This is a genomic window from Enterobacter sp. 01-M-02-SI-ECC, from assembly GCF_047530595.1.
Lineage (GTDB): Bacteria > Pseudomonadota > Gammaproteobacteria > Enterobacterales > Enterobacteriaceae > Enterobacter > Enterobacter cloacae_M.
Genome location: NZ_JBLKCZ010000015.1, coordinates 22,538 through 77,761, shown reverse-complemented (window position 1 = coordinate 77,761; position 55,224 = coordinate 22,538). Strand labels below are relative to the sequence as shown.

Sequence of the window (55,224 nt, the reverse complement as noted above, 5' to 3'; positions counted from 1 at the left end):
TTCTTTCGGCAGTCCAACGATGTTCGATTAATGAAGAGGGTGCTGGCGCTTTTCGGTGAAAATGAAGAAGTTTTGGATCAAACAGCATTTAGCATGAAAGGGAGAAAAGTAACTTTTGGTGAACTGAGCATCCCAGATGCAAGTTCCCTGGAAACAAGAACACTTCACTCAAACTTCACCCGGTTTACACAGGAGACTCGGGATAAAGTTGAAATCGAAAAGCGCTTCGCAAATCTGATTAAATGGATGGAATTGTCATCAATAAAAATGAGGACTCAGAAAGGTTCACCTTCACTGACACGAATTGCGTTAGATACCTGTAAGCAATGGGCTGAGAAAAATGGCTGGCAAAACATGATAAATCGAGCTGCGGCGATGTGTTTGGGGCCTAAAAAGAAGGATGAGGAATATACGCCGGATAAAGTAGTTTTATCGACATTGCATGGTTCGAAGGGGCTAGAATGGAAAAAAGTCATTATTATGAGTTGCAATGCTGACCAGATCCCAAGCAAGAGATCAGTGGGGCAGGAAGCGATTGAAGAAGAGAGAAGACTTCTATTTGTAGGATTTACACGAGCAGAACAACAGCTGCATGTAATGTGGTACGGTGATCCGTCCTTCTTTTTAAGCGAATGCGCCGAAGAAAAATTGAAAGAGGCAGCGAATATGAGAATAGAATCAAATTTAACAGAAGAATTTTCCAATCAGTATTTACAATAATGACTCTATGTTGTATAAGAATATTGAGCTTTGTATTATCGCTCCCACATTTCAAGTAACTGACAAAAGTTACTTTGCGCATTAAGCGCGGATTCAGCCGTGAAAAGCGGCCAGCTTACTTAAGCTGCAAGGCACCACCGGCAAAATGTCACCTTTGTCGCTGGTGCCTTTCCTATGCCCGTAAAAAGGCAAACCGAATTTACCAAATCGTAACTAATTTAGCTCTTGATTGAGCTATTTTCGTTGCGTACTTCTAATGCCAGAAAGTATAAATCAGGCGGTTCATAGCTTACGGGAGATGAATGACAGGCTTTGCCTTTGTGTTGGAATATTCCATTATTCCTTCCTTCTTACTATATATAGGTGACCCCAAATGTCTAAAAGCAAAGCACGCAGTAAAGCCCTTCTTCTGGCCTTCGCCGATCTGATTCCGGATATGGACAAGGCAGTTAACAAGAAGTTATTGGAATCTCTGATTATTTACTCAGGGCATGATAATGACCTTATTGTTATTTTGAATGAAGACGGACCAACTATAATTGAACTGAACTCTTTAAAATCGGTTTCTATGCTGGCCCAAAAGCTTTCAGCTTTTTCAACTTATTATCATGTAGAAATGCAGCAAATTCATGTCAATCCAATTGACTTTGAGAAGGCTTATAAGCTACTCAAAGAAGCACCTGCAATTCCCATGTTTAAAACTTTAGCTGAACTGGATAAGTTTTTAAATGAAGAGTTTGAAAAGTATGGGTTGAACACATTCCTTGATGTGGATGACCTAGATTATTCACTCGATAAATCCAGAGAGTTAAAAAATGATCAGTTGATTGCCTGGGTTTCTGAAATTATTGTGAAGCGCGATAAATTAGCATTGCGTAATCGCTTTAATGAAGTGACAAAGGCACATTATGAAACTGTAGATGCATTGTATGCAGCCGTCCGTCCCTTAATGAAAGAATTAGGTTTTCCTGATGAACTCATGCTACATACCTTTAGTGAATTGAGCGTTTTCGATTCCAAAGGCTGGGACCATGCTATCAAATCTAAAATTGAATTTCTCACAAAACGAGAAGCGCAATATTTAGATGACAAAATGAAGGCAGAAAAACGGCAGTTAACAATTGATGAACTTTTGACTCAAGTCAATAGCGCTAAAACAGCTAAAGAACCAAGACCTTTTGGTCAGACGTTTTGTTTTGCTGTTCTTGGCATGATGTCATTGATGTTCATTGTAAATAAATTTATTTAATCCTGTTAAGGGGGAACCCTGACAGGGCTTCTCTTTGATTAAAATGAGGAGAGAAGAAATGTCACATCTTGAATATGTTAATGAAGTTAAAGTGTCCGGGATAGTTATCAGTGCAATGGAGAAAGAAATGACTGACGGTAACGTTGGGTTATTAATAAAGCTCAAAAACAGAATGAAGACTGAAATTAATGGTGAAATCGCTGAGAGAGAATTTTCTATTCAAATCAAAGTGTCACCAGAAATGTATTCAGGCTGTTTCACTGGTATAAATCAAGGTGATGAGTTAATGGTCTCCGGTTATCTTGTTGTGGATATTGTCACGTTGGAAGGGAGAGAGCACCCTCTTGACTACATGAGAGTCGTTGCAACAAGTAAGTTAGCTCACATACCTAAACCCCCCAAGGGTTTTGGGCAAAGTAGCTTTAGACAGATCTGACATTTAAACCACCCTAAAGGGGAGAAATCCCTTCATGGGAGATCTCCCTTTGGAGGCCCCATGAAACAAAAAATTAGCTCGACATCATTTATTGGTAAACAAATGGATTTTTTCTCTATATTCGATTTTGAAGAAGAGGAAAATGAAATAATACCCATAGTTGAGTCTCCGCTTGAATATATAAATAATGCAATAGCCCAAAAGCAAAGCATGCAATCAGAAGAAAAACATTCTGGCCCGGAACTGGTGCCTCATGTGTCGGATGATGTTGCATTGCTAGGTCATTGTTCCAAATTACTCAACAATCAAATTCTGCATGGAATTAGTTTTGCTTCTGAAACTGATTATCTCTTCACTTTAGAAGAATACAATGCAGAATTAGGTGGTCTGGTTATCGACTGGGCTCCTGAAGATGTATATCAGTTATACGTCGTCGCAATGGAAGAGTCGTTGGAAAACGTTAAATATCTTGTCTTTACAAAATCACTCTATACAACTGATGAATTCGGAAATATCAAAGTGAATCCGCTTCTTGAAGCAGAAACACGTTGGTATATGTCGCAGTCATTTGAGCTTACATGTGCCACTCATGGTATAGATGCTATTGAGTTTAGGTCAGAGCTTAAAAAAAGCTTGTATGAATACACGCACAGTTTTGAAAGTGAAAATGTTAAATTATCTCAATATCATCAGGATAAAGAGATTATTTTGCATGATTGTAAGGAAGATATGGGATGGGATATCTTTTTCGACCGTGACTATTTATTGGCAGAAAATAAACTGGCAGTAAAATGGACTGATCGGGATATAATGGATGTCTATTCTAAAGCATTTAAATCAACAATTAATTTGTTTGAAAAACTTGTCGTAAATAACAAGTTAACATTAAGGGATACATCAGGTTGGGTTATCGTAAACCCTACATTTGAGCGCCAGTTCGAATGGATTGAATCTGAAGTATTCGAAATTGTAGGGACTCATCTTGGTTACAACGTTGATGCTATCAGAAAACAGATGGTTACAGCGTGTAAGATGACCTTCAACTAATATGCCACTGGCAAACATCTGCCAGCGGGCGGTGTTTGCATTTTACCGGAGTTTTAAAAATGACTAACGCCGCAACTATATTAGAAACCGAAAATTCATTACTGGAAGAAAATATTGGTAATCTGTTACCCGCAAATGTTATATCTACAAAAGCATATGCGAATAAGGAACAATATTACCTGGTTAAGGCCAAAGATTTGTTTGGTATTCCTGAAATGTCCGAGGATATGATAGTTCCAGTATTTAAACGTTTATCTCCACATCGTGCAAACCTGAATAAGGATTATATACCGAATGCTCGTATACTTGAGCAAGTAGTACAATTGCTCGTAAGTAACGATATAGATTTAAGTGTATGCCTGAAAGGGGAGTCTGGTTCTGGTAAGACTGAAATGGCAATGTACATTAGCCATATGCTGAATTGGCCGCTAACCATAAAGCAAATCAACAGTAATATTCGTGCTGATGAACTTGAAGGTGAGCGTAGTCTCATTAACGGAAACACCAGTTTTGTGCCCAGCGAGCTTGTAACGGCGTTTCAGGAAGGCCACCTCATTCTTCTGGATGAAGTGGACAAGATTGACCCTGATACCGCCGCGAAGCTGCATATGCCTATAGAGCGTAAGCCCTGGTCACTAGCCGCCAACGGTGGCGAAGTGGTTAATGCCAATAAGTTTACGCGGTTTATGGGTACAGCAAACACAAACATGAGTGGGGGATCTCGTAAGTTCGTTTCATCACAGCGGCAGGATGCAGCGTTTATTAAACGCTTCCTGATTGTGGAGATGGAAAGGCCTTCAGAGGTTGCATTAACCAACGTTTTGCTTAAACGCTACAATAGCCTGCCTATGCTGGTAATTGAAAAATTCGTTTCGGTAGCCGTTGCAGTAAACAACATAGGAACTGAAGACAGTGTAATGGATATTCGTCAGCTTGTGGCATGGGTTGGAACGTCGATGACGTTAAAGACCATGTCCTTACTGGATACGTTTAAAATTGCTTTTGCGTCGGCTCTGCCTGCACATGCCAGTGGTATGGTGCTGGAAGCCATCGATTTAAAACTCGGTGACGATAAGAACCGTACAATGGAGTATTACACTGCAAAAAAGTAGTTATAGATGGGACGAGTTATCAGAAGGCTGAATGCCTTGTGACAGACTTTGCTCATCTTTCGTTTTACGGTTTTTTGAGTGCAGACGGGGATGAAACTTTCGCGATTGCACAGGAAGGAAATCAATATATAGGTCTTAAGCAGCACAATAATGACTATTCATTTATTTGTTATCAAGATTGTGACAAAGATATGGAAGCCATGATTAAGGGCCTTGAATCAAAAGGATTCATGTATCAAGGAAGTATTCAATCGACGTCTGTCGAGAGTGAATTTCCTGGAATTCTTTTAACAACACTTGAGAAGTAATAATCTTAACCCTATCGGGAAATCTTTCCCGACAGGGAGGTTTTCCCATTTTTTTAATCTGGAGAAAACCTATGACTTTCAATACTTCTAAACTTAATAAAGTTTCCGCTAAGCAAATCTGTGATAACTTTGTAAAAGCACATCCTGATTTGTTGGAAGGTGCTGTTATAACAAAAATCGAAATCAGTGGTTGTCAGGGCTCTCGGCGTACCGATAAAATCGAACTGTCCTATGGCGGCGATGATATAACGGACCAGAAGAGCGTGTCTAAAAGTGAAGTTCGCTGGATAGACATAAAGGCACTGAGTTTCAAAAGCACTATCACTAGTCGAATTTCAACACTCTGTTCACGGTTGTGTATCCGCTATAGCAATATGTGGATTTTGCCTGTCGAAAGAATGGAGGAGTTTCTGGAAGAGGCACAAGAAATTGAACGTGAATTTCAAGCCGGTATCCAGAATGTGGTTGATAACTATGACACTCATATTCAGGCTGAGAAAGATCGCAGTCCGTTGATGTCAGATTTAATCGACCAGTTGAAATTAACGAAAGATGATTTTATTAAATCATTCCGGTTTAATCTGGCGCATTTCATTCCGTTTTCACCGATTAGTGTGGAGGGGGATGAAACACAGGACTTTTATCAGGAACAACTGATAATCGATTTGGCCGATGAAGCTATGAAGGTTTATGCAAAAATCAGTAAAAATGATAATTTGCGTTCCAGCACGATTGACCGATTAAAACAGATGCAAGATAAAATCATTAGCTTTATGTTCATTCATAAAGAGGCGGTTGTTCTTGCAGAAGCTATCAAGCACGTCATGAATAATTTACCCAAAGGCGCCATTTCTTCTCCCCGTGATGTTGCGGTGTTAAAGCAATGGTTCTATTTCATGAGTGATGCGTCAATGCTGAAACGTATTATTTCTGGTGAGCAGAAAGTAACAGATTGGCTGGATTCCATTACCCGGTCATTCAATATTGATTCACAGGATAATACGGCTAACTCTCAGAATGCTTTTGAGGATGATGTTTTTTCTTCAGCAAATGTGTTCAGAGAAGATCCGCTTGAAGAAGTTGAGAAAAACGCAGTAACTGCACCTTTGTCTGCTGTTGTCCCTGAAGAAGATGTTTCCCTTCAGGCCAGTGGTAGTAATAGTGCTTTTAACAGCGAACTCGAACTGAACGGCTGGTGATTTAGTCTTGTAAAAATAACCCCAGATGGGTACTTCACCATCTGGGTGAGTACCCTTTATTAATTAAAGGTACTCAAATGAAATTTGATTTGAAATCTTCACCCCGCCATATTCAACGCCTGACGAATATAGCCAGCGTGATAAGCGGTATAAGTGGTCTTAATGTTGTAATAGACAATAAGGTACATACACCTTATTTCAACAGCGAAAAGAACGTTTGTGTATTACCTAATGGTGATTATAGCGATGAGAAATTCGTCAAGCTAATTGAAGGGTTTATATGTCATGAAGCTGGACACGGTCGCTATACAGAACATGAAGTATACCGTGAAGCTTTTGTTGGGGAACTGATTAATGCAGATGGCTTCATCAGTATAGATGATAAGCTGAACGCTGAATTTCAAACCCTTAAACAAAAGAAAATCGCATATGCCCGGGCTTACCGTCTACATGGACTTATTAATCTCTTTGATGATGTCCAGATGGAAGAGAAAACGGGTATTAACTATCAGGAGGCAAAAAAGCGCCTCGCGGTAAGTTATGCCTTGATGGTTGAAGCTGGGCGAATGACGGTTGATGTTTCTTCAAGCCCTCAAAACCCTGTTCAGTTTATTGAAATGTTCCTGCTTAATACATTGCGGGTTAACGTTCTCCAGCAAGAAGGGCATAAAGAAACGCTTGATCCATTTTTCGATTATGCAAAGAAAATCCTTGAGCCTGTAATTTTAGAAGTTGATGAGATTATTCATCAGGCTCTAAGTTGCAAAAGTACGCAAAATTGCGATTCTCTGGCGCGTAAAACCTTGGCTCTTTTAGAGCGTTTACGGGATGAAGCCAAAGAGAAACAGCAAGAAGAGGATCAGAATAAAGACCCGCAAAACGACACAGACAATTCATCTGGCTCTGAGAATGAACCTGATTCCGAAACCAATGGTGACAACCAGGGTGAAGGGGATGGAGATTCCGAAGAGCAAGACGATGATGCTGGTAATGGTAAAGCACCTATGGAAGATAATGAGCCGTCAGAGCAATCTAAAGGGGATGAAGAAAGTGCTGAGAGCGGTAACGGTGAACCTGATGGAGAGCCCGAAACCGATGAATCGGCTAACCCTGACTCGTATGATGCTGACGGAACTCCTTCCCAAATCGACAGTTCCAATGGAAATCCTTCCGATGGGGAAAGTAACTTTTCTCCTGAGCAGTGGAGTATCCTTGCCAAATTGCTGGATGATTTTCTTAACAGCGATGAGGAAAGTGAAGATTTTCATGAGGCTCTTGCAAATGAAATCTCCGTAATTGCTGCCAGTGTGTCGGATGAGGTTAAAGCTGAATTTGGTGCAAATGAGTGGGATCTTCCAGATTTGCTTATTGATCTGAATGTCTACAATGAAGCATTAAATATCAGTCAGACTCTTGGGGCAGACTTATCTGTTTTACAGCAGGTAAAAATGCGTGGTCAATTTAAAACCCGTGATAGAGGCTTGTCATTCGACATTAATCGATTGATCCAGTCTCCGATGGGTGTGAGGGATGTATTCCGGTCGCAAAGCGAATCTAAAAACCGGGGCCACGTCGGCTTGGTTATTGTTCGTGATATTTCAGGTTCTATGATTCTGGATCACCGTTATATCCACGCAATTAAGACTGACCTTGCATTAACTTTGGCGATTGAAGCTAATTCAAAAATGCACGTTGCTAATGTGATTTATCCGTTTGTCGACAAAGACTTTGAAGTTATCAAAACGTTTGATGAAAACGCGGAAGAGACGCTTTCAAAATTTTCACTCGGCTGTAAAGGGAATAATACCCCAACGGGTTCCGCCTTAATGGCTGCTGTAGAATTGTTACTTGAAAGCCAGTTTGACAGGAAAATTGTTTTCCTTATTACTGATGGTTATCCGACAGAGTCTGATTACACCATTAGTGATGTTCTTACGGTAGCTGAAAGTAACGGTATTGAAATCGCTGGTGTAGGCATTAAAACTGATGAGTTAATTGGTTTTGATGAGGGCACCTTCGTAAATGTTGATGATATTTCTTTACTGCCGAATGTGGTCAGTAAATTAGTACATCAAATTCTATCTAATTAACTCTACCCAATCGGGGCAAAATGACGCCCGGTTGGGTCGTTTTGCTCCCTGAAGGATTAAGGAGCAATATATGACTCAGATAAAGACTTACCGTGTCGAGTATGAAAAAGTCGGGATGATGCATCGTGTCCGTATTTTTGGTCGCATGGGTGAAGTTGTCAAAAGTGAATTGCCAAAAGAAGTAATTCTCCGGGATGTATCTATACCGGAGGGTAATGTAAAAATGGCAACATCAATGGTTGATGGTTTTATCCAGCGTCTTGAAAATAATGGCTTCAAGTCTGAAGCGTAATTGTTAAGGGCCATTATGGCCCTTATTCTTAGATTCTGCGTTGTGGGTTTCTCCCTGTTTTCTGCATCGCAGAGGGCATTGAGAAACCCACAATGCCAGATAAGAGAGAACAAAATGACTTATGCATCACCGGCTGTTAAGCGTACACCACATGAAGTATCTGAGCACTTTATTAAAATGGTTCACGCTCGTGTTGCGGAAGCCTCTGGCTGGCGCTATGTATTCGATAGAATACCGGCATTTAAAGATGCTTGTGATAAAGCACCTAGCCAGGTTCCTTGCCCCTTCACCGGGGACGGGAAATCAAAGTTCCGTTTCCGAAAAAAAGACCTCTATACCGGTTGTGCTATTCACAATGATTTCCCTGTGAATGCATTTTGTGACGGTATTGATGTGCTGGCAGAGTATTACAAGTTGAGCAAAACCCAGACTTGTAAGAAGATCTTGACTGATTTCTTTGGTATGGATCTGTACGCTCCGTTAACTGATGCGGATCTCGAAAGTGAACGGCGTTATAAATCAACAGTTCGTGCAACCGAAACGCTTGATAGCGATGAAGTTGAAAAACGGCTGCGTAAACTTGAAGTGTTATATCACTATACAGGTGAAATCAAGCCAGGGAGTCCTGTGGGCATGTATCTCCGAAATCGTGGTCTTAAACGAATTCTGAGTAATCTGCCTAAGGATCTTGGTCTGAACAACCGACTTTACTATATGGATAAGTCACTAGAGAAACCGTCAACTTACCCGGGAATGATCGCAATTTATCGTGATACACGGGGACGTCCTCTGACAATCCATAGAACGTTCGTAGAGAAAAATGGTGATAAGGCTCGGGTAGAGAATCCGAAACTGATGATGAAACCGCCTGCCGATATGACCGGCGGCTCAATTCAGCTGTACGACCCACACTACAACTCAGGTACCCGTACCTGGACGTTAGGTGTGGCTGAAGGCATAGAAAACGCGCTGTCAGTAACTGAAGCGACTTCAACACCGTGTTGGGCTGCGAGCTCTGCCTGGTGTCTTGAAAACGTTGAAGTGCCGGATAGTCTACTGCCTCCTCCGGATGTGAAAGAAATACAGTTTTACGTCTGGGCGGATAAGGATGTTGTGAATTCAAGAGGCGCTTGCCCGGGTATGGAGTCAGCAATACGACTTCAGGCCCGAATGGAAGAGTTTTTTGCAAAGCGATATCCCACTTCAGAGCTGACAATTAAAGTCTTTGAACCAGATTTCGATATTCCTGAAGGGACGAAAGGAATCGACTGGAACGAAGTATTGAAATTAACAGGACCTGATGGCTTCCCAGTAAAATGGGCTCCTGAATGTCTTGCTCAGCTTTAAACCCGATAACTCCCCCGCCTTTTTAGGTCGGGGGGGGTTATCTCTTTAGTGTTTAATTTCATAAATACTAAACAGATAATTAGATTTCCTTCGTGAAAATCACCTGTTATTCAGGTTTTTTTTACGGCTGAGATGCTTGCTCAGTTAAATAAATGTGCGGTACATCTGGCTACGGTCGGTTGTATGACGTGGTATATCCATATAACTCAAAACCCCTGACGGGAGTATTACCGTTAGGGTGATGCTCATCGTTTAATATAAGAGAGCATTGTTATGAAAACTGAAAATCAAGACTTATTTAATAAGTTTGCTGCTGTGATTTCATCTCGTATCGTTGAGCAACCATCATCATGCTATTATCTTCATGATAGTGAAGTTGACCTTACGATTTTAAAACACAGCATAATAGATAAGGACAAAAACCTGTTGTATGTAATTCGCCCTTCAGGTACATGTTTGTTACGCTGTGATAAATATTTTTTTCCGAATTACTATCTTACCTGTCGTGGAGATTATAAAGCATTCATTTATGTGCATTTTAATCTTGCTACAGGAAAAGCGGAAGATATCACGTGGCAACAAGCTTTAGAAGTTTTGTCCAAACCGGGAAGGCCCCCATTGAGAGGTTCTCTTGGAAGATTTGATTATTTAAAACTTGTGGTTGATGATCTTCGTACCCGTGGTTATGCCGATTTTCTACCGGCATATAATCTGGATGGACTTCGTCATTTTGCAGTAAAGGATGAGCGACCATCTCTTGTCAGTTATATCGACAATGTCATAGCTCTTTGCGCATAAACATATCACATATTTTAACTACATCCCTGATGGCCAATCCCATCGGGGGGGCCCTCAGCATTTAACCTGGAGGCCTTATGAAATTAGCTACAGATCTTGTCAATGCAGTTCTGATAAAGGATGGTGTTGTACCGGTTTCCATTACTGAGATGCCTGTACAGTCTCTTGTAAATCCTTTGACACAAGTGCATCTCAGCCTGTACCTGAAAACAACGCATTTATCGCGGTTCGTCCCTGACTATGTCGAGACTCTGAAAGATTGTCCGGTATCGTATGATATCGGCCTTGAACTTCAGCAGTGTATCAGCAGTGCTGAATTGCTCTGCGAAGACATGGAATCGCTTGAATTTATCTCTGTATGGATAGAACTCTATACGTGTAATTCAAAGCAACAACGGTTTGAGGAAAGTAACTTTTCTCTTCGTTCCGAAGATATCGAGCTGGCTAAGATGCTAGCTTGTTCCCATGATCTCTTGATTAGCCAGGCTGCTTGTTTCTGGCTTTTATATTTTGATGACTTCATGAGATATGTGCGTAATAGACTCTGTACTTTACTCAGAGAAGTTTTAATACTGATTGCCGGACTGCGGAATGCATTCTTGCACCGTAATGAAGATCAGTTAATTAAGAGAGTGAAGTACGGGAATGAAATGCTGGAGGTAACTCTTAAAGCTATTGCACTATGTTCAATGGACCGGTATCTGAAATCATTTACCTCTTTACGAACAGAAGCGGCAGCTTCGGGTTTTATCAAATGTGTTAAGTCTTATATCAGTACAGGGTGGAGACATGGTTATATAGTCTGTCACTATTATCGAAATGGACAGTCTCTTGGTAAGTCATTACCACTTTTTATAAGTGAGACGTCTGAATACAGTATACAGAAACGAGTAAATCGTCTTATATCTTCCACGATATCAGGGCGAAATAAAGATTTAGGTCTTTCTGATTTCTGATTAACACTACCCATCTGGGGATTACTCCCCTGATGGGCGTAATCCCTTTTTATAACGAGAGGATTACATGAAAATTATCGAGAAAATCATTAATGCATTTCTGATGTCACGCAATCACGCTGTGAAGGTCAGCAATGTTATCTGCTTAACTGGTTGTGACGGTAAATTTACTGGTATACGCTGTGACGCCGATGTTTCATTTGATTTTCTTCATTCGTATGCTAACGCATACAGTTCAATATTTTTAGATATCCCGTTCCCTGGGTTCGAAGACCAGAACATTACGGATTGTGTTAAACGTCAGTTAGATGTAGTGAAAAATAAGCAGAATCGGTCTTTCTTTATTGACCATATTAGATTCCCGGTTACTGTCAAGGAAGGATTCACTCTACAGCGCGGTGGTAGTTACGACGTGACTGATAGTGAATATAACAAGCAACGATTGCTGCATTTAACTCGACATGGACGTTTTGGTGAAGACTATCTCACGTACAAAGAAGGACTGAGTCCCTTCTTTTCATTTGTGAATGTAGAATTACATGAAACTATGAAGGAAGGTATTCGTTTAGCACTTGATGTTTTAAATAAGATAACAACTGACCAACCTGACCGTCTTATAAAGGACTTTAAATATCATGACTGTTACAATAGTTATAATGTTCAAATATTTTGTAAGGGGTTGCCAGTTGATATTCTGGAAACGATGATCGCACCTGACTTTTTGTCATCCGACATGTCTGGTAGTCGTCAGATCATCAAAAATGCACGCCGCTATCTTAAAGGCTTTGCCCACAGTAATCGTGTTTACATGAAGTACGGTTGGCGCTTAGCGGATATCGACACGTCTGATTATGCTAAAGTCATGTCAGATAAAGAAATGCATGCCAGAGATGATCTTAAAATGTTTTGCGGTGTCTTTGTTAAAGAGTGCTTCGCATCCGGAAAAGATGAATACGAAGCCTACCTTCAAGAAAGACAACACGCTATTCGTTACGGGTATTAAAACTTATTTTCAACTTATCTAATCCCTGAGGGAACTCTTCCCTTGGGGAGAATTCCCTCTTAACCGAGGGCAATAAAATGAAAGCTATTTATAAATTAATTGAAGCGATGCTGGTGAAGATGGGTTTTGAAGGTGCTGCGATCCAAAGTGTCAATCTGGAAACCGGAGTCATTCAGAGTCTTGTTGTGAAGGTTGATATTCCAGTCCGGACTTTAAAACCGCATTTAATGCGTTATCTGCGCGACTGGGAGCCTTTATGGGGCCCTGACGTGGATAACCATCCTGTTGCACAATATTGCTCAGGAGCTGCGTTGTTGAAGGCTGGGCCGGTCACTCTTGAAACCTTGCAGTTTGAGGTTTCAGTGTCAGCAGCTCACCTGCGTCTTGTTGATGTTGAGCCAGACTGGCTGAATGAAGGTGTGAACCGTGAAAAACTGGACTATGTCTATTATCGTTCCAGCAATGCAGACAAGGATTTAATCCTTGGTATGGTTGAAAACGGTCACAATTTCATCAGCCATCTTCATGGCCAGTTACGGTCACGCTTATCTCAGGTTCTTCCGCTTATTTTCGCAGTTACAGAAAAGGTTGCGGAAAGTTCAGTTCCACAAGTGTTAACCAGGTTCTTCAGTGTTGACCATCAAATCAATACTCAGATAGTAGTTGAACCGGTACCCGTTTCAGTTGCAGACCAGATAATTTCTGCCAACTGGGATGTGAGTAGTATTTCTGGGGCTGACAAGTTCCTGAACCATGTTAATCGTTACCTGTCGGGTAGGGTGATGAAGCGGCGCATTTACGCTGTTATTGAATCTTGCAACGATGGCCCTTTAACTCTCGACGCGAATCTAGGTTGCTTTACTTCACCTCTTCTCGTCACTGAGTACAAAATGGTTCAATCGCATTCTTCATCGCTGTACAGAAAGGCTATAAATAACTCGCTTAAGCAAATCAATTCGTATGCTCCAGAGCATTCGGATGATCTGCTTTACATGTAATTAATAAATAACCCTAAGGGAAGCTCAATCCCTTTAGGGGATGCTTCCTTTATTCTTTCAAGAGGAAGTAGATATGTTTAATGAAAACGATGATATAAATTTTGTTAGCGCCATGCTTAAAAAACAACTTGGTCTGACAGTAATTCAACAGGATATTAAACTGTTTGATAAGTCTAATTTCTTTGAACAACTCTCATTCAAAGCAGAAGTGGCGACTGATGATTTGTTATTCTATCTTGATTCATATATCGAAGAGTTGATAAAACATAAAGCGCCGTATTCTGAAACCGAAGTTCTCCGGAATAAAATCAAATACCTTTTTAAAGTATATGAAAAGTCTGGGTTTCAGAAAATAACAATTCGTGGTTATCATAATGCGCATAGCACTATGAAATTTTTCGATATAGCAACATCAATATTGGCGGCCTCAGAATCGTTGCCTGAATATGATGAATTTCAGAAAGGTCTCAGAAAGGAAATTTATCAGAATAGAATGAGTGTTGACGGGAAAGTTCTTATTGCCCGGTATGCACTGAAGCAATTTTTCCATTCTGATTTTGGCGACTTTATCTATGAGTTTGAGAAAAAAATAACAGAGTGTCTATTTAATTCTCTTCAGGTTATCAAGTCTGTTAAAAATTCATTTCATAGTTTAGGTCAATATCAATATCACCGTCGTGTAAATCATGAACTGATGTTGCATCTTGAGCTGAACACTGATGAATACCCGGCTTGCATGCCTGATCTTTACATTGGTTTCAATGAGTCTGAAGGCACGACGGGGGCGTATTGCGATGATGAAAAACTCATTCGTCTTTATACCTGCGTAAGTTCCGGACACGATGTGCCGGTTATGATGAACGTTCGTTTCACTGGCAGTGATGGGAGTGTTAAGTGTGAATCCTCGCACGGAACCTTCTCTTCTGTGGGACCTTGTGGCCGAGTACAAATCTGTGACAGAGCAGCGTTGATCCATGAAGCGATTGAAGAGTTTCGGGACGGTGTTTAACCGGTCCTCATTCTCACCTCATCGTAAAAAGTAACTTTGTTCGACTAAATGATTGCGTTCACTTTCCTGTTTAACTGGCAGGATAGAATGATTTAGAAAAACATATTTTTATCCACCCACTGGGGAAGTTGCTCCCCTATGGGGCACTTCCTTTCAATTTTCCTGAGGAAGTGAAAATGACTAATTATACTGATAATCAAAACTACGTTCGTGCAGTACTGGCAGACATTGGCATTGATTTTGATGAGACAGAGATTCATATCAATGTCTCTCACTGCCAGGGCGACGAGGTTTCTTTTTCTTGCAGTATATCAGCCAGTGAATTAAGACAGTCTGTGGACCATTATGCGGAAACGCTTAATGCTACTCAACTGGATGGACTGGATGCTAATACCCTCAAGAAGCGCCTGGTTTACTTCCTTGAGGTCTTCGACCAAGTTTCCGGTCAGTATCTGGATATCTCTGGTAAACACTACGCGACTAGCCGCTTTGAATACGATGATGTCTGTTGTGATATCCTAAGTCTTTCTGCGGATAGCACACAACCTGGTGGCTATGATCGTGAAGAATACAAAAAACTGATGGAAGTTGATGGACAGGTTTTAATCGCCCGTTTTGCACTGGAACAATTCTGGAATACGCATTTTATTGGGCTTATCAACTATGTATCAGATGAAATAACATCCGGTCTTCATGATGCTTATCGCACTTTCAGTGATATAAGCATGGCCGCTTATACATTTAGTGAGTATTCATATTCACGTCGAATTACCGACGAACTGAGTCTGCATATTTCACTTCAAGAGGACGATTTCGACGATCAATTAACCGATTGTTATATGGATGAAACAACGCTGCCGTCCGGCAAAGTAGTTTTACGTCGTAATAATGAATCGATTATTGATATTTATGAAAGTTATGCTGCAAAATCTTACTTTCATATGGTTGCTCATGTTCGAGTCCTTGATCAAGATGGTGAAGTCGTTAATGAACTTTACCAAGGGGTGAATGTATCTGAATTGACTGGTGGCCGGGTTAAAATCCATGACCGTCAGGATCTAATTTATGAAGTATTCTCCACATTACGTAAACTCATCCCCGCTACAGAGGTTAAAGTCTCCGTTGCGGCATGAGTGCTGAAGATAGTTTTATATCTTCAGTTTTTTATACTCCCAAGAAGGCACGGTTATCCGTGCCTTTTTTTATTCCTCAAATCTGTTCTTTAATCCGCTATATTTCAACGTACTCATTGACCGATATGATTAACTGCATTGCTCTCCGGTCACAGCTCTTCATAAACCATCCGTTACCTTCCGCATCAACTCCAATCCAAAATGACACTCTTTCTGCTGCTTCCTTTCCTGCTCCGGTTAGTTTCAATTTTTTGACACGTGTTTCCGTTTCCGGCCGCAATCAGTCTACATGCTGGAGACTGCATAAATAAAATTTACTTACTTTGTTTTAGTTTCGCGAAAATAGGTCTCTTATCCGAAAAATGGAACGATAGAGATTTGTATACTGTTTAAAACAAAGGAGTGACTATGCCTGCCACCATAAGTCTGAGCAATATCCCTGTGAACTCGGTCTTTTCCCACGACCAAAGCCAGTTCTCTTATCGGCATGTTGATTTCAGTATTGAGTTGCTGCTTTCTTCGGGAAGTGACTCACAGCTGGAGTATCTTTTTCTCAAACCGGCAGCTGAAGTAAAGGCCGATCTACAGCGTCGTTTAGGCCGTGGGGAACTCTTTGTGACAACAGACAGTTGCGACAATTTTAGCGAAGTCTATGGCTGTATGGGACACGATTGCTGAGGGCTTTATAAAGGCAGGCGTCCGATTTTATAACAATACGAGACACAAGCACCTAATGATGACTGAATCGTTCTATGACTGGGTTGTGTACTGCATCACGGGCGTAATAATGGCGTCGGCGCTCCTCGAAGGAAAAAGAACCCGTTTCCCGGCTGCATTTTTTTACGGAAGCATTGTGCTTCTGGTTGTTTTGATTGTGGCCGGTGGCCTGAACTGGTGGTTTTACCGGTCAAAATTCGGCTCAGTCGTCGTTATTTTTGCTGCTACAACACTGTTAATGACCCGATTCAGGATGGTCATTTATGCGCTCAGGTTTCGGTCGCTGGTTGCAGGTCTGCAATCACACGTTAACAAGGGGTTCAGGATAATCCTCGTTTTACCCGAAAATGAGGACGAGAAGATCGTATTAATGAGCATGTTGTCTAAAAAAATACCCGCAGGCGCGTTGTTTTATACCCAAACTGCTCTGGGTCCATATTCAGGGGATCTACTGCATGCATTGGGACAAAAGCATCTTATGGGCGAAGGTTACCTGCTTCTCTGTGAGCAACAACTTCCTGCCCGAACCTGGCTAAGCACTGTGGAAAACGGTGAACCAGAGACGTCTCTTGCAGTCAATTTTCATTCGATCCCTGATATGGAGTGATACCCCTATGTACAATACCGATTCACAGACCGTACCAGCTGACACCCTGTGTGAAAGCAGTTCTCAGGTGAAAATTCAGTTAAGTCGAAGTGCCTCCCGGGCGCTGACGACGGCGAAAGAAATTCTTGAAACCCGGGGACTGGAATCTGTATCAACTGAAGATCTCGTTCGGGCATGCCTCGAAGAAAATCATCCTCTCGATCTGGCCAGCATCTATCTTGAGCATCGACTAAAACAGAAGGGGACCAGCATCTGCGAATTTTAGCGTTTTGCAACCTATTGGGGAAAATCCGGAATGTGTTTAAATAGCTGTAAATAAAGCAATCTACAGGTAAATCATGAAAAGCAATCTTCATCCTTTTGGAGCGTCTGGCACGAAACGAGTACTCAAAACGGACATTGCGTTGTCGCTGCTCTGTTGGATGTTTACCAGTCCCTTTAGCAACTGGACCGAAAAATATTTTACCGGCACAGAGGTGCCTGAAGCACCGATGCCCGAGTTGGGTCAGGCACCTGAGGCTATCTTTCGATTTGTGCTTAATGATGATGGTTTTGATGTTGGTTATGACGCTGTGGGTATGGATCTCTGCTGTTTCTCTATCCCACTATCTGCAATGCCAACAGTAAATCTCGACGAAGAAGAGACGTTATCCAGGCTGACTGGCGAAATGATCCACGGCGTACTGCTTTCTCTGCCTGAGTACCTTGAGATGCCAGACAGGCTTGTCTATCAGCTAAATGATGAGGTAATGGCGTTCAATTCACACTGTGGCAACGGAATTCTCCATGGATGGACGTCAGCGCAAGAGCTGTGGCGAAACGAGATCTTGCCACGCACACCTATTTTGATGCAGCACACCTCAGTCATTCACTGAGTTCCGGGGGCTCTGGATGAAAAAGCGACTTTACCTGTTGGAATGGAAACTTTGTGAGACACGAGCCTGGTTAGGATGGATGGTTTTTTGGTTGATCATCAGTTTTATGCTGTTATCTGCGATGTTGATGACAGGGCATTTGCTAAACAAGTTTGTCCTAGCGCCCGTCTGGCTGTTTATCTGGTGCTCTCCCTGGTTATGCTTCTTGTTGAAGGTACGCGTGACCGAGATTGATAAAGGGCTGGTGAATACCCTTCAGCTCGGAGGTTTACCGGTTTGTCGGTGGAGCCGTCCTGTAGTTACCGGCATTTGGTCTGTTGATCGAATGAACGGCCGCTACAGGCTGAACCGTATTGGCACGGATGGCCTAACGGTACATTATCCGTGGCGCTTGCATTATCAGCCTTTGTTCCTGACTCCGGATAACCAGATTTCTGATATTAACGGGGGTAAACATGAATGAAAAATATGACGCTGTAGTGAGTGCAGCTACCTCCTGTCTGTTGTATGTCCGTGAAAACGGAAGGTCAGGCCTCGGGGAATGCCCGGTGGCGTATTCGAATGAACTCATCAACAGATGGCTTAGTTCGGCTGAACGTCGTAATTTGCATTCTCGTCAGTGTTTGCGTTCGATCCGAACCATTCTGAAGCAAGCCAGAAAGTGTCGTCAGCCTGATTTTAAGAGCGTGATGCATTTGCTGGTGGAAGGTAATGGCGTTATCCCGGATGTTACAGTATCGGATTTGGGTAATGTGCAGAGTATACGAAATGAACTTATTGGACTGGGCTGGTGGGTGAAGTTCGGTGTACCGCTGGACTGGCAGCGTATCAATCTGCAACACAGGCCTGTCAGTTTTGGCCTTTTGTCCGACCTTAATCGTTGTTTCAGGCATGACGGCCAGCAGGCTGAACCTCTGCCCCTTTATACAACAGGCAATTCCGATGAACTGCGGAAGGTGTTGGAAAAGTACAGCTACCGGCTGCGTATCGCATCTTCAGAAGTGGTTGAGGATGTAACGGTGTTGCGCTGTTTTATTGAAACCGGAGTGATGAATGTCCAGTGAAAATTTACCTTTCTACCGTGATCGGATTCTGGAGCGAATTGAACAGCTCAGAGCCTTTCTGAATAACCATCAGCCGGTGATGGCGGAACTGATGACTGTGGGGGCCGTCACGCGCCACGAAGAGCGGCTGAAAGAGGTTACCCCAATTGAGGTGAGTACTATTTCTGATGCCTCTGTAGATGACATTATCCGTGTATTTCAGGATTTTTGTATCGATGACATCGATGTACTCAGCAGGAATTCAACGAAAGTAACGACCAAATATCCGGGGCTGATTATTGTTCCTGAGGGTGCCGAACTGCTGAGCAGAATTATTCGCGATATCAACGACGCCAAAACTGACTTTGCCTCAGCTATGAAAAGGGTAAATGATCAGAAACACATCCGCTTTGAGGAAGTTCACCGTAAACTTCCCGGCCTTGTGACAGTGGCGTCTACTCGCAAAATTATGTTTGTGGAGGCACGGCTTAAAAAAGTTACTTTTTGCTGGCGACTAAACCGGAACCAGGTAAAAACCAACGCCAGTGAGCTCATCGCGATGCTGGATAAGCGTCGTACGGCAGCGGTCAAATCGCCAGCGACCACTGACCTGACAGTGGTTGCGAACATCGATAGGGCGAAGGCATTACTTGAAAGAAAGGTCCTACAAGACGGGGATGCGTTACGTCTTTGTCGGACCAATACCTTCCCGGTTCCGATCGCGCATCTGTTCTCATACCGTCCTGAAGGCACGGAGCGTGGAAGTAGCAAATACGCCGAGACGGATTACAAGGTGGTGAAAGCCTCACTGCCCATTTTCGCTGTTGGACAAAAGCCAGCATTTAAAGGTCTTCAGAACTGGGTGCCTGCGTCGGATGACGCACCGTCAAATGCACGAAGGATCAACCATAGCTACACGGAGCTTGTACCCGGTGCGGATCTTGGCATTTTCATTATGAGTAAGGTCTGAGGAGAAAAGCATGCAATGGATCTCCACTACCAGCCAGAAGCTCGATGAGAGACTTTATCGTGTCTGTGTCTGGGTGAAAAAATACCACGAGGACGCTATTAACCGTGTTGTATTGACGGTGGATCTCAGTAAAGCCCGACATGACCCGGGAGAGGATAAGGTACGGTCCGAGTTACTGTGTGGCCATTACTTTCTCATGAGGAAGGAAAACAATGCGAAATCGGCGCCAGCGGATCAAAACTTTGAATTTTTACCTGACGGCCGCAACCTGAGCTGGCAGACGTCGACCCCGGGGCTTCAGCAGCTTCTGCTGAACAATAATGTACCGGAGTCCCTCAGGACCCTGGCTGATTATATTCACATACGTCTGACCAAACTGACAATGGTCCCGATGTCGGGAACCATAATGAAAGCTGCACAGGAAGACAGTATCAGCTGGGTGAAAGTGGATCTGCGATATTTCTGGCAGTATGAACTGGTTGATTCCCATCTGGGACCTGTCCAGGTGTCTCATAAGGCGCTTGTGCGTTTTGGCCGTCTGGCTAAACACGATGAAAATGCCAGCGCTATTCGTATGCTTCGCCAGCGGTTGTCATCACCATTTATTCAGGAATATGAGATGCCTGAGGAGGAGCTGAAGCGTAAGCAACAGATCATGAATACCGCCGATGTGAAAATGCTTTTTCATGCTCATTATCCGGGGCAGAAATTGCTGTTGGCCCGGTATGCCAATGGCTGGGTGCTGGTGGATTGTTTCCTGTTCCACCATATCAAACCCAAAAAGAAGGCGAAAAACAAAACCAAAGCAGGCAAATCAGAAACACAAAATATAAAAACGACGGGGAGTGAGGATCATGGAACTGGGCATTATGGTGTGCATCGTGTTGTTACTCTCACTGGCAGCGGTGTGGATCAGTAACAAGGCGGTGGGATTACTGGAAATCCATTATTTTAAGCGACCGCTGAGCATGGAATATGCGGCGTGGCTGAGGGTGATGTGTGCCGGTTTGTTGTTTATTTTTATCCAGATGGCCCCGGCATTCACGTTTCTGTATACGCTTAAGCTGGTGGCACTGTTAAACTTGGGTGTGCAAACTATGAAGCTTAACGGCGTTTATAAAATGAAACGCACAGGTATGCTGCCGCCGAAAGACGCCCTTCAGGATCTGAACCGGTTTAATCCTTTCCGTAAGAAATAACCCTCAGCAGCGCCCGCATGGGCGCTACTCATCCAGCGCTCCGCGCATGAATTGCGTCATCGCTTTTTTACCAGCTTCAATGTTACGGATATAGCGTGAAACCATCTCCGCGTTGCTCCAGTTACCCATCTCCATGATCTGCAAGAGCGTATACCCGGCATGAGCAAGTTCGATGGCACCGCCTACGCGGACGCTGTGACCGGTCCAGCATCGGGTGCCCGTTTCCTGCGGATGAAGCTCTTCCCAAAGCGCTTCAAAGGCCCGGAGTAGCGTGTTCTTACTAAGCATACCCTCATCCTCGACGGGAATGGGTTCGCCATTTCCCCCGAGCGGGGTTCGGGTAGGCAGATAGGGCATGTTATGGTTTCTCAGCAGCGCATTGATTTCGTTACCCTGGCTTCGTAAACCCCATTCAGGTGGCATATATCCGTTATCCTGAAAGTTAACGGCCTGAAAGAGATAGTCCTTCGGATGGCTGTATTGATCCCTTCCGACCATACCCATCAGCCTTCTCAGTGTGGCTGTGAGGTTAGGGGTCAGATGATAGGTGAGCAGGGTACTGACAGTGGATTTTGTCCGGTATACCGTCAAGGTAAAGCTGCCGGTCTTTTCATCCAGCACAAGGTCTTCCATCCGAATTCGCCTGATCTCCGCTGAGCGAAGCAGTGTTTCAAACCCTGTCCAAATTAGGCAAAGGTCGCGGAGTTTGCGCACCGACTGCGTCGTACTGTGTGCTTTAATCAATGCCTTTAGATCCGTCACCATGAATGGCGTAGCCTGGCGGGTAACTTTCTGCTTTCGGGCTTCAGCCTGTTCGAGGGCCGCAAGAATATAACCCACTTCAGATGTGATGATCCCAGGCTGATCGAGTGCTTTCCTTTGGATACTGTTCAGGGCATGCAGGCACCCTTTAATACTGCTTCGTGACAGTGACTTCTGAAGATGGTCTAAATAGGCCAGCAGTGGAGTTTCAGTCACCGGGAGAGAGCTGGCGGGCCAATCTTCGTTCACCTCCTTTCCTGCATTTGCCTGATACCACTCATTCCAGGAACGCAGCCAATGGAGATACGTCTTAGCCGTATGGTATTTCAGGTGAGAAAAATAGCGGATGAGGCGCATCAGTTGCTTGTCATTAACTTTAACCGTAGACAATTGTTGATGGAGATCGTTGTCTGCAAACCGTCTGGTTACTGGCTGGCTATTCATTGTGTCCACCTGAATACACTGTTTTTATTTACAGCCATTTTAGCATTGCGGTACCTGCTTATGAACAGGTTCCGGGCAACAAAAAAGTGCCGGTGTCAAGTCTTTCGCGCAAATCAAGAAGGACTTGAAACCGTATATGGGACAGTAGGTTAGCTCCTTTCGGGGCCGCTTAGAAGAAGAGCGGCGTTGTCGGCTAGGAGCGACATAGGAGCGTTGGGAGAGAAAGCCGCATCGCACTGTGTAGTGCTGGATTGCCGAGGAACGGCGGGCCTGTCGCATCATCATAGCCCAACAGGCTCGGCGGCATCCAGAATGAAGAACGCGCAGCCTGGGCTGCGCGTTCGATGGATGCCGTTGAATAGCATGCGGTGCAATCATGGCGGCTTCGGTGGTGTGCTGCGGGTCGCCGTGCCCTTCCTGAATCCTCGATCCCCCGCCATGAACGCTTCCAGCATATGCGGGATCAGCGTCGCCGCATCAACGGCCTCGCCATACGCCTGCGCGTGTAGCGCGGCGTAGCGGTCGAGGTCGGCTTTCAAGCTGGTCGGGCAAACGAAAGTCAGCTTGGTGCTCTCGGTCTTCGGCAGCGGGCCGAGCCGCAGCTTCTTGGTCGTGCTCATCGTGAAGTCCCCCGGTTGAAGAACAGCGGCTGGTACCGCCGCAGCACCAGATCCCGGTTGACGATGATGCGAACCGGCAGGCCCGGCCGTTGCGTTAAGGTCGGCTGGATGTTGAGGTTGCGCCGGGTCATCTCCTGGCCGACCTGATTGATGCTGTCCTGCGCGCTGTCGCGCCCAGCGATGATGACGCGATCACCATCCTGCCGGTTCTCCGGCGCGGCCAGCTCGGCACCGACGCCCAGCAGCGTGGTGAGTGCCGCACCGGCAAAGATGCGGCCCCAGTGGTAGTCCACATCGTCCTCCAGCCCGGCATAGCCGGCTGGGTCGGTGCCGGCCAGGTTGTCGAGCGTGAGCGAAGACGTGTCCGGCAGGATGATCCGGTTCCAGACGACTTGAACGCGGCTCTGCCCGTAGCTGACCTGGCTGTTGTATTTGCCCAGGATGCGCGAACCCTGCGGAATCAGCAGGAAGCGCCCGGAGGCTGTGTCATAGACCGGCTCCGTCACCGTGGCGATCACGTCGCCGGGCAAGTCCGACTTAATCCCCGTCACCAAGGCACCTGCGACCACCGTTCCGGCCATGACCTGATACGGCGAAGTTGGCAGGGTCAGATTGCCGGAATTACGGGTTTCAGTGGAGCCACCTTTCAAGAAAGCCTCTTTATGGTCTTGCCGGTTTTGCACCGCTGTCGGGTCAGCAGGCTGGGCCGCCGTGGAGACCGGCCCGGCCGCCAGCGGGTCAAACACCGCATTGGCGGCGAAGCCCGGCGCAGCGGCCACCTGTGTCTGCGCCACCGGCGCCGCATTCTGCCCTCCCGAGCGGAAGAACACGGACGAGGCCGCGGCCGCTTCGGCTTCTTTGCGCAGAGCATCGTTCGGGTCGGGGCCGGGGGCCGCGTAGGCGGCCGTCACCGGCTGCTGCGACTTCACAATGGCCGGGCCAAGATCGCCCGGCAGCGGCGGCCCCAGTTCGGGAACGGCAGGCGGCAACGCCGGCGGCAGCTTGGAGTAGTCCGTCGGCAGCGCATCCAGTCCTTCAGACTTCGAGACACGATCGACGTTGTAAAGCTCGGTCTGCTCGCCCGCACCGCGCCGCTGAGGTTGCAGCGACCACATCACCGCGCCGAGCACGGCCACCGCCAGGACGCCGGCGAGGATGGCCAGCGTGCGCCGATTCAGGCGCGTGACCGGGCGCGGCTGGGCGCGAAGCGCGACCGCCTCGGGAGCGATCTTGCCCGCCGCCTGCGGCGCGGCAAGGTCGGGAGTGTCATCCTGGCTCATGGTCAGTTCCTCCGCGCAACGCCATCGGTGCGCTCGATCCGCACCACGTCGCCGCCGTCGCCGCCCAGCCGCAGTTCGGCCGCGCCGAACAGGCGATCCACGACGTAGTACGGCGCGCGGAAACGGTAGTTCACCAATTGCCCGTCGCCCTGCGCGCCGATGACAAACAGCGGCGGCAACTCGCCCTGGGCGATGCCCGCCGGAAACTGGATATAGACCTTCTCTCCATCATCGAAGGCGCGTAGCGGCTTCCACGGCGGGTTGCTGCCCGATACCGCGTAGCGGAAGCGGATCTTGTCCAGCGACAGGCCCGTATCGACAGGCGTTGTCGCCTGCGCAGCCTGCGCCTGGCGCTGCAACGCGAGCATCCGGTCTTTCGGGTAGTCCCAGGATACCGACGCCATCCATGCCTTCTCGGTCGAGGTCAGCTCCAGCAGGTAGGTGCGCCGACTGGTGGTGATGACGAGATTGGTTTTCAGGCCGGAACGGATGGGCTTGACCAGCACATTGACGCGCAGATCGGCCCCGCCGCCGCTGGACGTGTCGCCCACGATCCAGCGCACGGTATCGCCGGCGGCGACCGTCACCAGTTCCTCGCCCGGTTGAAGCGAAACCACCGTCACGCGCCCCGGCGACGCATAGACCTGATAAAGCGCGCCATCGGTGAACGGCCACACCTGAATCGCGTTGACGTAGCCCTCACGGGTAGGCGCGATACGCGCTTCTGCATTGGCACGGGAAACGCGCACCTTTTCGTCGGCCGGCTCCGGCGCAACGGGGGCCTCATCGAGTTCCGGCAGCGGCTTCAACTGCGCCGGCAGCGCCAGCGGTTCAGGGACGGCGACGACTTCGACGGGCTTGGGCGGTTCGGGCAATGGCTGGGCCAGCACCGGCTCGTCGAGCGAGATGGACGGCGGCGGCTTGCCCTGCGAGGCGCAGCCCGCGAGGGCCAGCAGCGTCAAAGGAAAAACGTAAAGGCAGAAACGAAGTTTCATGGTTTGGCTCCTTCGGAAGAATCCAGTTCGCGGCTCCATGACAGGCCGTTGACGTAGATACCCAATGGGTTCTTGCGCAAGCGCTGTTCAGTACGCGGGGTTTGCAGGACGGTCGAAAGCACGGCGTTCCAGCGTTCGGTGCCGGCGGGCGCACCGTTGACATAGCGCTGCTCTGTCCAGCGCACGTTGAAAGACGTGTCGCTGGCGCGAACCACGCTGGTGATTTGCACCGTTACCGATTCCTTGCCGATGCGGGCGAATGGGTCATTGGTGCGGGCGTAGTCGTTGAGCACCGCCGCGCCCTTGTCGGTGGTGTAGTCGTAGGCATCGAGCCAGTTCTGCCGCACCACGATGGGGTCGATGGACAGCGAGCGAACCAGCGTCACGAAGCGCGCCAGGTGGTGCGCGATCTGCGCGTCGCCGGGCCGATACGGCGTAGCGGCCTTACCTACAGCGCGCACCTGCCCGGCCTGATCGACCTCGATGACATAGGGCGTCACGATGGACTGCGCCGAGCGCCACACCAGGCCGCCGGCCATCAACAGCGCGAGCACTAGACAGCCGAAGGCCATCAGGCGCCAATTCTTCGCCTGCACGCGGGCGGAGCCGATACGGTCGTCCCACACCTGGGCGGCGGCTTGATACGGGGTGGCAGGCTGCGGCGTATCGGCGTAGCGCACCTGCGGTCGTTTGAATCGCATGGGTGTTCTCCTTGAAGGTTAGGTATCGGAATCCCGCAGGCTCGGGCCTTGCCCGGAGCCGCCGCCGTCGCCCCCGCGCAGCGTGTGGGCGGCAGTGGTCGCGGCATGGGTAGCCTGCTGGCGGCGGTGCATCCGCTTGGCCCAGGCCGGTTGCTCTTGCTTCTGCGAGCCTGCGGTGCCGTCTGCGGTCTGGCCGCGGCCAGCACCGTCGCTGCCGGCTTCTGTGCCGTTCCAGCCAGCGCGGAAGGAGTCGGCCACCTTCTGCCCAACAGCGGAAGCACCAGAGGTGACGCTGCGGCCTGCGGCTTGTGCGCCGGTCTTGGCGACATTGCCGAGGCCAGCCGCCGCGCCCTTGGCACCGCCGCCGGCCGCAGCGGAACCGGCCTGGAACGCCGATCGGGCACTGCCGGCCGCCGAAGTCGCGGCACGCGCGCCGGCACCGGCCAGCTTTGCGGCCGCCGGGGCCATTCGTGCCCCAGCCATGACGGCGCCGCCCACTCCCGTTGCGGCGGCTCCGATGGCAACGCCGGTGCCGACAGCCCCGACCGCAGCACCAGCCATCGCGCCCGCACCAAGCTGTGGCGCACCGGACACCAGGCCGGTGGCGATACCGGGGCCGAAAATGCCCAGCGCCAGCAGCGCGAGCGAGGCCAGCATCACGACCAGCGCGTGGTCGATTGATGGTTCGTCGGGATGTACCTGGAACTCGGCAAACAGCCCGGAACCAATGCCGACGATGACGGCCAGCACCAAGACCTTGATGCCTGACGACACCACGTTGCCTAGCACCTTTTCCGCGAGGAACGAGGTCTTGTTCCAGAGTGCAAACGGGATCAAGACGAAGCCGGCGAGCGTAGTCAGTTTGAACTCGATCAGCGTGATGAAAAGCTGTACGGCCAGCACGAAGAAGCAGAGGATCACCACCAGCCAGGCGATGAACAGAACCACGATAGGGTCGATGTTCACGAACACCTCGGGGAACCCAGCCATGTCCCCGATCTGTTCCAGAATCGGCGCGGCTGCGTCGATGCCGGTCTTCGCCAGCCGGCCCGGCTGAAGAAAGTTCTCCATCGTGATGGCCGAGCCGGTAGCGGTGATTCCCAAGCCGGCGAACGAGCGGAACACGATGCTCGCCAGCCAGTTGAAGTTGCCGATGATGTAGGCGAACGCGCCGACATAGAGCACCTTGCGCAGCAGCTTGGCGATCACGTCGTCGCCCTGGCCGGTGGCGTGGCTCATGGCCCAATACAGGCCAGCGATCGTCATGTCGATGACGATGAGCGTGGCGGTGAGAAATGCCACTTCGCCCTGCAATAAGCCGAAGCCCGAGTCGATGTAGCGCGAGAACGTATCGAGGAAACGGTCGATGATGGTCACGTCGTTCATGGCGAATCCTCGGGCGGAGTGAGCGGAACGGCGCCCTCTGGCAATTCATCTGCGGGCGTATCGAAGCTCGGCGGAATCGGCGGGAGTTCAGCCAGCGAGTTGTATTCATCCGGCCCGGTATGGCCGGCGAAGAAGCGCCGCCGGAAGGCTTCGGCGGCGGCGCGGCAGGCATCCTCGCCCATGGCCTGCCGGTCGACCGCGCATTGCCCGCGCAACGCCTTGAGCCGCACCGGATCTGCGGCCAGGGCGTCGGCCAGGTTCTCGGCCGGCTGCTGGCCGCACGCGGTCAGCAGCACGGCCAGCAGGACGGAAGCGCATCGCATGGCCGCCTCCGGTCAGTTGTTGTAGAAGTTGACGGACTGCGGCGTGTACGGCGTGCCGGTGCCGAGGAAGCGCCGCCGCACTTCGCGGGCGCGCTCCATAGCCGCCGCTTGCCGCGCCAGTTCCAGCGAAGCGGCCCGGTCTTGCGTGATCTGGAGCTGCTGCGCCTGGATCGACTGCTTGGCCTGCAAAGCCAGGAGCTGGTTCGTCGCCTGCATCGCTTGCAGCGCGCCGGTGGCCGACTGGCTCTGGCTCACGAGGTCGGCCAGCGCGCTTTCGTCTTGGGCGAGGTTCTGCGACACCTGCGCCTGCATCCGCATCGCGGTGTGCAGGCCGTTCAAGGTGTTCTGCCAGCGTTCGCGGGCATCCTGTGCCATGCGGTCGCCGCTGATGGTGGAGGCGTACTGTTCCGGGTACAGGCGGGCGAACGTGGCATCCATGCTCTGCACGTCGTAGGCCAAGCCGCGCGCCTCGGCGATCAGGCGCTCGGTGGTGGCGAGCGTCGAGCGCAGGCGGTTGACGATGTTGAAGTCGAGATTTGCCAGGTTCCTGGCCTGGTTCATCAACATCTGCGCCTCGTTCTGGAGCTGGTTGATCTGGTTGTTGATCTGTTCCAGCGTGCGCACGGCGGTCAGCGTGTTCTGCACGAAGTTGGACGGGTCGAACACCGTCAGCGCGGATGCGGGCTGCACGGCCAACAGCGATACCGACAGCACAGCAGCGAGTGAGACAGAGAGCAAACGGGGCTTGGTCATCATGGCGAAACCTCCAGCGGTTGAGAAGCGAGAAAGGAAGCTGCCGCCGGAGCGGACGGCAGCAGGTCGGCGGCCCAGCCGAGGCCGCGATGGCGCAGCCACGCGCCGGCGAAGCCGGGAGCGCCGGCCTGCGTCAGCACTCGGTCAATGTCGCGTTGGTCTTGCGGTGTGGATGCGCCCGAGAAGGCGAGCGCGGCTGGCCCCAGGTCGAGGTCGAACAGGCGATTGCCGAGGCGCGACTGGTAGTAGTAATCGCGCTTGGGCTGGGCGGTCGCCACGATCTCAATCTGGCGGCTGCTCAAGCCGAAGCCTTCGTAGATCGTTCGAATCTGCGGCTCGGTGGCCTGCGGGTTAGGTAAGAAGATCCTGCTCGCGCAGCTTTCGATGATGGCTGGCGCGATGGTCGAGTCCTTGATGTCGGCCAGCGACTGCGTGGCGAAGATGACGCTGACGTTCTTTTTTCTGAGCGTCTTGAGCCATTGCCGGATGCGGGCCGCGAAGGACGGCTCATTGAGGAACAGCCACGCTTCATCGAGGATCAACAGCGTGGGCGCGCCGTCGAAACGTTCGTCGAAGCGGGCGAACAGGTAGCGCAGCACCGCTTGCACGGCGGCCGGGCTGTGCATCAGTTCTTCCATCTCGAAGCCCTGCACGTCGGCCATGCCCAGCCGGTCGTGGTCAGCGTCCAGCAGCTTGCCGTGTGCGCCGCCCAGCACATAGGGCGCGAGCGCTTGGCGCAGCGCGTTAAACTGCAATAACACCGACAAGCCGGTCATGGTGCGCTGCTCCACCGGCGCACCGGCAAGGCTTCTCAGCGCCGACCAGATGGCAGCCTTCTCGTCCGGGCCGACCGTCACGCCTTCGTGCAGCAGCCGGCCCTCCACCCATTCGGCGGCCCAGGTGCGGTAGCCCTCGTGGGCAATTCGCGCGAGTGGCTGGAAGGCGATGCCGCCATCGGCGCCGAGGTCATAGTGCTCACCGCCAAGGCCGAAGATGGTGGCGCGCATCGAGCGGCCCATGTCGAAGGCGAAGATCCGCGAGCCGAAGTAGCGCCGGAACTGCATGGCCAAGATGGCGAGCAGCACCGACTTGCCCATGCCGGTCGGCCCGGCGACAAGGGTGTGCCCCACGTCGCCGATGTGCGTCACCAGCCGGAACGGCGTCGCGCCATCGGTGCGGGTGACGATCAGCGGCGGGCCATCGAGGTGTTCGTTCTTCTCCGGCCCAGCCCATACCGCTGACATCGGCATCATGTGCGCCAGGTTCAGCGTCGAAACGATGGGCTGACGCACGTTCGCGTATGCGTTGCCGGGGACGGACGACAGCCAGGCATCGACTGCGTTGAGGGTTTCGGGGATGGTCACGAAACCCCGGCCCTGGATGACGCGCTCCACCATGCGCAGCTTCTCGTCGGCCACGGCCGGGTCGGCGTCGAGCACCGTCACCGTGGCGGTGAGGTAGCCGAAGGCGACTTGATCGCTGCCCAGCTCCTGCAAGGCGGCATCGGCGTCGGCGGCCTTGTTGCTGGCATCGGTATCGACCAGCGGGCTTTCCTGCTGAAAGATCGTTTCGCGCAGCAGCGCGATGACGTTCTTGCGCTTGGCGAACCATTGGCGCCGCAAGCGCCCCAATTCCCGTTCCGCCTCGGCTTTGTCCAGGCACAGGAAGCGCGTACTCCAGCGATACGCAAAGCCCAGGCGGTTGAGGTCGTCCAAGATCCCCGGCCAGGTCGAGGTCGGGAAGCCTCGTACCGACACCACGCGCAGGTGCTGATCGCCCAGCATGGGCGCCAGGCCGCCGACCAGCGCGGCATCGGCAAGCAGTGCGTCGATATGGAACGGCACGTCGGGCACGCCGACGCGATAGCGCCGGGTGGAGACTGTGGCATGCAGGTAGGTCAGCGTCTGGCTATCGTCCAGCCAGGCAATCTCCGGCATCACACCATCGAGCAGGTCGAACACGCGATCGGTCTCTGCCACGAAGGAATCAAGCCGACCACGCCAGTCCACACCCTCAGTGGGCCGGTTCTCGTACAGCATCCCAGCCGCACGGGCGCGAGACTCTTGCGGCGGTAGGTGTTGCAACGTGAAGTGATAGACGCTCTCGAAATGGCCATCCGACTCCTCGAACGCCGCGCGTCGCTCCTCATCCACCAGCCAGGACAGTGGTTCGGGAAAGGAGGATTGCGGATAGCTCGATGCCCGCATCCGCTCGGCCTCGATATAGAAGGCCCAGCCAGACCCGGTACGGCGAAGCGCGTTGTTCTGCCGCGCCGACGTGGCAATCAGCTCGCCCTGTGTCGCACTGTCCAAGTCGGGGCCGCGAAACTGGAACGTGCGTTGAAACGAACCATCTTTGTTCAGCACAACGCCCGGCGCGACCAGCCCGGCCCAGGGCAGCCAGTCGGCAAGCAAGGCCGGGCGCTGACGATATTCGGCAAGGTTCAGCATGGCGTCCTCCCCTCACACGTCCAGAAGCGGGCGGTGTTTGATATGCCGCGCGAAGACCTGCATGAACTGCGGATCGACGCGCGCACCCCATACGGCCAGCGAGTGGCCGACGATCCAGAGCACCACGCCGGGAATCCACAGTTGCAGGCCCAGCCCGACGGCGGCGGCCAGCGTGCCGTTGGCAATTGCCACGGTGCGCGGCGCGCCGCCCAGCAGGATTGGCTCGGTCAGCGAGCGATGCAGCGGCACCTCGAAGCCTGGAAGGTCGCTGGCCGTACTCATACGACGGCCCCGCCGGAGAACGAGAAGAACGACAGGAAGAACGAGGAAGCGGCGAACGCGATGCTCAACCCGAACACGATCTGGATCAGCTTGCGAAAGCCGCCGCTGGTGTCGCCGAAGGCCAGCGCCAGGCCCGTGGCGATGATGATGATGACCGCGACGATGCGTGCCACCGGCCCCTGGATCGACTCCAGAATCGACTGCAAGGGCCCCTCCCACGGCATCGAGGAACCGGCGGCTTGCGCCGTTCCGGCCAGCAACAGCAGCAGCGCGGCCAGCAGCAGCCCCTGCCTCGCAGGGCGGGTGAGGCTGCGCAGCCGCGCCAGGCCGGACAGGCGAGGAAGCGGATTTACGGAAAAGCGGAAAGAATCAACGTGCGTCATGGCAGTTCTCCAAGTTGGTTGGGGGACGGGAATGTGCAGCGGCGTCGGCTGCGAGAGGAACCGGCGTCAGCTCGGGAAACGGCGTTTCCAGTGCGTCCGCCAGGCGATAGCCGGTGCCGTCGAAGCCGACGACACGGGCGATGGTTTCGACGTGGCGCTTGCGGCCGCGTCCGGCGATGTTGATGACGACGTTGACCGCCTCGGCGATCAGCGCCCGCGGCGGATTCACAGCGACTTCGAGAATCAACTGTTCGAGGCGCAGCAACGCGCCCAGCGCGGAGCCGGCATGGATGGTCGCAATGCCGCCGGGGTGGCCGGTGCCCCACACTTTGATGAGGTCGAGGGCTTCGCCGCCGCGCACCTCGCCGACGATCACGCGGTCAGGCCGCAGGCGCATCGTGGCCCGCACCAGCTCGGTCATGGTGACGACGCCGGCGCGGGTGCGCAGCGGCACATGGTCGCGGGCCGCGCATTGCAGCTCGATGGTGTCTTCGAGCACCAGCACGCGGTCGCCTGTGGCGGCGATCTCGGCCAGCAGCGCGTTCGCCAGCGTGGTCTTGCCGGTGCTGGTGCCGCCGGCGATTAGGATGTTCTGCCGCTCGCGCACGGCGCGGCGCAGGAACTCGGCCTGCCCGGCGGTCAGGATGCCGTCGGCCACGTAGCGATCCAGGCCGATGATGCTCACGGCCCGCTTGCGTAGCGCGAAGGCTGGCCCCGGGGCGGCCGGAGGCAGGATGCCCTCGAAACGCTCGCCGGTTTCCGGCAACTCGGCGGTCAAGAGCGGCTGGCCGCGATGCACCTCCGCGCCGACATGCGCGGCGACCAGGCGGATGATGCGTTCACCATCGGCCTCGGGCATCTCCACGCCCAGCGGCGAGCGACCCGACGACAGCCGATCCACCCACAGGGTGCGATCGGGGTTGAGCATGATTTCCACCACATCCGGGTCTTCGAGCGCAGCGGCGATCAGCGGCCCCATTGCAGTGCGCAGCATCTGGATGCGGCGATCCTGGGACGCTGCTGCGGATGAGCGAGGTTCGGGCTGGATCTGTGGAACGGCACTCATGACGCACGCTCCGCAGTTCGTTCATGGGCGGAGGCCATCGCTGCTGCGTCATCCATCTGCATCGGATCGGGGTGCAGTTCCTCCACCACGTCGCGCACCAGACTGCGGCCACGCAGAAGGTGGCGACCCAACTGTTCGACGAACTGCTCGAAGCGCACCTTGCCCTGGGCGCGTGCCGCATCCTGATGGGCTTCGGGCACCGGCGTGCTGACGGTCAGGAAGTAGCGGATGAACAGCGCCAGCGTTTCGATCTGGATGTTCTGGTCGCGCTCCAGGCGTTCGGTCTGCCGCGACAGTCGATCCAACCGCTTGGCAATGGCGGCCTCGCGCTGGTCGCCAGCATCGGGCGACAGCCAGGACGCCAAGGCCGCTGCGACGATGGACGACTTGGACACGCCTTTCTTGGCGGCCAGTTCGTCCAGGCGCTGGGCGTGCTCGGGCTGGATGAAAAGATTGAGGCGGTATTGGCTCATAGGTCGATTCCGTCGTTGGGGTCGAGGGAAGCCAGCCGGGCCGTGCGCTGCATGGCCGGGTCGAGCTGGCCGGGAAGCGGCAGCGCCAGGTCGTCGTCATCGAGCAGCGCCAGGTCGTTCGCATGTGCGTCCGGCTCGGGGTCGTAGGCGACGGTTTCGGAGAGTTCGGGCTGGCGGCGTGGGCCGCCGTCATCGGTGCCGCCCAGGCCATCGGCGGATGCCGAGGCCGGCGCCGCAGGTACGGCCGGGATCGCCAAGCCGCTCCAGTCGTCGGGGCGGGCTGGCGGCGCGTCGGCGTACCTCCCGGCTACGAGCGCGGGCGGTGGCAGGACGCGATTCTTGAAATTGGCGTCGGCGTAGTAGCGCAGCTTCTTCGCGCGGATCGGGGCGACGCTGGACACCATGACCACGGCGTCATCAGGTGGAAGCTGCATCACCTCGCCGGGCGTCAACAGCGGCCGTGCAGTTTCCTGACGCGACACCATCAGGTGCCCCAGCCACGGAGCGAGCCGGTGGCCGGCGTAGTTGCGCTGCGCGCGAAGCTCGGTGGCGGTGCCGAGGGTTTCTGAAATCCTTTTCGCCGTCCTTTCGTCGTTGGTGGCGAAAGTCACCCGGACATGGCAGTTGTCGAGGATGGAATGGTTCTGCCCATACGCCTTGTCGATCTGGTTCAGGCTTTGAGCGATGAGAAAGCTGCGGATGCCGTACCCGGCCATGAAGGCAAGCGCGGACTCGAAAAAATCGAGGCGGCCCAGCGCCGGAAACTCGTCCAGCATCAGCAGCAGCTTGTGCCGGCGCGCGATGCCATCGCTGCCGTCGAGCGATTCGGTCAGCCGCCGCCCGATCTGGTTCAAGATGAGCCGGATCAGCGGCTTGGTGCGGCTTATGTCGGAGGGCGGCACCACCAGATAGAGCGATACCGGGTGCTCGGCGGAAATCAGGTCGGCGATGCGCCAATCGCAGCGCGATGTGACTTCGGCCACGGTCGGGTCGCGGTACAGGCCGAGAAACGACATGGCGGTGGAGAGCACGCCCGATCGCTCGTTGTCCGACTTGTTAAGCACTTCGCGGGCAGCGGATGCGACAACCGGGTGAGGCGCATCGCCCAGGTGCTTCGTCGTCATCATCCGGTGCAGCGTCAGCTCGAACGGACACGCCGGGTCGCTGAGGAAGTTGGCGACGCCGCGCAGCGTCTTGTCCTCGCCTGCGTACAGCACATGCAGGATGGCGCCGACCAACAGCGCGTGACTGGTCTTTTCCCAATGGTTCCGGCGTTCGAGTGCGCCATCGGGATCGACAAGAATGTCGGCCACGTTCTGCACGTCGCGCACTTCGTGCGCGCCGCGCCTCACTTCCAGCAGCGGGTTGTAGGCTGCCGACTGCGCATCCGTGGGGTTGAACAGGAGGCAGTGGCTAAACCGCGAACGCCAGCCTGCGGTGAGCGTCCAGTTCTCGCCTTTGATGTCGTGAACGACGACGGATGCGGGCCAACTCAACAAGGTGGGAACGACCAGGCCCACACCCTTGCCCGAGCGCGTTGGTGCGAAGGTCAGGACGTGTTCCGGGCCTTCATGGCGGAGGTACTGGCCGCGATGCAGCCCGAGGAAAACCCCGTCGGGCTGGATCAGCCCAGCTTTGCGTATGTCTTCCGCATCGGCCCAGCGTGCCGAACCGTAGGTGGTGACAAGGCGCGCTTGCCGCGAGCGCCACACCGACATGGCGATGGCGACCACCACGGCCACCAGACCACTTCCACCCGCGATGGCCCCGCCGATATCGAAGACGTGCGGCGCGTAGGCATCAAAGAAGAACCACCACTCGAACAGCCGCCAAGGGTGATAGACCGGGGTTCCAAAGAAGTCGAACCATGGCGAGCCAAGGCGTAGTTGATAGCCCAGGGCGGCGGCTGTCCATTGCGTTGCACCCCACACGCCGGCGATCACGATGCCGAATACGGCGGCGATCTGCCCGAACAGTACGCCCTGAGCTTGCATTGACTGGCCTCCGATTTCCCTGCACTGATTCCTCGTTCAAAAGCGGCACAGGAACGTGCCGCATAGAGCGAGGATCGGTGCCGCGTGGGTGCCCGTCAAAGACCGTTTTGAGCACAACGGTCGAGGGAAAAGAAAGAATGAGCGGCGGGGCGAGTCGAAGACAAACGCCGCAAACTAAAGCACCCTATGGCGCATTTGGAGTTTCCAAGAGGTTGCCCAGAAAAAAATTCTCGCTGGGTCTCGCTCCCCTCATGAGCAGAATCTAGATATCATGGGAAAGAATTATTTATTGAAATCTGGATAAGAATGAAAGATATCAAGAGCATGGATCTCAACTTACTCAAGGCGCTGGACGTATTGTTGGACGAACGCAACGTGACACGGGCGGCAGCACGTCTTGGACTAACCCAACCGGCCTTGAGCGGCATGCTTGCGCGGCTGCGTGAAAGCTTCGGCGACCCGCTGTTCGCGCGTGCGCAGCGGGGCATCGTTCCGACGCAGCGGGCGCTAGACATAGGGATATCTGTCAAACAGGTGCTAGCGGAAATCGACGCGCTGCTCCAGCCACCTTCTTTCGACCCGGCCACCGCACAACTGACCTTCTCCATCGCCGCGACGGACTATGCGCTGCGTGCCATTGCTGTCCCATTTCTATCGGCACTCAAACAGCACGCACCGCGCGTTCGAGTCTCATTAGTGCCAGTCGAGAGCGGACTGCTACAGAACCAGCTTGAGCGCGGTCAAATCGATCTAGCCCTCCTGACGCCAGAGATCACTCCGCCAAATCTGCATGCCCGAGAGCTATTCAAGGAGCACTACGTGTGTGTCCTGCGGGAAGACCATCCAGCGGCTATGGGGCGCAAGCTGACAGTTAAGCAGTTCTGTGCTCTCGACCATGCGCTTGTTTCCTACGATGGTGGAGGTTTCCGCGGCGTCACCGACGATGCGCTAGAACAGTTGGGCAAACAACGAAGCGTCACACTGTCGGTCAAGAGCTTTCTGATCTTGCCAGACATCCTGCGTGCCAGTGACATGGTCGCGATCTTGCCGAGCCGCTTGGTCGCCGGTATGGACAAGCTGGCTATCTCCCTGCCGCCGATGAAGATACCGGGGTTCACCAAGACGGCTGCTTGGCACGAACGCACCCATCACGATCCAGCACATCGCTGGATACGAGCACTGCTGTTCACTTCCTGTGCTAACAACAAGTAGGCAAGATGGCTCTCATCGTCATGCTCAGCACAACTCTGCCTCGCACTACAAATATGCAATCAGCCGGCTCAATTGGAGACGGACCCTTTCGTAGCACCGCTGCGAGATAGCCTTGTCGGCGGATGGCAGAACCTAGACGCTGATATCAAATTATATGATTTCAAAAATAAAAAATTAGGATTTCACTTATTTCACAGGGAGGCTCATGATTGCTCTATGACCACTTGAATGACGCAGCCACCCCTGTTGCGTCATTGACATTTTGTGAAGGAGCTTCGATATGAGCAAGCAACAGAACGCCATCCTCTGGCCCGAAGGCTACACGCCGGGCTTTACTGAGAATTTCGCCTCTAATGAGATCATCGCCGCCGGCTTGAGCGCGGCCGACGTATGGCCGCTACTCGTCACACCATCGCTGTGGCCAAGCTACTACGCCAACTCGGCTAACGTGCGCTTTCATGGCGGCAAAGGCCCGGTACTGGCCGACGGCGATCGATTTTATTTCGAGACCTTCGGCTTCCCGGTAGAGGGGCAGTGCAACGAGTACGTGGCACCTGCGGATGGGCAACCCGGCCGCGTGGCCTGGCACGGCTGGTCCGGCGAGGAAGGCACAGATACGCGCCTGGATGTGCATCACGCCTGGCTGGTCGAGAACCTGGACGGCGGGCGCGTGCGCATCCTCACGCAGGAAACGCAGAAGGGCAAGCCGGCCGAGGAGCTGCACAACGCCAAACCCAACCCGATGATCAACGGCCATCAGGACTGGCTCGACAGCTTGGTCGAGACAGCGCGCAAAGCCAAGCAGGCGTAATGGTCGCTGGCCGCTTGATCCCAAGCGTCTGAACTGAGAAAACCATGATGGGAACTCCCCTCGAGATTCTGCTGGTTTTGACTTCGCAGGCAACGATGGGCGACGACCCGCGCCTGACCGGCGTGTGGTTCGAGGAACAGTCCACCCCGTACTACGCCTTGGTCGATGCAGGTGCCAATGTGGATATTGCGTCAATCGCCGGCGGCGAGATTCCGGTGGATCCTCATTCCATAGCGAGCGAAGGCATGAACCCGCCGAGCGTGGAATGCTTCCTCGATGACAAGGTGTCGATGGACAAGCTCGAAGGCTCGCTGAAGATCGACAGCATCGCCCCGGAAGGGGGTGCGGTGATGTTCCTGCCCGGCGGCCATGGCACCATGTGGGACTTACCCGGAGCGGGGCGCTCGTCAATCTGCTGTCGGGCGCTTGGGCTGACGGCAGGGTGGTCGCGGCGGCCTGCCACGGCCGAGCCGGACTGGTTAATGTCAAGGAAGCGAATGGCCAGCCGCTGGTTGCCGGCCGTCGCGTCAGCCCCTTTGCCAAACGCATGAGCCGCGAGACTGGGCTACCTGTGGCAGTGAGTTGGGGCATCGACGATCCGCGAATGGCCGAGCACGTGATCGCTGGCAGGTAGATGGGTTTGGTGATTCTTGGCCGCGCCATGCTAGCCAACCCACACTCTTTCTCCACCTTTGCAGGAGCTGAAGGTGGAGCACCCGGAATGGCTGCTCCACCGCCTTACGCGCACTGGCTCGAACTCTCCCGAGGCTGCGGCAAGCTCACCACATATAACGACTAGGAGGAGGTGACCGTGCGAGTTCCCAGAACCCGATCCAGTCTGTGTCGCAGGGTGTCCCAGTGACTACGCTATCAAAGGAGCTAGTACTCAACTCGATAACTTGAGCGTGATAACGCCCAGGATGATCAGCGCCACGCCAAGGTATCGCATCAGGGAGGTTGGGTCGCCATAGAAATGAATTCCGACTAAGAACGTTCCCGCCGCTCCGATACCCGTCCACACCGCATAAGCAGTCCCAATCGGTATCTGACGCTGAGCAAGCCATAGGAAGGCGCCGCTAATTGTCATGAAAGAGACGGCTACTGCGACCCCACTCCAACGCGATGTTGGCTCTTGCGCCATTTTCAGCCCGACCGGCCATCCGATTTCAAACAATCCAGCCAAAACAAGATAGATCCAGCCCATTGCAATTCTCCTTCAAGTTTTTCATATCCGGCATACATACTCCAGCGTGACCACCAGCTTAGAACTTCGGCGGCTCTTTAGGTGTGGTGTAGGGCACATCGCCATCTTCGTAAAAGCGCTTTCGCGTAGCCTCGGCAACCCGGTTACATAGTTGGTCGCCCAGCATAGGACGATCCAACTTGCATTGCTGGCGCAACTTTTTCAGCCGCTCAGGATTGAGCGCTAATTCATCGACCGTCGGAAGGTTGCCTTTATCTGGTTTCCCGGATGGGCTGCAGGCTGCCAGTGTCGAGGAAAGCAATATGAGAGCAATCTTCTTCATGGTTAAGTTTCCTTGGGAGATTGTGTGATGGTTTACCGCCGACTTTTGGCGTCTGGAGATTTGATCGAATGAACGCGTTCCATGAAGCGAGTCAGTATTTCTGACGGCTCGCTGGCCGGTCGTAGCAGATAGGTCGTGAGCATGGGCGAACCTCCAGTCAGCGGCCGTGCGACCACACCCTGTTCCCTGCTGGCAGTAATATGCGCACCTCCTGTGAGGCCTAGTGCAAGTCCCGCCGAAACCAGGACCATCATTAGATCGCTGGAAGTCACGCGTTCGGCAATTAGAGGCTCAATGTCCACGCGACGTAGCACCCGTTCAACTTGCCGAGCATGGCCCTCACACGCCACCGCGTCGCAGAGCACCAGCGGATACCGCAACAGCTCTTCCAGGGGAATCTGTTTGTGGGATAGCAAGGGGTGCCGTGCGGGCACAGCTACCATCAGAGGGTCACTCCACACCGGCACGGCGATGATGCCTTCGCCGACTTCATCCGATTGAGCGAAGCCGAGATCGTACAGTTCGCCACACAATCCCTTGATTTGCTGTGACAAAGGCACTTCGAAGAAGCGAACTTCCACTTCCGGCTCTTCCTGCCGGCAGAGCGCCAACAACGCAGGCAGGCGCGATGGCGTGATTCCATCAGACAATGCAATACGGAGCTGGCAATGAAAGCCATTGGCTGCGGCGTTCACACTGTCGCGCGCCTGCTGCAAAGCTGCGAAGACACGGGGTACGCTCTCAAAGAAGAGTCTGCCTGCACGAGTCAAGCGGGTGCTCCGAGTGGTTCTCGCAAATAGCGCTACGCCCAACTCCTCTTCAAGCTCTTTGATGGCGCGCGACAGCGGCGATGTCTCGATGTGGAGGCGCTCTGCGGCTCGGGCAAAGTGCAGTTCCTCTGCCACCGCTAGAAAGTAGCGCAGATGCCGAATTTCCATGTTCGCATTCCTCCTCACTTAGGCCTCACCACCTTCGCCTTGCGCCACGCTATCTAGCCTTCGCAAGCTGCTCCAGCAAGCTTCCCCGATCAAACAGGTGGGCCGGATAGTGCTTTTGCCAGCACACCCCATTGCACGGCTGTCTCGGCCCGCGTGCGGATCAGCGAAGCCTGCGCTGACATCACCCCCGCCTCAGCCTCGGCCACCACCGTGGCGTCCACTTGTCCCGCCTCAAACAGACGGCGGCTGCGATCGAGCTGACGCTCCGCGACTGCGACCCCCTCGGTCTGATGCTCCAGTGCGGCGTGCTGCGTATGCCAACCGAGGTATGCGTTCTCTACGTCCTGCAATGCACTCAACAAAGTGCGCTCGAACTCCGCGCGCGCAGCTCGGCTGCGCCTCTCCGGTCTCGATGCCGGCACGGATCGCGCCACCATCGAAGATCGGCAACGAAACCCCGGCCCCAAGTGAAAAAATGTTGCCGGTAATGCGCGTCCCCGCACTCTCAACGCGCTGCCGTCCGCCGCTCAGGTCCAACACCAGCTTAGGGAAGCGTTCGCCTTCGGCTGCGTTCCAGCGCGCGGTTTCGGCTGCGAACTTCGCTTCGGCGGCGCGCACGTCGGGCCGCTCACTCAGCAGGTCCGCAGGTATGCGTGTCGGTGTCCAATTGGGGGCGGCGAGTGAAGCAAGAGTCGGAGAAGCTGCAGACGCTCCGGGCGTTTGTCCCGCTAGTACATCAAGTGCATGCGTCGCCTCGCCGCGCGCACGCCGAAGTTGCTCTTGCTCCACACGCAGTGCGACGACGCCGGAGCGGGTTCGCTCGATGTCGAAGCCGGTAGCTTGTCCGGCCTCGAACTTCCGTTGTGTCAGCAAGACGAGTCGCTCGGCGGATGCCAGCCGCGCCGTGGCGAGCGCTTCGAGTTCACTGGCTTGGCGCTGCTGCACAGCCGCCGACACTGTTTCAAACGCGACCTGCCAACGCGTGGCAACCCACGCTTGTTCGGCTGCCACCGCATCCAGGCGCGCACCTTCTGCTGCCTGCGAAAGCCGCCCCGACAGGTCTGCCTCCCACGATGCAGACAACGTGGCGCGGCCATCATTGCCGATCGCAACGTTCTCTGAATAGTCGCGTCCTCGAGTTGCCTGCGTGCCCGCGGACAACGAGGGGAGCAGGGAGGCCCGTGCTCGCCGCGTGGCGGCCGAGGCCTCGTCGACGCGCGCGCGCGCAATCGACAGTTCGGTGTTGCGCTCCAGCGCCGCCCGGACTAGGACATTGAGCTGTGGATCGCCGTAGGCCGTCCACCAGTCGACGGGAAGAGTACGGCGGGATGATTTGTCCAGGATGCCTTCACCTCCCTCTTCATTTGAGAAATGGGCCGGTACATCCAGGCGAGGCGGATCGGCAGAGTGCGGAGCATGGCTGCAAGCCGCAAGAAGCATTAGCGGCGAAATCATGGCCATGAGGCGATAGCGTTCAAGAATTTGAGACATGGCAGGTCCTTGCATTCCGAAAAAGTCTTGACGGACTGTTTTACGCCTTCTACTATACCGTCTGGACTGTATATGACTCAAGCTTTTTTTGGAGCACGACCATGCCGCCTCGCGCGAAAACAAAGTTGCCCCCCCCGTCCACCGCCCATAGCAGCACCGATGCGCAGCCCGTTCTCCAGCAAGGAGCCCAGCTAACTCGCGAGCGCATCCTGCAGGCCGCTCGCGAACTGGTGCTGGAGGAAGGCGCCAGTCGTCTGACGCTGGACGCCGTCGTCGTGCGGGCCGGGTTGAGCAAAGGGGCGTTTCTCTATCATTTCAAGACCAAACGCGATTTGTTCGTGACACTGATCGACGAGATGATCCGGGCGTTCGACGCGGTACAAGCCAATCACGAGCGCAGGTTTGCCGGAGATTTGTGGCTCGCGCTCAAGCGGATTCCGATCAGCGCGGCCTCTGCAGCCTGGGCAGGAATCGGGCTACTTGGAAACTTGGGTATCGGCGCCCTCTTGCTAGGCGATCTCGCATCAGTGACGCGCTGGTCTGGCACCGCCCTCATCGCAGCAGGCATTGCCTGTCTTAGTTTCGTTTGATCAAGGAGACCCATTATGAAGAGCAAAACTGCATTGATCCGCGGCGGCATTTTTTTTTGCGTAGCAGCCGCGCTCTCTGGATGCGCGACCAACAGCATGACGCGCTCCGGATTTCTCGGCGACTACGAGAAGTTATCGCCGACACGATACGAGAACGTACTGATGTACCGCGCAGCGGGATTCGAGCCCAAGCGTTATGCCGCTGTCGTGGTGGAAGATGCGCAGATCAAGACCGCCTCGGGTCGCATCGATGGGCTCGATGACGCGCAGCAGCGTGAAGTGCTAGACCATGTGACGAGCGAACTGAAACGCCAGGAAGGCAAAAGTCCCGCCACCCCAGGTGGCACGGGACAGGTTCGGGTGCGTGTAGCGGTCACCGAACTGCAGACACCGAATCGGGCAGTCAATGCAATGACGACCCTGCTGGTTGGACCCGTGACGACGGGCGGTGCCAGCCTAGAGTTCGAAGCAGTCGATGTAAGTACGGGACGACGCGTTGCTGCCGCCAGTTGCTTCGAGCGCGGCAACGTCATTAAAGAGTTCGCCGGTTCGTACACATTGCTGGGTCATGCCAAAGCGGCGATCACGAACTGCATCGAGCGCATCGACAGCGCTTGGCGGGACACGCAGCCATGAGCAACGCTTCACAGGCTTGGCTCCGGCAGGATGCCATGGTCGGCGGTGATCACAAATGGCTGGCGGGTGGCGACTGGACGATAGAGCACTACGCCAGTCTGGCAAAATCCGTGTCCGCCGCCCGCATCAGCCATGCCGAGGGGTACGCCACTCCCTTGCTCGACTGGACGCAAGTCCAGAGACTGGACACCGCCGGCGCGGCTCTGCTGGTGGAAATTCTCGGGCCAGACTCGATACTCGACCGGCCGGAGGCAGCTCCAAATCTGTCCCCGGATCGCCTCGCCCTAATGAAAGCGCTTGCCGCCGCTGCTACCGCTCAGCAGAAGACGGACAAAGCAGCGGTGAGCGGGAATCCTCTGCTCCGCGGTCTGGGACGCATAGGCCTGACCGTGGAACAGGGCTGTCGTGCGTGTCTTGGTCTGGCCGGGTTCGTGGGTCAGATCATCGAAACATGGAGCCGTACCGTTCGTCACCCGCGTCGCTGGCGCACGACCTCGGTGATCGCTCAAATCCAGCGGTCAGCGGTGGACGCCATTCCCATCGTGGCGCTACTGAGCTTCATGGTAGGAATGGTGGTGGCGTTCCTGGGCGCAACGGTGCTGGCCAACTTCGGTGCGAGCATCTTCTCGGTGCATCTGGTCGCCTTCTCGTTCATGCGCGAGTTCGGAGTGCTGCTCCCGGCCATATTGATTGCAGGCCGTACCGCAAGCGCGTATACCGCCCAAATCGGTTCGATGAAGGCAAATGAAGAGATCGATGCGCTTCGCTCCAACGCGCTCGACCCCATCGAGTTGCTGGTGCTGCCACGCGTGCTGGCGCTTCTTGTGTCCTTGCCACTGCTCACATTAGTAGGCATCTTGGCTGGCATTGTGGGCGGCGCCACTGTATGCGCACTGAGCTTGGAGATTCCTCCTGCACAGTTCCTTGCCATCGTGCAGGAAAAAATCGAGGTGCGCCATTTTCTTGTCGGAATGAGCAAGTCCCCGCTCTTCGCGGTGATGATCGCCGCTATCGGCTGCCATGAAGGGTTCAAGGTCGCCGGTAGCGCTGAGTCGGTAGGCGACCACACGACTTCTAGTGTTGTGCAATCAATCTTCATGGTGATCCTGATCGATGCCATCGCTGCACTGTTCTTCATGGAGATGGGCTGGTGAGCGCGGTGAAGGAAGACACCGACAACGGTGTGCGACACGCTATTGAAGTGCGCGGCCTAGACAACAGGTTTGGAACCCAGCAGGTCCATCAGGACCTGGACCTGGACGTGCGACGCGGGGAAATCCTTGGCGTGGTGGGAGGATCAGGCACCGGGAAATCCGTGCTCTTGCGTAGCATCGTCGGGCTGCAGAAGCCGCATTCGGGCGTGGTCCGTATCGGGGGGCGCGACCTACTGCGAGCCCAATGGCTTGCACGCGCGCGTATGGAGCGAAGGTTCGGCATTCTGTTCCAGAAGGGCGCGTTGTATTCATCGCTGACCGTCTTGGAGAACGTCGCTCTTCCTTTAATCGAGCATGTCGGTCTGGCGCGGCCTCTTGCCGAGCGTTTGGCAAGAAGCAAGCTGGGCTTGGTGGGGTTGCCTGCCGGAGCGGGAGACAAATATCCGGCCTCGTTGTCCGGAGGCATGGTGAAACGAGCAGCACTGGCGAGAGCCTTGGCGCTTGATGCGAACATCCTGTTTCTTGACGAACCCACCGCAGGACTGGATCCAATCGGGGCTGCATCTTTCGACCAATTGATTCTGACCCTGCGCAATGCACTGGGTCTCACGGTGTTTCTGGTAACCCACGACCTCGATACGCTGTACACCATATGCGACCGTGTCGCGGTCCTGGCGAACCAGAAGGTACTCATCAACGACGGCATCGAGGCAGTCGAGCGATTCAAGCACCCGTGGATACAGGAATACTTTCACGGCCCCCGTGGCCGTGCGGCCGCACAGGCCACTGGTGCTTCCAGCCAAGAGACGCAGCCATGAAACCCTTCCGCATCTGCATCATTCTTCCGTCGCGCACGCATTGGGCTGGGCGCACGCAATATTTACACTCTGAAAACGAGGTGGTCTGATCATGGAGCCACGTGCCCATCATGTATTCATTGGTCTGTTCGTCGTGCTGCTCGGTGCGATTGGTATCGGCTTCGCGCTCTGGCTCAGCGACACACGTTCCGACCACGATTACCAGTATTACCGGATCATGTTCGATGAGCCAGTGACCGGGCTTACGCCCGGCAGCCAGGTTCAGTACAGCGGAATCACGATTGGCGAAGTCGTTGCACTTTCTCTTTCGCCGCCTGACCCAAGGCGGGCGATAGCGCGCGTGCGTATCAATGCCACCATCCCGGTCCGGCAGGATACCCGCGCTGAATTGGTCATCACGGGAATTACCGGCAACGCGGTGATCGAGTTGAGCGACGGTGGGCCAAACGTGCCATTGCTGGATCGGAAAGAGGACGAGGAACCGTTGATCCTCGCGCCACGTTCGGCGATGGCATCCCTGGTCTCCGGCGAGGGTAACAGCATGACGACACTCAACGGCATCTTGCTGCGCACGCAGGAGTTACTGTCGAAGGAGAATTTGGCTCTTGTGCACCGCAGTCTAGTGAATCTCGAACAGACTACGGGCGCGGTCGCTGACCAGAGGGCCGAGATCGCGACGTTAATCAGCAATCTGACCGAAGCAAGCAGAGAATCGACAGCTGCCGTGCGCCAAGCAAATAGCACTCTTCGCGATGCCAACCTGCTACTAAATAACGATGGTAAGCAAATCATGGTGAACACGCGTGATGCAACGGCATCCCTCGAACGCGCCGCTTTCAGGGTTGAGACGCTACTGCAAAACAATCAGGAATCGCTGAACCAAGGCATGGCCGCCACAGGCCCTGCCATGCACGAACTCCAGCAGGCGCTGGCCAATCTAAACACCGTGCTGCGCCGACTGGATCGCAATCCGGCGCAATACCTGCTCGGTGGAGAGAACATTGAGGAAACCAAGCCGTGAACACTTCCGCCAGGATGATTCCCGTCGCTGCCGCGACTATGACGCTAGTACTCGGCTTGTCCGCGTGCAGTGTGCTTCCCAAAACAGCTCCAATGGTCACCTACAAACTGCCCGACTATCACATCGCCCAGGCGGAGAGTACGCCACGCGCCGTTCCTGGACCTGGGGCGCTGCGCGTCTACGCCCCTGAGAGTAGTCGCGTCCTGGATTCGGAGCGGCTTTTCATTGCGCAGCCCGATGGTCGCTTGTCGGCTTGGCAAGGAGTGCGTTGGGCCGACCCCGCACCGGTGCTGCTACGCGACCGAATCGTCGAAGCCTTCATGCGCGATGGGCGGTCGACTTCGGTGATTACCGATAGCACGCCAATGAGCGCCGATATGGAGTTGCGCAGTACGCTACGGGCGTTCCAGCTCGAATACCGCGGCACTGAAGCGATCGCCGCGGTTCGGGTTCGGCTCGATGTGCAACTGGTCGATCCGGCCAAACGGACTGCTATTGCCAGTAGACGCTTCGAAGCAATCCAAGCTACAGGCAGCAAGCGAGAGGCAGATGTGGTGAGCGCGTTCGGTGTCGCGACGGACGTGTTGGCCGGGCAGATCGTTGAATGGGCAGTTCAGGTCGGGGCAGCGCGTTTGCGAGTTGCACCGGAATCGGCAAGCAACCATGCACCCACAGCGTCGGCGATAAGCACAGACTAGTCGCCTTAACGGAGCACAGAAGCTAGGGCCAGAACGCTGCTCGACACCTTAACTCGGTACGACAGCCTACGGCCCCTATCCAATCCCAGGACCTCGTTGCCGTCCAACCTCCCATGACACACCGCCGCCGCGTACAGTCGCGGCGATCTGCTGCCCCAGTCGTGGCTCGATTATCGGCCGCCAAGGCACCAGACTGAACCCCATGCCGTCATCGAGCAGCGCATAGCGACCGCTGGCGAGAATGACCGAGCGCCGGTAGATGCCGGCTACGCGCTGCCCGTCTGTGACGTGCCGATGCTCCAACCCACTATCGGCGGCAATGTGCTGGGCGGCCTGCGCCAGCTCCCGATTGCGCAGCGTTTCCAGCAGATTCCGGGAGAGAATCACCCGCTGCCCACGCCGCTGGGCCAGCCCCTGTTCTTCGAGGAAGTCGGCGCGCTGCTGCAAGGCTTGCTTGGCATCGCCACCAAAGCCCAGGTCGCCCAATCCCCGGCCGCCGCCGATCAGTTGCTGGTCGAGCCAGGTGGCGCCGATCACGCGGGCCTGCCGCTCGATCGGCAGGTGAGATTTCAGGTCCACGGCCACGCCGCCCAGTCGCTGCGCATCGTACTGGCGCCCACGCTCGGATAGGTCGTCCGGCACTTTCCATAGCCCTTCCGCCACGCGCTCCACGATGCCGGCCCGGCGCAGGGCTTCCAGCCGTCGGACGTGGGCCGCGACGACTTCCTGCGGGTCGCGGCCGGGCTTGGCTCGGCCTTGCTCGATCGCCAGGTGATGATCGGTACGGTACAGGCCATCGCTCGCCAGTGCGGCGATGTTCTTGTCCGCCGCCCGTACCTCGGCGGAACCACGCACCTCCACCACCGCGCCGGTGGGGTAGCTCGCCAGTTCGTCGCGGGCGTTCAAAGCGACGTAGTGGGCCTTGCCGTCCACGCCGTCGATGACCAGATAGCCGCGGTCGTGCAGCTCGTCGGCCAGCCCCTTGGCGGCCACGCGGCCGACGAGGGTACGGCCGTCGTCGGCCGGCTCGAATACCGCCAGCTCGCGCGGCTGGCCGCTCATGGCGCGCTGCATGGTGCGGATGATGTCGCCACGCTCGCCCAGGGCACGCAGGGTCTTCTCAGCGTCGGCATGGATGGCCCAGGTGCTGGGCTGCACCTCGTCGGCCAGGCCGAGCCGCTGCAAGCGTTGCAGCCGGCCGATCAGTAGCAGGCGCTGGCGTTGCAACGTCGGTTCGTTGAAGCGTTCGATCCGCACCCGGTCATCCTCGCCGACCTCGCGCTGCAACGTGCGGTCGAGGCTCGTCCACCGCTCTTGCTTCACCTCGCGCTGCCAGGTCTGCTGGATCTCCAGTTCGGTGCGCGGCCCCAGCCATTCCGTCGCCAGCTCGGCGGCGCGATGGCGGAAGCCGTGGGCGATGTAGTCGCCCGCGATGACGAGGTCTCTGCCGGTATCGTCGCGTCCGCGCACGATCAGGTGCGTGTGCGGGTTGTCGGTGTTCCAGTGATCGACCGCCACCCAATCCAGCCGCGTTCCCAGGTCGGCCTCCATGCGGTTCATCAGGTGCCGGGTGTAGGTGCGCAGGTCGTCCAGCTCGGCTCCGTCTTCCGGGGAAACAATGAAACGGAAATGGTGTCGGTCGTCCTGGCAGCGTTCCTTGAAGGCATCGAGGTCGGCATGGTCGGTCTGCGGCCCGTAGGCACGGCCCGGCTCGCCGTCCCGGCCGGCACCGTCGCGCTCGATGTAGCGCAGGTGCTTGGCGAGCGACTGCGGGCTGGCGTTGCGCTGGTTGACCAGCAGCGTCTTGACGGTCACGCGCCGTGACATGGGTGTCAGCTTTGCACCTGCGAAGCGCGCTGCCGTATGGCCGCGCCCAAGCCGTGAGCCGGGCCGCTGGCCCGCGTGCTGGCCGCTCCCGCCAGCGACAGGACGGCGCACCGCCGACTTGCCGCCGCTGGCTTTGCCAGCCCGCTTGAGCACCTTGGAAACGAAGCTCTGGCCCTGGCCTTTGCCTCGGTTCTTCGGCGCGCCAGGGCGCACCCGGAAATCGTCGTCGCGGCGGTCGGTCATGGCAGCGCCCCTGGCAAGCTCCGGCGTCTCCGGGCGGGCGAAGCACGCGGACATGCCTGCATTGGCGCGGGCCTCGCGCCCCACGCGGCACGGCGGCAAAGCCGCTCCCATGTGCAGACAGGCCTTCGACGCGGCCCGGTGCCGCGTCCTTTTGTCTTGCCTTCCGCCTTTGCCCCTCGCTCCCGCTCCGGGCATCGGCGGCCCGGCGGCGCTGCTGCACCAGCAGCCAGCCCGCCGGCGAACACGCCAATGGCCGCAGGCCAGGCGCGTTCGAGGCAAGACGCCTGCACGTTGGACGGCTGCGCCGAAGGCAGCGCGAAGTGCGGTGCGAATGCACCCGCACTGCACGTGCGATGACAAGGCGACGAACAGTAGAACGACATGCCCGATGGCACGATGAGAGGCGCGGCAAAGTGCAGCGAATCGGCGGCCATCATGGACGTGTCTCCAGCCAGATCGGATGCGCAACGCCGATCGCGGTGGATGCACTGACCGGCCCGAAATAGCGGCTGTCGAACGACGCTGGGTTGGTCACGCTCAAGAGGAACAGTTCGCCCGGTTCGAGACGGCGGCAAAGCTGCAAGGATGGCAGCGGTCGGCCCTGCCGGTCGGCAGGCAGGGCGGCGGCCACCGGCACGCCGTCGATGCGAACCTGGCCGGCGACGATGCAGACGTGTTGTGGCGCGACTGCGCCCACACGTTTGAGCAGCGGAAAGCGGGTCGGTAGGTAACTGCGCTGCGCAGCCAGCATGGCGGCCCTGTCGGGCAGCGGCACCAGCACGATGCTGTCCACGGACAGCGGACGTGGCCGCGAGGCGGTGCGCGGGTCGAACGGTTCGATGCGATACCAACCGACCGCCACGCTGTCGGACGGGTTGTAGGCCATTCGCGGCAGGGGCTGCACGAACGCAGCCCAGGCCAGCGCAGCGAGGCCGACGGTGGCGAAGCCTGCCAGCACGAGGCGAGTGCGCAGGCGCGAGCGAGGATGCGGCACGGGGCCGGTCGTGGAAATCGTGGTCATGGCAATGCCCTCCCTGCCAGCCAGGCGGCGTGCCGTTCTGTGGTGTATGTGGGTAACGCCGAGCGCGCTGCGAGCCGGTTCGCGAGCGTGCGCCAGTACGCGGGCGATGTGTCTGCGGCTGCGATGCCCAGCGCCTCGATGTCGTCGATGCGTTCCAGCACGGCGCGAACGTTGGCATCGCCTTCGGCGTGCAACAGCAGACGCGCGCCCGGCTGCACGCCGGGGATGCGTTGCACGGCGTCCAGCGGCGTGGCGGTCTGCATCACCATGAGCTGCCAGCGGATCGTGCCGTAGTCGTTGGCCTGCCAACGGATGCGGCACAGAACCGCGTTCGGCAGGAACACGGCGCAGCGCCGCCAGCGGTCGAGCTGGAGCGTGCGCGCCGGTTCGCCGAAGCGCAGGTAGAGCTTGAAGCGGGGTTCGATGTAGGTCAGCGCCACGCGCGTCAGCGGCACGTTGCCGGCCTGGCCGGCGAGTGTCGAAGGCGCCGGCGGCGGTGCAGCCGTGGGCGCACTTGCTTTGGGGGTGTGGGCGGTCGAAGCGGATGCGTTCACGGCGTGCCCTCCGGGGGAAACTCCCGCTCCAGCAGGCTGCGCAGCAGTTCGGCTACGGTCACGCCTCGCGTGAAGGCCGACACCTTGATGCGCGCCCGCATGGCGGGCGTGATGTCAAGCGTCAGTCGAGCGGTGTAGAGGTCGCCTTTCTGCAAGGCATCTGCGTCGCCCTGGCGAATCCACGCTTCGGCGTGCGGATTCGCTGGGGGACGTACACCGATGCCGACGCGCTTGCTGCGTGGTGATGGCTTTCCAGTCATGTCGGCCACCGCAGCAGTTCGTCGGTGAGCGCGGCGATCTCGCGGGCAGCGGCGCTGTCGGGCGCGGTTTCGCGGGCGAGCCGGCCAGCGGCTACGCTGTCGGCAAAGACGATGCGCTGGTGGATCTCCGAGCGCAGCGCGGGCAGCGGCTGTTCGGCCAGCGATTGCCGTGCCTCCCTGCCGATGATGGTGGTGCTGACGCGCCGGTTGATGACGAAGGCCGCGCGTAGCGCTGGCCGGAACACCTGTGCTTCGCGGATCAGTGCGACCATCTCGGCAGAAGCCCATACGTCGTAGGGGCTGGGCTGCACGGGGATCAGCACGCGCTCGGCCGCCAGCAGCGCGGAGCGCGCGAGGGCGGCGATGCGCGGCGGGCCGTCGATGATGATGTGATCGGCCCGCCTGGCGAGTTCTGGCGCTTCCTGATGCAGCGTTTCGCGGGCAAGGCCCACGGCGCTGAACAGACGGGGCAGGCCCTGCTGGCTACGCCGCTGCGTCCAGTCGAGCGATGACCCCTGCGGGTCGGCATCCAGCAGGATGACATGCAGGCCGCGCATCGCCAGTTCGCCGGCGATGTGCGTGGCGAGCGTGGTCTTGCCGACGCCGCCTTTCTGGTTGAGAAACGCGAAGATCATGGCGCGGCCCTCCGAGCTGGAAAGCCGGCCTGGGCGTGCCATTTCGTGGTTGTCCACCGAAACGGCGCGCTTCTACTAAAAGTTATGTATTTCTTGTTAGGTAAGTTAGAGGGAACGCAAACCCGCGCCGTTGTTGGCTTTCCGGCGTTTTCGTACTCCTGATAGCACGAGGGTCGTACTCCTGATAGCACGATACCCGGTACTCCTGATAGCACGAGGCCGTCCACAGGTTCTCCCGCAGTTATCCCCGTGCCGCGTGCGGCACGGGCCGGAAGGTCAGCAGCTCGGTGTTGTCGTCCGGCATCCGCTCGATGCCGAGGACGTAGCCGGGCAACGACTGCCGCGCCACCAGGGCGCGCACGTCGTAGGCGAAGTCCGAGAAGCGGGCCGCGCTGCCGGATTTGCGGTACAGGTGTCGGAAGTCGAATTGCCAGCCGTGCTCCTGCCGCCCGCCATGCTTGCGCACCAGGCGGTACAGCCAGCGTTCGATACCGCCTTTCAAGCGGAAATAGGCCGGGTCGATGGTCAGCACCAGGGCGGCGTCGAGCACGCCGGCATAGAACCAGTCCGGCAAGATCAGCTCGATGCCCAGCGGGGTGCCGCTGGCGTCGGCGAGTTCCTTCCACTCGTTGATCCACGAGAAGCGATGCAAGCGCCTTCCCGTGGTTTCGCGGATGGACGTGGCCACCGTGGTCGATTGCAGCCGGTCGAGGGCGGCCTTCAGGCGCTGGTAGTCGTTGAGGGACGTGCCGCGCCCGATGAAGCGCAAAATCTCGTAAGGCGTGGCGCGTATCCAGCGCGACGGGCGCAGGCCCGCGTCGCGCGCCTCCACGATCTGCGAGGCGGCCCATATCAGCACGTCGGCATCCCATATCGTTGCGATGCCGTGCTCCTGCGTGCCTTCCACGCGAATGGTGACGTTCCCGCTGCGGAAGTCGATCGGCGCCGTGCGCCGCGACTTGGCAAGCGAGAAGAACGGAAAGGCCATCAAGTCCTGGGAATCGCGTGGCGCCATGTCGCCCGGCAGCGCTCGGAACAGATCGAGCTGTTCGCGCTGCGGCAAGGCTTGCCCTGGCGGGCTGGACATGGCGAAGGCCACCCACGCGCCGACGATCAGCGGCCATCACGGTAGTCGCCCGCGTGGCGCTCGGCGTATTCGGGATCGGACGTGGCCTCGTAGCTGCGCTGGTCGGCCCAGGCATCGAGGTCGGACACCGCGTACATGACGCGGCGGCCGAACTTGCGGAACTTGGGGCCGCCGCCGATCACCCGCTGCTTCTCCAGCGTGCGCGGCGACAGCCGCAGGTAGTCGGCGGCTTCGTCGTTTGTCAGGTAGCGTTGAGGCTGCGAGGTCGCAGTGACGGCAGCGGCGGCAGGCCGCGAGGGAGCAGGTCGCATGGGATGTACCTCCATCAAGCCCGGCCACACCACGCGGCCGGATAGAGGCACTCTCAAGAAAGCAAGGCTTCTTGCTAAGGGACGATTCGCACGGGTCGAGAAACGTCCCCCCTAATGCGACGGGAACATTGGAAGCTGCGCTAGTCGGCGGTAGCCGCCGTGCATCAGCTCATCGCCGCGGCGTACCAGCCGCCGCACGCGGGCACGCAATGCACTGTCTTTGTGCCAGTCGGCCGCGACGGCATCCGCGCCGAACAGACCTTCGGCCACTTCGCGCAAAGAGGCTCCCGCGAGGGTCGCGTCGAGCGCTTGCAAGGTATGCAGTTCCAGCAGCGCGGCGGGCGTGGGGCGAGAGCGGGCTGTTGCCACAGGCGCGGCCACGGTTGCGGCAGATAGCGCATCCAGCTTCGCAGCGAGCGTGCGGTAGCGCGCACAGGGCGTGGCGCAGGCGCGTGTGGCGTAGAGATAGGCCGAGCCATCTTCTAGGTCGGGTGCGAGTGCGAGCCGAACGCAGCAGCCTGGCCAATGCGATACAAGCACCAGGCGCTTGCCGTCGTGGGTCAGTTGCTTGCGCCCAGGAATGCGCCAGAACTCGAAGGTATGCGCATCGGGTGGTGGGTCGGCGTCGGGGTATAGCTGCACCACGCCGTCGTGATCGGGGAACCAAGCAGGATGTGCATCGCGCGCATCCAGGCCGGGATCTTCCAGCAGGCGCAGGCCCCAGGCCTGCGCCGCATCTGGCTTGCGACGCCGGCGTAGCCAGTCGCGCCGGTAGCTTGCATTCCTGCGCAAATACTCCCAAGCCAGCGCTGGGCCATCGAGGTGCAGCGTGTAGAGATACGCGGCCGTGGGATACCAGTGTTGGCTGCTGCGGTCAGTCATGGCGAAACCTCCCTGTTTCTGGGAACGTCGCCACAATTCCGCTGTGCGGGAGCTATCGAATCGCCATCAAGTGGTCATCAAACTCGGGTTACGCTTTAACTGCTGGTGTCAAGACAGATTCGCTCCAGTGCATTGCCGAAATCGTCTAAATGCGACGACTGCACCGCCCGGAAATGGGGTGCAGCATTGAACACCGTGCCGAATCTCGCGCCTGGCATCATGACTGTTTTGGTCAGGAGCGCACCACCCTGGTGCAAGCATGCGGATCAAGACTTGCCAGGTCTTGGCTAAGACCGAAATAGTCACAATGCGATACTTTTTGCCTGGTCGCGCTGGAATGCGTCAATCGGTGATCGAACCGTTTTCCTGAGCCAGTCGAACGTATTCCGACAGCGGCCGCGTCGGCTGGAAGTACCGATCTCGTATCACGGGCTGCTTGAGCGGCCCGACGATGGACGCCAGATCGGACAGCTTCACCGTCGCCAGGGCAGGCATCCCGATCCCGAGGTCGATCAGGCCGTAGGCCGTATCGCCATCGGTCGGATCGAGCGCGGCCAATAGCCAGGTCGCATGTGCGTCCGGTGTGAACAGGCGCACCACGGGCAGCGGGTCACATTCCTGGCCTGCGGCGCGGGTGAGGCCGTGGGCCAGTAGGTGCACCCGGTCTTCCTCGGTGACAAGCGTGGTCAAGGCCGCGCCCCTTCCACGAACACACGCAATCGCCGAGGCGCATCTGTGCCTGCGGACGGATGCACGTATGCGCAAGCGCACGAAGCCGCAAAAGCGGAGAGGCACGAAGGCGTATTGGTGGAAGTCAGGAAAGACACGGACGCGGTTCCCTGGGTCTGAGGAAATCCGCAGATGCGGATCTCCGTAAAAGCACGGAAAAGGAAAACATCACCACCAAATGAACACTATAGATTGTAGTCCTATAGGGCGCAATGGGCTGTCATCTTGGTTTTTTGGGGAAACCATAGGTGGCAGCGAAGAACTCATTGGCAGCGGCGATTCGGACGGTAAGGAAGGCGCGTGGTTTGAGCCAGGAAGCGTTCTCCAACGTGTCCAGTCGCACCTACATGAGCACGCTGGAGCGCGACCTGAAAAGCCCAACCATCCAGAAGCTGGCCGATCTGTGCGAGGTCATGGAAGTGCATCCGCTCACGCTGCTCACATTGGCTTATGCCGGTGACAGCACCCGCGAAGCTGATGAATTGCTGGCACAGGTGCGCCAGGAACTCAGGGCGATATTGGAAGAGCCCGACACGCCGTAGCGCGTTGGCGTGTGGTACTGAATTGCAGCAAGCGGAGCGCGCAGCGCCGCAGGCGCGAAGGCGTGAGGGATTGAAGCCGGATGGCCGTGACGGCTTGCCGGCACGGGGCGAAGCCCGAAAGCCCGGCGGCGCTTACAGCGCCGACACGCCACACACCGCTCGTTGACACGGATTGCGAGCCACAAGGCACGCATGCAGGCCCGCGGTGACGGGCGTATCCAGCACGCGGCAGCAGCAGAAATCCTGCGCGTGCGGTGCTGCGATCAGCAGCATCGCGCCCCGCCGCAGTGGGCGGGACGCGGTAAGCGGCTGTCAGGCCGCCTTCGGCTTGTTGCGCGACCAGATCAGGTCGTGCGTGCCGTCCTCGTTCTCGATCAGGCGGGCATAGACCGTCGCCGGGAACGAAGGGTCGTCGATGGATACGGACAGGTATTCCCGCCCGGCCTCGCTGGTCTTCTTCCACGCTGCGCCGACTTCGTGGCCAGCCGCTTGCAGGTGGAAGTCGGGGGCGTTCTCGGTGTCGCCCTTGTCGTTGGGAACCAGCTTGACCTTGACGTTGAGCGTCAGGGTGCGAAGCGTGCCGGTGAAGCCGTCTTTCTCTGCGGTGAAGGTGCCGATGTTAGCCATGATGTTTCTCCTTTCGGGTTGAACAAGGTCGCGCCAGTGCGTCCTTGTTGTGATCCGGCCGGCGGGGGATGGGCTGGTCGCACCGCGCAGCGGTCGCAACAACGTGGAGAACCTGGAAGCGAAAAGAATTTGTCCCGCGAGGAATGCGCGCAGCGCAGGGGAAATTGTTTTCGCTGCAAGGTTGCGGCCATGAAGCCCAAGGCGCAGCCGCGCCACCGCCAGGATTCACAACAAGACAAGGACGCACAGGCCGCCCGCTCCCGAATGGAGACGTGGCCAACTCGGCATCCCCGCGTGACGGCTGCACCGGCTTGCGCCCTGACGCGGGCCAGGTCAATGCCCCGACGACAAGGCCAGAGCGCCCCTGCCGCAGCTCACGGCCACATACTGAGGCGTGGTGTGGAAGCTCCATAGAAGCGAGGCTGGGCGGCGTGTCGGTGAACCGTCTTTCGTGACGTACAGACAACGAACCGCCAGCGTCGGGGACGGCACGCTTTCGTGCAACCTGCCGCAGCAAGCCGGGGCGTAGCCACACCAGCCCCGCCCATTGCGGCGGGGCTCGGTCGAATCGTTGGCGGCGCGATGCGCCGC

At 55.5% G+C, this 55,224-nt stretch carries 62 protein-coding genes and 2 pseudogenes (1 of these 64 running past the window's edge); 35 read left to right on the top strand and 29 right to left on the bottom strand.

Annotated features, from left to right (window positions below):
• The 25 genes from trhI to ACMWLG_RS17735 all read left to right on the top strand — a co-directional run.
• A protein-coding gene (gene trhI / locus ACMWLG_RS17855) for an IncHI-type conjugal transfer helicase TrhI (RefSeq protein WP_015063127.1) crosses the window boundary here: on the top strand, positions 1-720 show its 3' end. The gene continues 1,089 nt to the left of window position 1, outside the view; 720 of the gene's 1,809 nt are visible here — the last part of the coding sequence; its start codon lies beyond the left edge, outside the window; it ends in the stop codon at positions 718-720.
• 373 nt (positions 721-1,093) lie between these two features.
• Complete coding sequence (locus ACMWLG_RS17850) at positions 1,094-1,969, top strand: hypothetical protein (protein WP_015063128.1); 876 nt, start codon at positions 1,094-1,096, stop codon at positions 1,967-1,969.
• Positions 1,970-2,027: 58 nt separating this feature from the next.
• Complete coding sequence (locus ACMWLG_RS17845; RefSeq protein ID WP_022652171.1) at positions 2,028-2,405, top strand: hypothetical protein; 378 nt, start codon at positions 2,028-2,030, stop codon at positions 2,403-2,405.
• A 60-nt stretch (positions 2,406-2,465) separates the two neighbouring features.
• Positions 2,466-3,452 (top strand): hypothetical protein, encoded by a 987-nt coding sequence (locus tag ACMWLG_RS17840; protein ID WP_022652172.1) that lies wholly within the window; start codon positions 2,466-2,468, stop codon positions 3,450-3,452.
• 59 nt (positions 3,453-3,511) lie between these two features.
• Positions 3,512-4,564 carry an ATP-binding protein gene (locus ACMWLG_RS17835; RefSeq protein ID WP_022652173.1) on the top strand — a complete coding sequence of 351 codons (1,053 nt, stop codon included), beginning with the start codon at positions 3,512-3,514 and terminating at the stop codon, positions 4,562-4,564.
• A gap of 38 nt (positions 4,565-4,602) precedes the next feature.
• Complete coding sequence (locus ACMWLG_RS17830) at positions 4,603-4,872, top strand: hypothetical protein (RefSeq protein ID WP_032610391.1); 270 nt, start codon at positions 4,603-4,605, stop codon at positions 4,870-4,872.
• 71 nt (positions 4,873-4,943) lie between these two features.
• Entirely contained in the window at positions 4,944-6,071 is a 1,128-nt protein-coding gene (locus ACMWLG_RS17825) for a DUF3150 domain-containing protein (RefSeq protein WP_015063132.1), read from the top strand.
• Between the two features lie 77 nt (positions 6,072-6,148).
• Positions 6,149-8,161, top strand: a complete 2,013-nt coding sequence (locus tag ACMWLG_RS17820) for a vWA domain-containing protein (protein WP_022652174.1) — start codon at positions 6,149-6,151, stop codon at positions 8,159-8,161.
• Between the two features lie 70 nt (positions 8,162-8,231).
• A complete protein-coding gene (locus tag ACMWLG_RS17815; protein ID WP_015063134.1) occupies positions 8,232-8,453 on the top strand; it encodes a hypothetical protein in 222 nt (73 codons plus the stop codon).
• A 114-nt stretch (positions 8,454-8,567) separates the two neighbouring features.
• Positions 8,568-9,800 (top strand): toprim domain-containing protein, encoded by a 1,233-nt coding sequence (locus ACMWLG_RS17810; RefSeq protein ID WP_032610499.1) that lies wholly within the window; start codon positions 8,568-8,570, stop codon positions 9,798-9,800.
• 273 nt (positions 9,801-10,073) lie between these two features.
• Complete coding sequence (locus ACMWLG_RS17805; RefSeq protein WP_022652175.1) at positions 10,074-10,598, top strand: hypothetical protein; 525 nt, start codon at positions 10,074-10,076, stop codon at positions 10,596-10,598.
• Between the two features lie 77 nt (positions 10,599-10,675).
• Positions 10,676-11,554: a hypothetical protein gene (locus ACMWLG_RS17800; protein WP_015063137.1), complete on the top strand. Its 879-nt coding sequence runs from the start codon at positions 10,676-10,678 to the stop codon at positions 11,552-11,554.
• 67 nt (positions 11,555-11,621) lie between these two features.
• Positions 11,622-12,557, top strand: coding sequence for a hypothetical protein (locus ACMWLG_RS17795; RefSeq protein ID WP_015063138.1), 936 nt, complete (start codon positions 11,622-11,624; stop codon positions 12,555-12,557).
• Between the two features lie 77 nt (positions 12,558-12,634).
• A complete protein-coding gene (locus tag ACMWLG_RS17790; protein ID WP_022652176.1) occupies positions 12,635-13,555 on the top strand; it encodes a hypothetical protein in 921 nt (306 codons plus the stop codon).
• A gap of 73 nt (positions 13,556-13,628) precedes the next feature.
• Positions 13,629-14,564, top strand: a complete 936-nt coding sequence (locus ACMWLG_RS17785) for a hypothetical protein (protein WP_022652177.1) — start codon at positions 13,629-13,631, stop codon at positions 14,562-14,564.
• Between the two features lie 176 nt (positions 14,565-14,740).
• Positions 14,741-15,697: a hypothetical protein gene (locus tag ACMWLG_RS17780; protein ID WP_022652178.1), complete on the top strand. Its 957-nt coding sequence runs from the start codon at positions 14,741-14,743 to the stop codon at positions 15,695-15,697.
• Between the two features lie 408 nt (positions 15,698-16,105).
• Complete coding sequence (locus ACMWLG_RS17775; RefSeq protein WP_015063142.1) at positions 16,106-16,375, top strand: hypothetical protein; 270 nt, start codon at positions 16,106-16,108, stop codon at positions 16,373-16,375.
• A 109-nt stretch (positions 16,376-16,484) separates the two neighbouring features.
• Entirely contained in the window at positions 16,485-17,021 is a 537-nt protein-coding gene (locus ACMWLG_RS17770; RefSeq protein ID WP_223203164.1) for a hypothetical protein, read from the top strand.
• 7 nt (positions 17,022-17,028) lie between these two features.
• Positions 17,029-17,286, top strand: a complete 258-nt coding sequence (locus ACMWLG_RS17765) for a hypothetical protein (protein ID WP_015063144.1) — start codon at positions 17,029-17,031, stop codon at positions 17,284-17,286.
• 73 nt (positions 17,287-17,359) lie between these two features.
• On the top strand, positions 17,360-17,896 hold the full coding sequence (locus ACMWLG_RS17760) for a hypothetical protein (protein ID WP_015063145.1): 537 nt from the start codon (positions 17,360-17,362) through the stop codon (positions 17,894-17,896).
• Positions 17,897-17,912: 16 nt separating this feature from the next.
• Positions 17,913-18,359: a hypothetical protein gene (locus tag ACMWLG_RS17755; protein WP_414763014.1), complete on the top strand. Its 447-nt coding sequence runs from the start codon at positions 17,913-17,915 to the stop codon at positions 18,357-18,359.
• Positions 18,352-18,960 (top strand): hypothetical protein, encoded by a 609-nt coding sequence (locus ACMWLG_RS17750; RefSeq protein WP_015063147.1) that lies wholly within the window; start codon positions 18,352-18,354, stop codon positions 18,958-18,960. Before ACMWLG_RS17755 ends, ACMWLG_RS17750 begins: the two co-directional genes overlap by 8 nt.
• Positions 18,950-19,909 (top strand): DNA replication terminus site-binding protein, encoded by a 960-nt coding sequence (locus ACMWLG_RS17745; protein ID WP_022652180.1) that lies wholly within the window; start codon positions 18,950-18,952, stop codon positions 19,907-19,909. The genes ACMWLG_RS17750 and ACMWLG_RS17745 overlap by 11 nt, the downstream gene beginning before the upstream one ends.
• Positions 19,910-19,919: 10 nt before the next feature.
• Complete coding sequence (locus tag ACMWLG_RS17740) at positions 19,920-20,828, top strand: hypothetical protein (protein ID WP_022652181.1); 909 nt, start codon at positions 19,920-19,922, stop codon at positions 20,826-20,828.
• Entirely contained in the window at positions 20,764-21,108 is a 345-nt protein-coding gene (locus ACMWLG_RS17735; RefSeq protein WP_015063150.1) for a hypothetical protein, read from the top strand. Before ACMWLG_RS17740 ends, ACMWLG_RS17735 begins: the two co-directional genes overlap by 65 nt.
• Before the next feature lie 24 nt (positions 21,109-21,132).
• Here ACMWLG_RS17735 and ACMWLG_RS17730 read toward each other — a convergent pair whose 3' ends face one another.
• From ACMWLG_RS17730 to ACMWLG_RS17665, 14 genes and pseudogenes are all read right to left on the bottom strand, one after another.
• Positions 21,133-22,314 (bottom strand): tyrosine-type recombinase/integrase, encoded by a 1,182-nt coding sequence (locus ACMWLG_RS17730; RefSeq protein WP_015063151.1) that lies wholly within the window; start codon positions 22,312-22,314, stop codon positions 21,133-21,135.
• A gap of 374 nt (positions 22,315-22,688) precedes the next feature.
• Positions 22,689-22,934, bottom strand: a complete 246-nt coding sequence (locus ACMWLG_RS17725) for a DUF2274 domain-containing protein (RefSeq protein ID WP_006378741.1) — start codon at positions 22,932-22,934, stop codon at positions 22,689-22,691.
• Complete coding sequence (locus ACMWLG_RS17720) at positions 22,931-24,214, bottom strand: TrbI/VirB10 family protein (protein WP_414763013.1); 1,284 nt, start codon at positions 24,212-24,214, stop codon at positions 22,931-22,933. The genes ACMWLG_RS17725 and ACMWLG_RS17720 overlap by 4 nt, the downstream gene beginning before the upstream one ends.
• A gap of 2 nt (positions 24,215-24,216) precedes the next feature.
• Positions 24,217-25,209, bottom strand: coding sequence for a P-type conjugative transfer protein TrbG (gene trbG, locus ACMWLG_RS17715; protein ID WP_016487821.1), 993 nt, complete (start codon positions 25,207-25,209; stop codon positions 24,217-24,219).
• Positions 25,206-25,910 carry a conjugal transfer protein TrbF gene (gene trbF, locus ACMWLG_RS17710; protein WP_006378793.1) on the bottom strand — a complete coding sequence of 235 codons (705 nt, stop codon included), beginning with the start codon at positions 25,908-25,910 and terminating at the stop codon, positions 25,206-25,208. Before trbF ends, trbG begins: the two co-directional genes overlap by 4 nt.
• 18 nt (positions 25,911-25,928) lie before the next feature.
• On the bottom strand, positions 25,929-27,296 hold the full coding sequence (gene trbL / locus ACMWLG_RS17705) for a P-type conjugative transfer protein TrbL (protein WP_006378795.1): 1,368 nt from the start codon (positions 27,294-27,296) through the stop codon (positions 25,929-25,931).
• A complete protein-coding gene (locus ACMWLG_RS17700) occupies positions 27,293-27,619 on the bottom strand; it encodes a hypothetical protein (RefSeq protein WP_006378798.1) in 327 nt (108 codons plus the stop codon). Before ACMWLG_RS17700 ends, trbL begins: the two co-directional genes overlap by 4 nt.
• 12 nt (positions 27,620-27,631) lie before the next feature.
• Positions 27,632-28,375 (bottom strand): P-type conjugative transfer protein TrbJ, encoded by a 744-nt coding sequence (gene trbJ / locus ACMWLG_RS17695; RefSeq protein ID WP_006378800.1) that lies wholly within the window; start codon positions 28,373-28,375, stop codon positions 27,632-27,634.
• Positions 28,372-30,822, bottom strand: a complete 2,451-nt coding sequence (trbE, locus tag ACMWLG_RS17690; protein WP_414763012.1) for a conjugal transfer protein TrbE — start codon at positions 30,820-30,822, stop codon at positions 28,372-28,374. The genes trbJ and trbE overlap by 4 nt, the downstream gene beginning before the upstream one ends.
• A gap of 12 nt (positions 30,823-30,834) precedes the next feature.
• Entirely contained in the window at positions 30,835-31,104 is a 270-nt protein-coding gene (locus ACMWLG_RS17685) for a VirB3 family type IV secretion system protein (protein ID WP_006378802.1), read from the bottom strand.
• Positions 31,101-31,487 carry a TrbC/VirB2 family protein gene (locus ACMWLG_RS17680; protein WP_006378803.1) on the bottom strand — a complete coding sequence of 129 codons (387 nt, stop codon included), beginning with the start codon at positions 31,485-31,487 and terminating at the stop codon, positions 31,101-31,103. Before ACMWLG_RS17680 ends, ACMWLG_RS17685 begins: the two co-directional genes overlap by 4 nt.
• Positions 31,484-32,553: pseudogene (gene trbB / locus ACMWLG_RS17675) on the bottom strand (P-type conjugative transfer ATPase TrbB). Before trbB ends, ACMWLG_RS17680 begins: the two are co-directional and overlap by 4 nt.
• On the bottom strand, positions 32,550-33,026 hold the full coding sequence (locus ACMWLG_RS17670; RefSeq protein ID WP_006378865.1) for a CopG family transcriptional regulator: 477 nt from the start codon (positions 33,024-33,026) through the stop codon (positions 32,550-32,552). The pseudogene trbB and the gene ACMWLG_RS17670 overlap by 4 nt, the downstream one beginning before the upstream one ends.
• Positions 33,023-35,020 carry a conjugal transfer protein TraG gene (locus tag ACMWLG_RS17665; protein ID WP_016487822.1) on the bottom strand — a complete coding sequence of 666 codons (1,998 nt, stop codon included), beginning with the start codon at positions 35,018-35,020 and terminating at the stop codon, positions 33,023-33,025. Before ACMWLG_RS17665 ends, ACMWLG_RS17670 begins: the two co-directional genes overlap by 4 nt.
• Positions 35,021-35,326: 306 nt before the next feature.
• Between ACMWLG_RS17665 and ACMWLG_RS17660 the strand changes: the two genes are divergently transcribed.
• The 3 genes from ACMWLG_RS17660 to ACMWLG_RS17650 all read left to right on the top strand — a co-directional run bounded on the left by ACMWLG_RS17660 (position 35,327) and on the right by ACMWLG_RS17650 (position 37,594).
• Positions 35,327-36,232 carry a LysR family transcriptional regulator gene (locus ACMWLG_RS17660; RefSeq protein ID WP_006378991.1) on the top strand — a complete coding sequence of 302 codons (906 nt, stop codon included), beginning with the start codon at positions 35,327-35,329 and terminating at the stop codon, positions 36,230-36,232.
• A 280-nt stretch (positions 36,233-36,512) separates the two neighbouring features.
• Positions 36,513-37,043, top strand: coding sequence for a polyketide cyclase (locus ACMWLG_RS17655; protein ID WP_016487823.1), 531 nt, complete (start codon positions 36,513-36,515; stop codon positions 37,041-37,043).
• A gap of 44 nt (positions 37,044-37,087) precedes the next feature.
• Complete coding sequence (locus ACMWLG_RS17650; RefSeq protein WP_006378996.1) at positions 37,088-37,594, top strand: hypothetical protein; 507 nt, start codon at positions 37,088-37,090, stop codon at positions 37,592-37,594.
• A 335-nt stretch (positions 37,595-37,929) separates the two neighbouring features.
• Here the strand turns inward: ACMWLG_RS17650 and ACMWLG_RS17645 are convergent, their stop codons facing one another.
• The 4 genes and pseudogenes from ACMWLG_RS17645 to ACMWLG_RS17630 form a co-directional block, all read right to left on the bottom strand.
• Positions 37,930-38,247 (bottom strand): DMT family transporter, encoded by a 318-nt coding sequence (locus ACMWLG_RS17645; RefSeq protein WP_000539741.1) that lies wholly within the window; start codon positions 38,245-38,247, stop codon positions 37,930-37,932.
• Between the two features lie 58 nt (positions 38,248-38,305).
• Complete coding sequence (locus ACMWLG_RS17640; RefSeq protein WP_016487824.1) at positions 38,306-38,569, bottom strand: EexN family lipoprotein; 264 nt, start codon at positions 38,567-38,569, stop codon at positions 38,306-38,308.
• 32 nt (positions 38,570-38,601) lie between these two features.
• On the bottom strand, positions 38,602-39,507 hold the full coding sequence (locus tag ACMWLG_RS17635; protein ID WP_006378999.1) for a LysR family transcriptional regulator: 906 nt from the start codon (positions 39,505-39,507) through the stop codon (positions 38,602-38,604).
• Between the two features lie 89 nt (positions 39,508-39,596).
• Positions 39,597-40,947 (bottom strand): annotated as a pseudogene (locus tag ACMWLG_RS17630) (efflux transporter outer membrane subunit).
• A 152-nt stretch (positions 40,948-41,099) separates the two neighbouring features.
• On the opposite strand from ACMWLG_RS17630, the gene ACMWLG_RS17625 reads away from it, so the two are divergent.
• From ACMWLG_RS17625 to ACMWLG_RS17600, 6 genes are all read left to right on the top strand, one after another.
• On the top strand, positions 41,100-41,588 hold the full coding sequence (locus ACMWLG_RS17625) for a TetR family transcriptional regulator (protein WP_022652185.1): 489 nt from the start codon (positions 41,100-41,102) through the stop codon (positions 41,586-41,588).
• 15 nt (positions 41,589-41,603) lie between these two features.
• Entirely contained in the window at positions 41,604-42,224 is a 621-nt protein-coding gene (locus ACMWLG_RS17620) for a DUF3313 family protein (protein ID WP_016487830.1), read from the top strand.
• Positions 42,221-43,378, top strand: coding sequence for an MlaE family ABC transporter permease (locus ACMWLG_RS17615; protein ID WP_016487831.1), 1,158 nt, complete (start codon positions 42,221-42,223; stop codon positions 43,376-43,378). Before ACMWLG_RS17620 ends, ACMWLG_RS17615 begins: the two co-directional genes overlap by 4 nt.
• The gene (locus ACMWLG_RS17610; protein WP_016487832.1) at positions 43,375-44,196 is read left to right on the top strand and encodes an ABC transporter ATP-binding protein; all 822 of its coding nucleotides are present in this window, start codon (positions 43,375-43,377) and stop codon (positions 44,194-44,196) included. Before ACMWLG_RS17615 ends, ACMWLG_RS17610 begins: the two co-directional genes overlap by 4 nt.
• 91 nt (positions 44,197-44,287) lie before the next feature.
• Positions 44,288-45,217, top strand: coding sequence for an MlaD family protein (locus ACMWLG_RS17605; RefSeq protein WP_016487833.1), 930 nt, complete (start codon positions 44,288-44,290; stop codon positions 45,215-45,217).
• Positions 45,218-45,309: 92 nt separating this feature from the next.
• Entirely contained in the window at positions 45,310-45,915 is a 606-nt protein-coding gene (locus ACMWLG_RS17600) for an ABC-type transport auxiliary lipoprotein family protein (RefSeq protein ID WP_223231737.1), read from the top strand.
• A gap of 75 nt (positions 45,916-45,990) precedes the next feature.
• Here the strand turns inward: ACMWLG_RS17600 and ACMWLG_RS17595 are convergent, their stop codons facing one another.
• From ACMWLG_RS17595 to ACMWLG_RS17555, 9 genes are all read right to left on the bottom strand, one after another.
• On the bottom strand, positions 45,991-47,985 hold the full coding sequence (locus ACMWLG_RS17595; RefSeq protein WP_016487835.1) for a relaxase/mobilization nuclease and DUF3363 domain-containing protein: 1,995 nt from the start codon (positions 47,983-47,985) through the stop codon (positions 45,991-45,993).
• A 433-nt stretch (positions 47,986-48,418) separates the two neighbouring features.
• Positions 48,419-49,006, bottom strand: coding sequence for a S26 family signal peptidase (locus tag ACMWLG_RS17590; RefSeq protein ID WP_414763011.1), 588 nt, complete (start codon positions 49,004-49,006; stop codon positions 48,419-48,421).
• Positions 49,003-49,560, bottom strand: coding sequence for a DUF2840 domain-containing protein (locus ACMWLG_RS17585; protein WP_006379346.1), 558 nt, complete (start codon positions 49,558-49,560; stop codon positions 49,003-49,005). The genes ACMWLG_RS17590 and ACMWLG_RS17585 overlap by 4 nt, the downstream gene beginning before the upstream one ends.
• Positions 49,557-49,820 (bottom strand): hypothetical protein, encoded by a 264-nt coding sequence (locus ACMWLG_RS17580; RefSeq protein WP_022652187.1) that lies wholly within the window; start codon positions 49,818-49,820, stop codon positions 49,557-49,559. The genes ACMWLG_RS17585 and ACMWLG_RS17580 overlap by 4 nt, the downstream gene beginning before the upstream one ends.
• Positions 49,817-50,455, bottom strand: a complete 639-nt coding sequence (gene parA / locus ACMWLG_RS17575) for a ParA family partition ATPase (RefSeq protein WP_003092312.1) — start codon at positions 50,453-50,455, stop codon at positions 49,817-49,819. The genes ACMWLG_RS17580 and parA overlap by 4 nt, the downstream gene beginning before the upstream one ends.
• A gap of 241 nt (positions 50,456-50,696) precedes the next feature.
• Complete coding sequence (locus ACMWLG_RS17570) at positions 50,697-51,542, bottom strand: replication initiator protein A (RefSeq protein WP_022652188.1); 846 nt, start codon at positions 51,540-51,542, stop codon at positions 50,697-50,699.
• Between the two features lie 26 nt (positions 51,543-51,568).
• Positions 51,569-51,853 (bottom strand): helix-turn-helix transcriptional regulator, encoded by a 285-nt coding sequence (locus ACMWLG_RS17565; RefSeq protein ID WP_001247107.1) that lies wholly within the window; start codon positions 51,851-51,853, stop codon positions 51,569-51,571.
• Between the two features lie 111 nt (positions 51,854-51,964).
• The gene (locus ACMWLG_RS17560) at positions 51,965-52,735 is read right to left on the bottom strand and encodes a DUF2285 domain-containing protein (protein WP_006379424.1); all 771 of its coding nucleotides are present in this window, start codon (positions 52,733-52,735) and stop codon (positions 51,965-51,967) included.
• 342 nt (positions 52,736-53,077) lie between these two features.
• Positions 53,078-53,425, bottom strand: coding sequence for a DUF2958 domain-containing protein (locus tag ACMWLG_RS17555; RefSeq protein WP_016487838.1), 348 nt, complete (start codon positions 53,423-53,425; stop codon positions 53,078-53,080).
• 287 nt (positions 53,426-53,712) lie between these two features.
• Between ACMWLG_RS17555 and ACMWLG_RS17550 the strand changes: the two genes are divergently transcribed.
• Positions 53,713-54,006 carry a helix-turn-helix domain-containing protein gene (locus ACMWLG_RS17550; RefSeq protein ID WP_006379425.1) on the top strand — a complete coding sequence of 98 codons (294 nt, stop codon included), beginning with the start codon at positions 53,713-53,715 and terminating at the stop codon, positions 54,004-54,006.
• A gap of 132 nt (positions 54,007-54,138) precedes the next feature.
• Here ACMWLG_RS17550 and ACMWLG_RS17545 read toward each other — a convergent pair whose 3' ends face one another.
• Both ACMWLG_RS17545 and ACMWLG_RS17540 read right to left on the bottom strand, forming a co-directional pair.
• A complete protein-coding gene (locus tag ACMWLG_RS17545; protein ID WP_001641504.1) occupies positions 54,139-54,279 on the bottom strand; it encodes a hypothetical protein in 141 nt (46 codons plus the stop codon).
• A 39-nt stretch (positions 54,280-54,318) separates the two neighbouring features.
• On the bottom strand, positions 54,319-54,633 hold the full coding sequence (locus ACMWLG_RS17540) for a DUF736 domain-containing protein (protein WP_001273857.1): 315 nt from the start codon (positions 54,631-54,633) through the stop codon (positions 54,319-54,321).
• Between the last annotated feature and the right edge of the window lie 591 nt (positions 54,634-55,224).

Excerpts from the sequence above, each read along its gene's own strand:
- ACMWLG_RS17670 (WP_006378865.1), bottom strand. The coding sequence starts at position 33,026 with ATGAGCCAATACCGCCTCAATCTTTTCATCCAGCCCGAGCACGCCCAG.
- ACMWLG_RS17635 (WP_006378999.1), bottom strand. The coding sequence starts at position 39,507 with ATGGAAATTCGGCATCTGCGCTACTTTCTAGCGGTGGCAGAGGAACTG.
- ACMWLG_RS17810 (WP_032610499.1), top strand. The coding sequence starts at position 8,568 with ATGACTTATGCATCACCGGCTGTTAAGCGTACACCACATGAAGTATCT.
- ACMWLG_RS17820 (WP_022652174.1), top strand. The coding sequence starts at position 6,149 with ATGAAATTTGATTTGAAATCTTCACCCCGCCATATTCAACGCCTGACG.
- ACMWLG_RS17780 (WP_022652178.1), top strand. The coding sequence starts at position 14,741 with ATGACTAATTATACTGATAATCAAAACTACGTTCGTGCAGTACTGGCA.
- ACMWLG_RS17700 (WP_006378798.1), bottom strand. The coding sequence starts at position 27,619 with ATGCGATGCGCTTCCGTCCTGCTGGCCGTGCTGCTGACCGCGTGCGGC.
- ACMWLG_RS17840 (WP_022652172.1), top strand. The coding sequence starts at position 2,466 with ATGAAACAAAAAATTAGCTCGACATCATTTATTGGTAAACAAATGGAT.
- ACMWLG_RS17755 (WP_414763014.1), top strand. The coding sequence starts at position 17,913 with ATGAAAAAGCGACTTTACCTGTTGGAATGGAAACTTTGTGAGACACGA.
- ACMWLG_RS17595 (WP_016487835.1), bottom strand. The coding sequence starts at position 47,985 with ATGACCGACCGCCGCGACGACGATTTCCGGGTGCGCCCTGGCGCGCCG.
- ACMWLG_RS17815 (WP_015063134.1), top strand. The coding sequence starts at position 8,232 with ATGACTCAGATAAAGACTTACCGTGTCGAGTATGAAAAAGTCGGGATG.
- ACMWLG_RS17660 (WP_006378991.1), top strand. The coding sequence starts at position 35,327 with ATGAAAGATATCAAGAGCATGGATCTCAACTTACTCAAGGCGCTGGAC.
- ACMWLG_RS17655 (WP_016487823.1), top strand. The coding sequence starts at position 36,513 with ATGAGCAAGCAACAGAACGCCATCCTCTGGCCCGAAGGCTACACGCCG.
- ACMWLG_RS17685 (WP_006378802.1), bottom strand. The coding sequence starts at position 31,104 with ATGAGTACGGCCAGCGACCTTCCAGGCTTCGAGGTGCCGCTGCATCGC.
- ACMWLG_RS17835 (WP_022652173.1), top strand. The coding sequence starts at position 3,512 with ATGACTAACGCCGCAACTATATTAGAAACCGAAAATTCATTACTGGAA.
- ACMWLG_RS17800 (WP_015063137.1), top strand. The coding sequence starts at position 10,676 with ATGAAATTAGCTACAGATCTTGTCAATGCAGTTCTGATAAAGGATGGT.
- ACMWLG_RS17805 (WP_022652175.1), top strand. The coding sequence starts at position 10,074 with ATGAAAACTGAAAATCAAGACTTATTTAATAAGTTTGCTGCTGTGATT.
- ACMWLG_RS17640 (WP_016487824.1), bottom strand. The coding sequence starts at position 38,569 with ATGAAGAAGATTGCTCTCATATTGCTTTCCTCGACACTGGCAGCCTGC.
- ACMWLG_RS17730 (WP_015063151.1), bottom strand. The coding sequence starts at position 22,314 with ATGAATAGCCAGCCAGTAACCAGACGGTTTGCAGACAACGATCTCCAT.
- ACMWLG_RS17845 (WP_022652171.1), top strand. The coding sequence starts at position 2,028 with ATGTCACATCTTGAATATGTTAATGAAGTTAAAGTGTCCGGGATAGTT.
- ACMWLG_RS17850 (WP_015063128.1), top strand. The coding sequence starts at position 1,094 with ATGTCTAAAAGCAAAGCACGCAGTAAAGCCCTTCTTCTGGCCTTCGCC.
- ACMWLG_RS17790 (WP_022652176.1), top strand. The coding sequence starts at position 12,635 with ATGAAAGCTATTTATAAATTAATTGAAGCGATGCTGGTGAAGATGGGT.
- ACMWLG_RS17645 (WP_000539741.1), bottom strand. The coding sequence starts at position 38,247 with ATGGGCTGGATCTATCTTGTTTTGGCTGGATTGTTTGAAATCGGATGG.
- ACMWLG_RS17605 (WP_016487833.1), top strand. The coding sequence starts at position 44,288 with ATGGAGCCACGTGCCCATCATGTATTCATTGGTCTGTTCGTCGTGCTG.
- ACMWLG_RS17625 (WP_022652185.1), top strand. The coding sequence starts at position 41,100 with ATGCCGCCTCGCGCGAAAACAAAGTTGCCCCCCCCGTCCACCGCCCAT.
- ACMWLG_RS17615 (WP_016487831.1), top strand. The coding sequence starts at position 42,221 with ATGAGCAACGCTTCACAGGCTTGGCTCCGGCAGGATGCCATGGTCGGC.
- trbE (WP_414763012.1), bottom strand. The coding sequence starts at position 30,822 with ATGCTGAACCTTGCCGAATATCGTCAGCGCCCGGCCTTGCTTGCCGAC.
- ACMWLG_RS17770 (WP_223203164.1), top strand. The coding sequence starts at position 16,485 with ATGGCGTCGGCGCTCCTCGAAGGAAAAAGAACCCGTTTCCCGGCTGCA.
- ACMWLG_RS17620 (WP_016487830.1), top strand. The coding sequence starts at position 41,604 with ATGAAGAGCAAAACTGCATTGATCCGCGGCGGCATTTTTTTTTGCGTA.
- ACMWLG_RS17665 (WP_016487822.1), bottom strand. The coding sequence starts at position 35,020 with ATGCAAGCTCAGGGCGTACTGTTCGGGCAGATCGCCGCCGTATTCGGC.
- ACMWLG_RS17795 (WP_015063138.1), top strand. The coding sequence starts at position 11,622 with ATGAAAATTATCGAGAAAATCATTAATGCATTTCTGATGTCACGCAAT.
- trbJ (WP_006378800.1), bottom strand. The coding sequence starts at position 28,375 with ATGATGACCAAGCCCCGTTTGCTCTCTGTCTCACTCGCTGCTGTGCTG.
- trbF (WP_006378793.1), bottom strand. The coding sequence starts at position 25,910 with ATGCGATTCAAACGACCGCAGGTGCGCTACGCCGATACGCCGCAGCCT.
- ACMWLG_RS17785 (WP_022652177.1), top strand. The coding sequence starts at position 13,629 with ATGTTTAATGAAAACGATGATATAAATTTTGTTAGCGCCATGCTTAAA.
- parA (WP_003092312.1), bottom strand. The coding sequence starts at position 50,455 with ATGATCTTCGCGTTTCTCAACCAGAAAGGCGGCGTCGGCAAGACCACG.
- ACMWLG_RS17760 (WP_015063145.1), top strand. The coding sequence starts at position 17,360 with ATGAAAAGCAATCTTCATCCTTTTGGAGCGTCTGGCACGAAACGAGTA.
- ACMWLG_RS17720 (WP_414763013.1), bottom strand. The coding sequence starts at position 24,214 with ATGAGCCAGGATGACACTCCCGACCTTGCCGCGCCGCAGGCGGCGGGC.
- ACMWLG_RS17740 (WP_022652181.1), top strand. The coding sequence starts at position 19,920 with ATGCAATGGATCTCCACTACCAGCCAGAAGCTCGATGAGAGACTTTAT.
- ACMWLG_RS17565 (WP_001247107.1), bottom strand. The coding sequence starts at position 51,853 with ATGCGACCTGCTCCCTCGCGGCCTGCCGCCGCTGCCGTCACTGCGACC.
- ACMWLG_RS17735 (WP_015063150.1), top strand. The coding sequence starts at position 20,764 with ATGGAACTGGGCATTATGGTGTGCATCGTGTTGTTACTCTCACTGGCA.
- ACMWLG_RS17590 (WP_414763011.1), bottom strand. The coding sequence starts at position 49,006 with ATGACCACGATTTCCACGACCGGCCCCGTGCCGCATCCTCGCTCGCGC.
- ACMWLG_RS17745 (WP_022652180.1), top strand. The coding sequence starts at position 18,950 with ATGTCCAGTGAAAATTTACCTTTCTACCGTGATCGGATTCTGGAGCGA.
- trbL (WP_006378795.1), bottom strand. The coding sequence starts at position 27,296 with ATGAACGACGTGACCATCATCGACCGTTTCCTCGATACGTTCTCGCGC.
- ACMWLG_RS17680 (WP_006378803.1), bottom strand. The coding sequence starts at position 31,487 with ATGACGCACGTTGATTCTTTCCGCTTTTCCGTAAATCCGCTTCCTCGC.
- trbG (WP_016487821.1), bottom strand. The coding sequence starts at position 25,209 with ATGAAACTTCGTTTCTGCCTTTACGTTTTTCCTTTGACGCTGCTGGCC.
- ACMWLG_RS17580 (WP_022652187.1), bottom strand. The coding sequence starts at position 49,820 with ATGACTGGAAAGCCATCACCACGCAGCAAGCGCGTCGGCATCGGTGTA.
- ACMWLG_RS17560 (WP_006379424.1), bottom strand. The coding sequence starts at position 52,735 with ATGACTGACCGCAGCAGCCAACACTGGTATCCCACGGCCGCGTATCTC.
- ACMWLG_RS17540 (WP_001273857.1), bottom strand. The coding sequence starts at position 54,633 with ATGGCTAACATCGGCACCTTCACCGCAGAGAAAGACGGCTTCACCGGC.
- ACMWLG_RS17570 (WP_022652188.1), bottom strand. The coding sequence starts at position 51,542 with ATGTCCAGCCCGCCAGGGCAAGCCTTGCCGCAGCGCGAACAGCTCGAT.
- ACMWLG_RS17545 (WP_001641504.1), bottom strand. The coding sequence starts at position 54,279 with ATGCTGCTGATCGCAGCACCGCACGCGCAGGATTTCTGCTGCTGCCGC.
- ACMWLG_RS17765 (WP_015063144.1), top strand. The coding sequence starts at position 17,029 with ATGTACAATACCGATTCACAGACCGTACCAGCTGACACCCTGTGTGAA.
- ACMWLG_RS17775 (WP_015063142.1), top strand. The coding sequence starts at position 16,106 with ATGCCTGCCACCATAAGTCTGAGCAATATCCCTGTGAACTCGGTCTTT.
- ACMWLG_RS17600 (WP_223231737.1), top strand. The coding sequence starts at position 45,310 with ATGGTCACCTACAAACTGCCCGACTATCACATCGCCCAGGCGGAGAGT.
- ACMWLG_RS17825 (WP_015063132.1), top strand. The coding sequence starts at position 4,944 with ATGACTTTCAATACTTCTAAACTTAATAAAGTTTCCGCTAAGCAAATC.
- ACMWLG_RS17650 (WP_006378996.1), top strand. The coding sequence starts at position 37,088 with ATGATGGGAACTCCCCTCGAGATTCTGCTGGTTTTGACTTCGCAGGCA.
- ACMWLG_RS17750 (WP_015063147.1), top strand. The coding sequence starts at position 18,352 with ATGAATGAAAAATATGACGCTGTAGTGAGTGCAGCTACCTCCTGTCTG.
- ACMWLG_RS17725 (WP_006378741.1), bottom strand. The coding sequence starts at position 22,934 with ATGAGCACGACCAAGAAGCTGCGGCTCGGCCCGCTGCCGAAGACCGAG.